The organism is Natrinema salsiterrestre (genome assembly GCF_029502005.1).
GTDB classification, from domain to species: Archaea; Halobacteriota; Halobacteria; order Halobacteriales; family Natrialbaceae; genus Natrinema; species Natrinema salsiterrestre.
In genome coordinates, this window is record NZ_JAMQOT010000014.1 from 1 (window position 1) to 56,444 (window position 56,444).

Consider the following 56,444-nt stretch of genomic DNA (forward strand, 5'->3'; position numbering starts at 1 on the left):
GTCCGCTCACGCTCCCAACATTCATCAAATTCCGCCGCGTAGCTCTCGCTGAGCAGGTCTGCGAGCATCATTCCAAACCAACTCTACGACCTGCTCACTTCTCAAACCGCGCTAACTAGACGGTGCCGAACGAAGAGTTGCACTTGCGAACCAGACTGATGAGTTACAGGCACATCTTCAGATGATGACGAGCAGCTAACGCTAGAAGAGATTAACTATGAACTCCATTGCTAAGTGGATCGTGTCCCTTCGGAGGAAGTTCCAGCGTCTTGAGGACGGAGGGGCAACAATAGACGATCCAGTGACACCGCAGCAAGATACACAACGGTCGTCGTTGTTTCGCTGCCCAGACTGTGAAACGGTTTACATCGCTATTGACAAAGGCATCTGTTCAACCTGCGAGACGACTGTCAATCGAGTCCCAGCGCTGGCTGAAACAGAATAGCTCTGTACTGGACGTTACATCTACTACCTGTACTTATTGTTTCCCGAGGTCACCAGAGCAAGGTATGCGAACAGTTCTATAACACCCTCCTATTACGACAAAGCCGGGAACTACGACAAAGCTGCTATCATCGATACGGCGTTCGAAGAGGGGTATATTGATCTCCGTGTAGCAGAAATTTTCTAAGGTAGTGATTTGGTAGTGTCTTGCTTCGGTGCATTCTCTGTATTATGCGTTATACAGAATGGATTGTCGGACAATAGCCTATTCTCCGCCACACCTCGAGCTACATAACCCACTTCTCCTCCTGTACGGGGTAAATTACCTCTACATACTGGTCGACCAAAATCCTATGTGTCGGCAATACCATTATATATCGGATCTCGACAATGCAATTAGAACCTTACCCCGAAAAGTCGGGGTATCGAGTCTGGCTCAGCGGCCGAAATGAGGACACCATCATTGAATACTACGACGAAGAGCCAACAGAACAGCTTGCTATCCGTGCTGGTCTGCACGGCCTCCGTGCCGATGAGATTCCATGGGTGCGCACCGAAGGTATCCGTCGCCTCGACACCGAACAGAAGGCGTACAAGCTGCGCGTGCGCGACGGGAAGACCGGCTGGCGAGAGGTGCCTGTCTCGCGGGACTTCGTGAAACAGATACGAATGATGAAGAACGCGAAGGGGCTGACTCAAGAAGACCCGGTCATCGACGTAAGCAAGCGGACCGTGCAACGATGCGCAGAGAGAGCAGGTGACACACTAGCTGAACAGGACGGCCATACGGACGACTGGCAGCATCTCACCTTCCACGATCTGCGCCGAACGTGGGCAACACGAATATATTACAGTCTTGACGCCCACTACGCGGAATCGATCATCATGCGGTGGGGTGGATGGACTGATCAGGACACGTTTAGGACCAGTTATCTGGGTCGCGAGTCTGACACCATGGCGGCTGAGATGATGGGGGATGCAAATATCCTGTAGTCACGGTGGGCTACTACATTGAATCAAGCGCGGACACTGTGCCTGCTGCGTTTGAGGACGCATTGCCTTGAGCCTATAGCAGAAGTTGGCAATACAGTCTCATTATCCAACTTCGAACGAAGACGATGAAGATCCTACTCTCGAGTCTCCTTCAGTCCCTTTATGATAAATCTCTCTTCATCATCGACATCAGAAATGAAATCCATACCCGAGATAGCAAGATCGTCGTCAAGGAGACTCAGTACATCTCCAATTTTCCGGAAGTCGTCGAGTTTTATTTCCCATTGATCGTCGTCAGCATCGCCATCAACATAAACGTCTAAGTTCCAGTCAGAAACCAACTCTTCAACAATATCTCGAGTCAGGTTCTCGTATTTCCCGCGTTTTCTAATCCGACGCATTTGTCTCAGTGCGTTATCGCTATTGAGGATCGTTTCTTTGAATTTTGGATAATCAGCGATATTTATGTTAGAATCCCTCAAATCAGAGAACACCTCGTTTGCGTCATTTTCGTACTCTGTGAAATAGTCGAATATTCTTTCAAAATTCCCGGGGTTGATGACAAAAAAGGTATCATCGTAGTGTATGGCGTCAAATTTATCTGGAAGTGCCACAGGATTCTCCTTCAGTTTATTATATTCTTGATCGCCAAATGTCGTGACCTTCACTCGATAATTGCTCCCGACAATCTGCCGATTAGTGAATTTACGGAAGGCAACGAGGTCTGGACTGAAGTTATTCTTAATTCTGAATGCTTGAAAAGCAACGTTGCTCGTTGACGTGAAATCAGTCACGTCATTGATTGTGATGTGGTCTATGAAATCTTTGACAAGGTCCGTTCGGGGGATCTCATTATCATCAAGATATTGAATGGGAACGGGAGTGTGGTTGTGGTTATCTACGTTATAGGGCCGGACTTGCCTCATTCCGTCGTCATCGCTCTCCTCGTCAGCACCAATCTCCGTGAGGAGGCTTTGTAGCTGTTCCGTGAGGGTTATATTTAGCTCCGTTAGAATGTTAGAATGAAATTCAACTTTTTCTGCCTTATAGTTTAGCTCGTCCTCAGCAGTTGTTCGACCTAATAAGAAATCACGGTAGTACTCATCAGGATCGCAATTAGCAGTCTCTTTTGCCTCGTTAAGAAGAATTTTCGCCTCCTCTACAGAAGTCATTACTAGACTGCGATGTAGACGCCATAACTTAATTTTACTGCTGAGACTTCGGCCGGTCTATCGTCAATACGGCCATTCACCAAAAGCGTCATTTCCTCATCTTCTGTGCTCACATCATAGATGTTGTATCCTGCCAGCGCGAGAATGGGGTTTACATATAGATGGTTTGAACGAACTTGGATGATACCGATCACAGCGAAGAAGATTATGAATGCTATCCAATTCACTACCTGTGATAGGTCAAGAACTACAAACGGGAAAATGTAGACCAGAATGTAGCTTGTCACAGCCTCATTCCGGTTGGTTGCATCAATAACATTCTTTGGCTCTGGCTCTTTGGATTTCCTTACATTTAATACAAGCCCTAGTGCTGTCAAAGATACCATAGATAATACTAACCAAAAGACAGTAAGAATTGGCACTTCTGCTCCACCAACGAACGGGATATTCGATGGTGTTGAGGCTTGAACACCGATATGTTTGTAGGATAGAATCAGGTATAATGGGATAAACGAGCTAAGGAATATCCCCCATTTGAAGAGTGACCTGATTCTCGCCATTCGCTCTATCCTTTCATCTGGGTGGGTAAAACCCTTGTCCGGTGACGAAAGGAATGTACTGGCGATTTACACGGGAGTGTTTCATACGTAACACCTGTAATAGAAAATTGTGCATTTTAGAACCAGACACCTAACCACTATATCTGGAGGAGGTCCTGATTTAGTTAGCTATGGAGACAGAAATTGCATTAGCGTTACTCCAGATCATTGGCCTGATTCTCCCAGTGACGCTGTTGACTGCTCGGTTTTTGCTTAACCAGTCGAATTCGCAAAACCTCTCTCTACAGGGAGATCGCGTATTTACATCTGGTCGTAAAATAGCAATATGGCTTCTCGGTTCAATTGCCTTCTTGGTGATTGCAGCACTGCTTGCATTGGGCCAGTTACTTAGCACGATCTGGGGGACGAGCTATGCTAGTGCTGCAGTGATTGCTACAATGGTTGCGTTTCTTTCCTTTCTTCTCCCTATCTACTGGCTTAGAGACGAGTTTGAGATTCCTGTCGCAGGTAATTCTTAGATGTGATTGAACAGACTTGATCATACATGCCCTGTACGCGGGTGATTTGATCTTGTGTCGCTCACCTTCGGGCATACTTCCTACGCAATCCTCGTTCGCCTGTTTCGTTCCCCTGTGTGGATGCGATTCTCCAACTTACACTGTTCCCCGGGATCAATTCTCTCCCGTTCCGTACAACTCATCAGTCTGAACGCAACCGATTGGACTTATACGCTCCATCCCTTATTCTGAAGCAGTGGTTGAGACGACAGTTGTGAACGTAATCGGGACAATTACATATCAGCAAGAAATTGCGCTGGGTGCTCTAGCAGATACACTCTCACAGCGTAATGAGATCACTAGTGTCACTTATGAACCCGCGGAGAACCACTGGTTACAGACCCGGTTTGCGCCCGATAATACGTATGTCGCTTTTTACAGAAGTGGTCGATGTTCTATTGTAGGCTCTAATTCGGTCGACCACATTTATGAGATAGCGGACTGTGTCAACACGGTGATTCGGGATATCCTTGATTTCAATTACGAACCGAAGGTGGAAATTAGCAATATCGTCGCTACTGCGGATATTGGATCTTCAATTCACTTGGAAACTCTCGCACTCGAACTTGGAATGAATCACGTTGAATATGAGCCAGAACAGTTTCCTGCACTCATGTACCGTGGCGAGAATTATACTGCGCTAATTTTCGCGAGTGGGAAAGTTCTCTGTACAGGATTAACAAAAATGGAAGAGACAACTAAAGCAGTTGAGGATCTAGCTTCCAGACTGAAAGGAGTCAAGTGATTCCATCCGTCACATAGTGAATGGCTACGTCAACTTAGCTACTTTTGCTAATCTGTAACTTCACTTAGTTTTTCTTGGAGGTTATCGAACGCCCTAAATGCGGTTTTCTCATCGGGAGATCCGGGGACCACTACTCGCCCCGACGCAAACAGGAGAAACACAGATGGTAACTCAGTCGGCCGATACACCAATCCAGAAAATTGTTCAGGCTCATACTCTGTCTGCTCCAGCCCTAGTTCCAGCGCTAACCGCGTTAGATCCAGTTTCAGATTTAGATCCCCAACCAATACCACATTTTTCACTTCAAATTCAGGGTCTATACCTTCGATACCGAGGCGGTTCAATGCCTCTACCAGCCATTCATACACCCCTTCAACTTCCGTAATTGACGTTGCGCCGCTAATATGATAGCTCCCCGATTCATACACGGTTACGAGTGGTCCCCCCTCTTGTTCTCGCAGATAGACTGTCGGGGTCTGGTACCCGTCAGTATTGTAATTTACTTCTGCGGCATCGATATCATCTCCGACAGCCGAGATATCCAATTGACGCCCTAGTGATCCGGCAGCAACTACATTTACGACTTCTGGCATTCAGAGTCACATAAATTGCGACAGATCGGTATCACTCTCATTCCCTTCCGAGCCAATGGTGAACGTATGCGTGCCGTATTCCTCGAGCGTATCCACTTGTTCAACGAGGACCTCAGACGACATCCCCTTCTCGTTCCGTCGATTCGTCACAGCTTCAGTTAGTTCTTGAAACTCATCGACAGGAACATCGATCTGTGCAGCCTCTAAGACCGCTTCATCTAATCGAGTTTGTGCACCTTCTTCATCAGCTTCGAACGCTCGGTATGCGTCCGCAATCTCTGCTCGCATATCCTCACTCAATTCACGCACATCAAGCGCTGGGACGCTCATCACTTCATATTTCATAATCTCCAGCATCCCACGCCCCTCATTTCGACCCCACGTCTCAACAACGGCTTGATACACTGTCGAATTCAAGTATCCGAGCAGCGCCCATTTATCTACTTCTGACTTCACGTTCAGACAGTATAGCCGATCATTCGCTACCATTCCATCGTTCCGACTGGCGAATACGCGATACTTGAATCCTTTCGGATGTATAATGTCGGGGCGATCAATCTCACCGAGATCAAACCAGACAGACCGACTCGCACACGTCCGCCGCTCATTGATTCCTTGGGCTTCCCCTTCCCGGATGTAGTCGAGAACAGGGCGATGGCCGTCACTCTCCAGTGAATCCTTTACTCGCTGCTCAACGTCGGATTGCTCGAGACCCCCTTTGGAACGGACCTTCTCGACGTAGTCGTGCATATCCAGCACGTACAACTCCGTCGTATCCTCGGTGAGCGGATCTCCCTTCTCCATCTGCTTGATCCACTTTACCATCGGCGTAACGAATTGGGAGTCGATCCCACGCTCGTCGATCTCCTCTTTGTCGATGTAGAAGAACTTGTTTGCTCCACTCGTCAGCCCACGCTCTGCATTAGATAACAATTCCTCCAAGTTCACCATCGTCGGGTTCTCGAGTAGTTTGATGAACGTCTGGGGCGCGGTTAGGTAGTGACGGATCTTCTTCGTATCTCGATCCATGATCTCTCCCTGTTGCACCGCAACTGTACGGTACGTCTCCCGATTCCGAACGAGCATCTCTGCCTCGTGAGAGAGATCAATCGGATATTCAACGGTGTCAAGGATATCCTCCACCTCCATACTGTCCTTGATCTGGATGAACTCCGCCACGTTCTCCCGACGCTCCTCCTCATCACTACATTTCTCAAGCAAGATGAGGGCGCTGTCAACAAACGCATCCTCGAACGCACGCGCGCTGAATCCGACGACAGCCTCGAGCTTGTATTGATCGTAGACAAACCCTTGGAAGTCCTCCCCGTACCCAGTCATCATCCACTTCGTCGGAATGATGAATGCTAATCGACCTCCCTCATCAAGGAAATTCGTACCATGTGTAACAAAGTATACATAGGCATCAGACCGCTTGCTAAGCCGCATATCCCCATTGTAGAACGGCGATGCTCTCCCATCCCCAAATCGCTTCAGGTGGTTGCGGAAATGCTCCTTGTTCGGATACAGACTTCCCTGATCAATATACGGCGGATTACCGATCACAGCATCGAACGTACCTAACACATCCTGCTCCTCGTCATCAATCCGAGACGATTCGAGGTACTGCGTCTCAGGATCGATATTGAAGAAACTGTCGTGGAAGAGGTGTAGGCGATCTGTCTTCTCCGAAATGTTCTGACTCGCAAGATTCAACGCTGTCAGATGTAGCGGGAATCTATTGATGTCGACGGCCACGAGACGGTCTACAATCTCCTGATGCGATGCATTCGGTGCCAGATGGTTGAGCCGCTTGTAAGCCTCAACAGTAAACGTCCCACTCCCTGATGCAGGATCTAAGACACGAGGTTGCTCCTCACCGTTCTCCTGAATCGCCCATTCAGAGATCGTCTGCGCGATCTTTGGATGCGTATAGAACTGACCGAGCGCCTTCCGCTCCTCAATCGGGATGAGTTCCTCGTAAATCTCCCCAAGGAGGTCCTCATCCAACTCCACAATCGATTCTGCCTCGATGTTACTGATAAAGTCCTGTAGATTCCGCAACGTCTTCTTATTCTGCGGAAAGCCCGCAAAGAGACTAGCCCCACTATCGAAAATCGGTTCGTAGTCGATCTCCTCTACAATCGTCTCGAACTGGTTCTGAAGGTGACGCTCAAGATTCGAGAGCGTCGTATGCTCGTGCAGCGAATTCAACTCGAACCCGCTTTCCGTCTCAATCTCCCGAACCGTGTCACCCACCTCTGGATCATACTTTGCCTTCGTCTTCTCACGAACAACCTCGTAGAACAGCACCTTGTTCGTCAGCAGATACGCGAACTGCTTTCCAGCTACCTCAAACTGCTCATCATCATCAAGGCTCCCGTAGTCGTTCTCCTGCACCCACGTCTCAAACTCCTGCGTGAAGCGCTCGTTCCGTCCATACTTTTTCTCCGCGAGTGCAGCATAGGACGGCCAGATAGAAGAATGGAAACTGCGAAGAATACCAACAAGACGGTCACGCTCAGACTGGTCCGGTAACGAAGCCTCCTCATGGACGTGCTCAACTACTCCCAGTAATTGCGGGATCGCTTCAGAGATATCTGCTTCACGTAGATTGAAATAATAGAAATCTACGTCAGCCATCTCGATCTCGCCCTGATCGTGGAATAAGAAAAAGTCGTTTGAATTGCATGTAGCATAGAATTCGGCACCCAAATCGTCGGCGTACCCACGCGCTTGCTTGACCACGTCCTTCTCGCGAGGGTAGATATCGTCTCGCTTGACCTCGATGACGATCTCCCCGTTCAGCGCACTAGGAATGTAGATATCTGCGAATCCTGATTCCGTCGATTTCTCGGTTACTGGCTCATCAAACAGCGTGTCGTTCTCATCGATGTGGTCCAGTAGACGAGTGTAGAGCAAACCATGGAAAGCCGCCTCCTTCTTCGGCATACGCGGGAAGTCTCACCCTTCCATCAAAACAGTACCGACCTAACCCCTACGTGTAGGTACGATTATCGAGACCAAGCCCGTTCCCCGGGACGGTCGGTCTACCGATCCGTATAATGCGTTATACAAAATCAGAGAGACCGAGCCCGATCACCGAGGCCACCAACCCGATCCCCCAGAATCCTCATCTACACGTATGTCCTCAATCTCGCTCTCAACCTCATCTACCCGCTCCTGAACAGCGAAGAACGAGTTGCGAGCTTTGTTCATCTCCTCTGCAACCCCATCTATGCCCTCACTGTTCTCCTGTGTCTGTTTGTGGACGTGGATGATGTTTTCCCCAAGTGTCTCAAGATCCTCGCTCAACGCGTCCACACGCGCGTCCAGACGACTGTCACGAGCATCGATGTCTCGCTGTACCTGTGTGGATCGGAAGTCAACAAAATCGACCATGTCCTCGTGGGAGACCCCGCCTGCACCCTTGCTGCGGATCTCGTCCAGTTTCTCCTCTATTTTTTCGTTCTCTTGCTTCACCTGATACAGTTTCTTTCGATAGTTTTGAACGCTGTTTTTCGCGCTCTCCGACTCGCGCTGAGCCTCGAGCACCCGTTCGGAAACTTCGTCAAGCGTCGTCGGACGTTCCAACTCATCGCGCTTATCCTCAACCCACATCGTGCCGGACGTGGTGAGAGAATAATACGGGCCATCCCCTATTCGGTCACCCTGCTCCTTTTGCACGAAGTCCGCGGGGATTAGGTGTTTGTTCAATCGTGTGTGTGTCTTCCCACGGTTCACCCCAAACTCCCTCGCGAGTTCCGCGTTTGACAAAGGCTGATCTTGATCGGCGAGTGCGATCAGGATTTTCTGGCTGAGCGAGTCAACACGATTTTCTCCAAAGTTGTATACTTTATTCATTATATTAAATTTATATATCTCTCCCGTTAAAGTGTAATGGTCATGTAACGCAACCGACACCCATTATAACGGGTCCCTTGTCTATTGACAGACAGGACCCTCTGAAAAAGAAGAGAGATCCCCCTCGATCTCGAGCGAGGGAGAACCCCACTGGAAACGAAGGGGTGCCCACAGGAGAGCAGAGAAGAAGAGTCTCGAGAAGAAGGATCTTCTCGGTTGATGCCCGGGGGCTCGAGCAAAGCGAAACCAAAACACAAACTCCACTCGAGTAGAGTGCAGAGGAAAGAGAAGAAGGGAAGGGGACCCAGCCCACGGGAGGTCGGACGCCACAGCGCCCCCCTACGGGCTCACATAATGCCTGCGTGGGTCAGGTCGCTTGAGGACGTGTCGTCGTACATCGCCCGCACGAAGTCGTATAATCCCTTCTCGATGTCGTCGCCATCGTTCAGATTCTCGGATTTGGCGACCCCGACAAGAGCTTGTTTGGGTGGCTTCCAATCAGATTTGAACGCATCGTAGTTATCACGGGCGTCCATGCAAAGCTTCGCAAACTCGATGTCCGACAGTTGCTTCAGCGATTCCTTTCCAGAGTCCTCGCAACTGATGTAACCTTCACAGACGGCGACGAGATGGAGTGCGTTGCCTCCAGAGCCATGCCCATTGTGATAACAACGCCACATCTGGCCGTCACCTGTGACTGCGATATTGTTCTTCCTCGAATTGGCACCGTGTTCGGGATGGCCACCACGATACTCAGTGCCGACTTTGTGCGAATCGATAATCATCTGCGAGCAGTCCGCACTATAGTACTTCGACCGCTTACCCGACGATCCAGAAAAGTCGCTAGACTCAGACTTCCGCGCGTGTTCTTGCGCGTATTCGTCGGCTGTCTTCTCCCACTCGTGATACTCGTCGAGGATCTCCTCGACAACTTCATCCGCGCGTGCAACGTCGTTCGGCAACTTTCCGATAAAGTCGCCGGTCATCGCCGCGAAGCGGCTAACCTGATAAATCTCGACTTCAGGCTCGTCATCAAGGGCGTCAATCCCGTCGGAGTTGAGCGGCTCGTCCAGTTTGGTCATCGGGAGGGGGTCCTCCACAACAACGAACGTGTGAAGCCCGGTGCCCGATGTGGAGACCTCGGTGACGCTGTTCAGGCGTTCGAGCCACTCGATGACCTCGGGAAGGATCTCGTCAGACTCTGGGTTGCGCACGTCATCCCAATCAATGAACAGCAGAACCTTGTCGTCATCGTCGATGCTCTCTTTGGCGGCAGGGAGCAGGTAGGCGGGCGACGCTTTGCGGCCCTCGACCTTCTGCTGACACGCGGAGCAGTCGTCTCCGTCGCAGTCGCAGTCGATGTCTGGCGTATCGAGATTATCCCATAACCCGTCGTCAGTATTGAGACGGTCGGCCCAAGTGCACGCGACTTCGAAGGCACGTTCAGGTCGCTCGTCTGCATCAAGGTCAGAGTTCCATAGCGCCTTTTTGAGCCCCCGATGCGTCCACGGTGCACGTGGAGCCTTGAGTCCGCTCAGCGCGACGAGCCACTCGCTGCGAGAGGTCATATACGCGGGCCACGGTTGGTCGTCGGCGACTGTCAACACCTTAGGGAGGTCGGTCGTGCCCGTCTCGATGGGTTCCGTACGGGCGGGCTCATCATCATCATCAGCGTCGAGCGTAGCCCTATCGAGGTTAAACGTATAGCGCGCATCGTCCCCGTCGCCATGTTGCTCGAGGACGCCATCCATAACCGCTCGTTCGACTGTGCTGCGGTGGCCGAACGTTCCCCCGGCATCTGAAGCGACATCAGCGAGGGCGTTCTCGATGTCCGCAAAACGCGCGTTGAACGGGTCGTCCGCGTTTTGCCAAATGTGCTGCTTGACGGCGTCCCAGTCGATTTCGAACGTCATTCTGTCATCACACCCGCTGCAGGGAGATACTCGTCCATGAAGGGGAATGCACCTCGCACAACGACCGTCTGCTCTTTCGCGCGTGTCAGTGCGACATACCACACGCGGTCCTCATTGATCGACATCTTGAGATTGGATCGAGTTTCGCTTGCGATGCGGTTGGTGATCCCATCGTAGACAAATACCCGGTCTGCCTCCGCGCCTTTGCTGGCATGGATCGTGCGCAGGATCGGTGTATTTTCGAGCCCGTGGTCTTCTTTGCCGATTTCGACGCCGACAGTGGGTTCATCATTGTAGCTTAGTGCGTTCGTGATGACATCCCGGGGGAGTGCATCCTCACCCTGTCGCTCGGCTAACATTGTAACTGAAACTGGCCCGTTTGTGTAGTGGGACCAGAACGTGTCGTTAACGAGGGGATTGAGTTTGCTGATATGAACAGTATGCCCATCTCGAGACCACTCAGTAGCCATTGCTTTCACGACAGACCGATCATAGTCGAGCGTCTCGGAGCGTGCGTAGTTGAGAAGTTGCACTGCCTCTTTCCCGTTGAGCTTGAGATCGTCGTCTGGTGTAGCCCCTTCGAGACGCTTGAGTACGTTGTACAGGTGGCGACGGCGGTCATAGTACTGCCAGCATCCAACTGTATTCTTTTGCGCACGGAATATGATCCCTGTGCGCTTGAGCCCGCTCGCGATTGCTTCCTGCTCAAATCGCGCACGTGTTAGATACATTAATGTTTCATCTTCCCCGACGTACTCCTCGTAGAGCATGTCAGGGGTGCCATACTGCCCTATGGGCGAGGACCATTCGCTAGTTGCGTCGTTGTGTCTGAATCGTGGCGCGTTTACAATCTCGATAGCGTCCTCGTTGTCTTCACAGTCGAACGTGGGGTTATGTGGCGTATGGTATCCATGCAGGACATTTGCCGCCGCATCCCACAGGGATGGGGGAACGCGGTGTGTTGTGTCGAGTTGAATTTCTGGGAGGTCGACCTTGTTGTAGTGTTCTGGGCTCGCACCATCGTGGAGATTCACAACCTGCTGCGGGTCCCCAAGGATGATCGCGATCTCGGCGGAGTCGATCCACATCTGTCCGAGTTCGTGGAGTAATGGGTAAACATCGTGATACTCGTCGAAGACGAGGACGGGTACACCGGGTGTGATGTTGTGCTCAATTGCACGTTCGATGTACTCGAAGTAGTTGAAGAGTTTATTCGACTCTTTGTACCCGTCCCACGCCCGTTCGAACTCAACGAGATCAGGATGGCTGGGCCAGCTTCGTCGCAGATCCTCGATCATCGGACACTGCTCTGCATTGATCATCTCAAGCTGGTTGTGCTTGAGCCATTTGTAGACACTAAACAGCAGTGCAGCCCGATCTTCGTTACTATTCGAGTTCACGACATAGGGGACGCGGTACTCGGACTGCATGAAATCATTATAGTCCTGCCAGTTAGGAGTTTCACGCCCATCGAAGTGGTCACTCTGCAACCGCCGACATGCAGCATGGACTGTAGCGACCAGTTCAGTATCGCCAGATTTGGGGTGCTGTGCTTCCTCATCGTCGATGATATCCCACTCTGTCTCTGCCATCCGATCAATTAGATCCTCTGCAAGGGCGCGACGATATGTGATCCAACACAGTTCACGTGGGAGTTCGTAGTCGTGATCGGCGTCGAGTACTTGCACTCTGCACAGGCCTTGCGACGATTTGCCCGTCCCGGGTGGCCCATTGATCTTCACACTTTCATCAACTGGCACTTCGTCGCGACCAACGATGGGGAACCGTGGGATATCAGTCATCGGAGTCCCCTCCGTCGAAATCGGCAAAGTCGCGGTCAAGCTGCCAGAACCGCATTTGTGTGCTTGCAGCGTCCTTGACCTCGGACTGTCGCGGCCCGCGTTGGTTGCGGTTGTCCATTTCACGGGCGAGGTCCTGCATGTCGATCTCGTAATCAGTGACAATGAACTGGATTATTTTGTTCGGAATCCACACGTAATCCGCGTCTTCATCTGGCAGGTATATCTGCCGGGATGTAGCCGCGTCGTCGATCTCGCTCATCACTTCTCGGCGATTGAGGTCTGCCTGCAGGTCCTCAATTGCGAGGGTTCGTTCGCCAGTTTCTTCGCGTTCTACCTTGTTCTCGCGAATAAACAGGCGCACGTAGAGATACCATGCGAGGTCACATGCATCGGAGGTCTCGCGGGCGACGACATACTCCGATACGTCGTGGATTTCGTCTGCGAAGTGATTGAGAGCGTTGTGCTGTCGTACCGTCTCCACGCGTTCTCCCGTATCTAGGACCCATGTATAACGTGCGTCTGCGCTCGCATCAGTAGGCACATGTTTGATGACTTTTTCAACGTGGTCATCAAGGAACACGTCTAGTGGGATCACAGTGGGTGACTCGTCGCCCCCGGAATCTTCGTCACCGACATCACTCTCGAGATCGGCGAGAGTGTCCGCGAACGTTTCCTCGAGAGTGGACTTTTTCACTGTCGCGTTCCCAGCGTAACTCTTGAGTAGCGCGTCGATTGTCGTGCGCTCTGTGTTCCCTGCATGGAAACACTCAGCGAGCGCGACTGCGAAGTTATTCGCGAGGCGGCCCATCTCTGCTGGGTTATTGTCAGTGTCCTCTAACTTCGCATTGTATTCTTGCCAAATACTTTTAGCATCGGTACTTCCATTCTCGTTGGGTGTCGTTGAACTCATGGTTTTGTATTGATATATGTTGTGTTCGTGACACCCGTGGTATCCCTTGAATCAGTAAATATTAGGAGTCAGACATCCAAAAGACACCTGACCCCGTTGCGCAGACCACGGGTGTTCCAAACCTTTCACCGCGACTGGCTCCAACAGTCGCGGGAAACTATTCACTCGACTCGGAGACGCACCTCCAGCGATCCGTCCTCGAGTTCGACGAGGTCGTAGACGATTTCTTCAGGCTCGCCCATCTCACGCCAGTGATCTGCCGCGAGCCGCATCTGTCCTCGATCTCCGACTGTCTTTCTCGTCCGTTCAATCAGGCCATCTTTCCCGACCATGCAACAATTATCCGAATATGTTGCCATAAGTGTTGTGACCGAAGGATTCCAAACCAACCTATTTGAATCTATAGGATAATTGCTTTAGGATGTGGAATTTAGTAGACCTCAGATACAGTAGTTGGGGCAAAATCCACTCTATCAATTCATCTCGAGTGGTAGCTACCACGAAGGTGTGCTTTTCTCCTTTGAAGTATAACCCAAGTACATAAAATTCTCGTCTATTACGGGGTATTGTGGGGGTGGTTCTCTCTGTGTCCTTCAGAAAGACAGAGTACTCCCCCCTGAAACCCCGTTACAACAAGCGCACGCGTAGTGATTGAAGGATATAAATAAGTGTCGGGAGTAGGACAATTGACTGGTGTAGTAATGTGGTAATGTATCGGCGTTCGCCCCAGCGCCATTATTCTCTTCCTCCGATGGTTTTCGTATGTCAATTGATAAACGGAAGGAGAGGCTCATTGAGAGATATTATGTGTCTTGCGATGACGATCCCGGGTTCTTTAGATGCAAGCGATGTGGGAGGAAAGTGTATTTCGGAGAGTCGCGGCAGGATGATCTCCTGCGGCACGAGGCCGAGCGTCATTGACGCTCAGATATTGTCTAAGTGGTCGCGTCGTTGTTCCATTTTCTCGCGCTCAGTCCTGCGGTCGTAATGTTGGTCCAGCACGTCGGTACTGACGTTTGCGCGGTCACTGACAACTGTTTCTGGCATCTCGTTCCTGAGGAAGTGCGTGATGCTGCCGCGTCGGAAGGCGTGTGCGGCGACAGATGACGGGCATTCGTAGCTGTAGTTGTCGTTGCATGCGGCTTTGCACTCGTCTGTATCGCGATTATGGGGGCACTCGTCGCTATGCCAGCATGGTCTGGTCAGCCTGTAACACCAGCCCCTGACTGTGTTACGGGAAATTCGCCCCGCTTTGGTTGTCAATAGTGGGTCTCGTCCGTGTTCATCGGTGACTTCGCACCGTTTTTCAGTGATGTATTCGTCGAGTACCCGGCATGTCTCGTCACTGAGCGCGATCATGCGCTCTCCTTCATTTTGATTCTTAAGCGTGGTTCCGCGCTCGGGCCTATGCTCAACGGTCAGGTATTGTTCGCCAGAGTTGTAGTCGTCGAGATCGAGACTGCGGACGGCCCCAGTTCTCATTGAGGTCCGCCACAGAAGTAGGATAAGCGCGTGAGAACGTGACGCGAATTCATAGCGATCTAATCGCTCGAGAATTGCATGTGCAACATCTGCTGTTACTTCGTCGTCGCGCACGTTTTCCTTGCCTCGAAGTGTGGGACTGTCTGCAACGTCGACTAGGCCTTCATCGACTACGTCGAGACGGGTCATATATCTCAGAAATCCTCGAAATGTATCGATGTGGGACTTCAGTGTGGGCTTCGCTAGTCCCTGTTTGCGGAGGTGTTGCTTGAACTCGTGCACATCTTGTTTTGTGAGTTCAGATATGCTTCGCTCTCCCCACCAGTCTTCAAATTTCGCGAGTCGGTACTGGTAGGATTGTACTGTTGTATGCGCACAGTCGGCTTCTCGGTGGTCGAGGTAGATCGTGGTGGCTTGGTCTGGCATCATGGTTGATGGCCGAAATCCCCACCAGAGGTGTGAGCCCGTCGTGGTGCCCGAGTTATAGCCCGTAGCTCAGGCCTGTCTATGCCCGACTTCTTTCCCTGCGGTGCGGTCATCTCCGACGGTCGTGGGTGCGCTGAACGGAGTGAAGCGCATCAGACTGAGGTTCTCGAAACTTTGTTTCGAGGTTCTCAGGCATGGTTCAAATCCCATCGCGCCCGTGATTCTGCGACGAACGGACGGAAGGGACCGTCGATGTTGGGAACCTCTATCGTATCTGGGTAGGAGAGTAGCGTATTGCGTCATCGTACTCGAGCGATCGAATTTTGATCAAGAGGATCGTTACGATATTGTGAAAATCAGGATTGAATATCAACGGAGATTGTACACTCAACATGATACTGAACTTTAGCAACACTTTTTGAGCTAGGTGTATTATTTGTCACCGTAGGCTCCCACGTATCGCCAGCAAGCCTACACCCGATAAAATAGTGAGACGCAGGCCGTCGGAGCGGCCAGCGCAATCAATCACGTGGTTCATCCGACTCGACGGCGATCGCGACCGCGACGAAGATCCATCCCACTGGATTCCCCTGTCCGATCAGGGCGATGCCGCCAGTCGCGAACGCCGCTTTGACTTTTGGAGTGATCAATTCTCACCCCAGTGGCATCTCTTATTTTGTGACGCAATTCATCCGTGCGTCAGTGGTCAACGACCACACAAATTACGTGTCGGCGCGGGTACTACAATCTGTCGAGAGTGTATTTAAAAGAACGAATGAAAAAGCGCGAAGCCACACGGTGTCGGACTCCTCCCACGGCTTTAGCCGTGGGCTTCTTCTTTGTATTTCTGTGAATACCGCGAGTAGCTCGTCGCTCCTCGAGACTCAGTCGTCGGAAGAGAGGACGGCGACGCCGCCCTCGTGGGCGTCGGAGCCTGCGCCGTAGATCCCTCCGAGGGTGTAGTCGTCACTCGCGACCGCGGTCCAGAATGACTGGCCGTCGGGATTGTAGACGCCCACTTCTTTCGGACTGGCCGGATCAGTGATGTCGTAGCGACGGACGCCGCCGTTGTACCAGGACGCGTGGAGGGAGTCGTCGGTGACGTCGAAGTTGTGGGCGGTTCGCAGTCCCTCGGCGTCCGGCGGGGAGATGTAGCCGACCCGTTCGACGTGCTGTTTGCCGTCGTCGTCGAGGTCCTTCGTTCTGAAGATTCGGATGCCGCCGAACGCTTCGGTCGGGGGGTTCTCTTGCACCTGGCCGGGGAACTTCTCGTCGCCGACGTACACGTACTCGCCGTCGGGCGACGGCTGTACGTAATGCGTGTTGCCCTCGCCGGCGGAGTATCGGTCGGAGGGGAACTCCGCGTCGAAGAACTCCGAGCGGCTCTCCTCGCGGGGCCGCCAGGGTCTGAGTTCCTCGTCGCCGTCGGGTGCCGCACCGAACTGGGTGAGGAAGTCCGGATCGGTCGGCTCGTCGACGTCGAGGACGACGACGCCGGCGTCCCAGAACGCGTTGTAGAGGAGTCCGTCTTGTTCGTAGAGGTCGTGGTTCGGGTTGATCCCGGCGTTCGCGTAGTCGGGGAGCGCCTCGTGGAGATACCACGTCGCAGCGCGCTCCGGACGCCTCGGGTCTTCGACGTCGACGATTTCGACGCCGGCGTTCCCGAAGATTCGGACGCCGACGCCCGCGTCGTCCTGGATCATCCGGTCTCCACTTATTGTCATGTAGACCGTCTCGTCGGAGAGGTAGACGTTGTGGACGCCCACCGCGTCGAGGTTGTGATAGAACGCCAGCTCCTCGGGATCCGACGGGTCGCTCACGTCCACCGTCGTGATTCCCGTCCCGTCGTCGTGGGCCATGATCGCCAGATCGTCGTCGACTTTGACGTCCAGCACGCCACCGGTGGCGCCCCTGTCGTCACCGCCGATCGCCTCCGGATCGGACGCCTCGATGTCCGCGACGACCTCCGGGTTAGTCGGTTCCTCCCAGTCGACGATCGCCATCCCGCGGCCGGTCGCCACGTACGCGTACTCGTCGTCGGCGACGACTTCCATCGCGTTTTCGACGCCGGCCGCTGCGACCAGCGTCAAGGCATGGTCGTCACCTGATCGATCGCTGCCCGAACCGCTCGCACTGCCGACGGCGCCGGTTGCGAGGCCGGTCGCAGCGAGTCCTTTGACCACGGTTCGTCGTGTCGGATTCGGGTTTCGTATCATAGATGTCACTGTTGGAACGTCGTCTACGGATACGTTCACGTGCCCGACGAGTCGGCCGACGAACTGCTGCAAAGCGATCCCCAGCAGGTCGAAACGGAGCGAACCGATCGGGAAAGCGGCCGTCCGAACGACAGTTCGGCACGGTACCCCGGTAGCACCGGTATCGCCACCGAGCGTTTCCCGGTCGGTCTCTCGTTCCGTTGCATGCGAACAGTATCCGTTCTCGATCTATCCACATTCAAATATTAGTATATATAGACTAATGACGGTAATACCTCCAGATACGATCGGGAATTGTCTCGTTCTCGAGAATCGCCCTCTCGGTCGAAGCGCTCCGCAGTGGTCCTGAAACGCCCCTTTAGACTGATTGCGGGTAACGTACGGATGGCGACGTCCGTCAGGCGATCGCGTCATCACGAGTAGCGTGACCGACCCGTGGTCAGCGGTCAGCAGCAACCGCACCGGGTTCTCGACCGAACGGTTTCCGCTGAAGAAATACGATATTTATCTATGGAAATCACCATAACGACTTGCTGATTGAGGGTGGCGATAGAACGACAGATCGATGGAAGATTAGCCGTTCGCAGGCGGTGCTCCACGAGCCTTATCAGCGCGTTTTGCCCGGACTGAACCCGAAAAACGGAGACGTACGGGTTTTCGGCCGGATCTGAGAGTTCGCGTAACGATCGATAGGAAGGATCCACTACAATTATTCGGGTGATTCGACGGCCGTCACGCTCGAGTCGTTCGGTAACAGCGTCGCATCGATGGGGATCCGTTTCTGTCCGACCGACTCGTAAACGAGTCGAACGTGGCTCTGAACGAATCGGCAGTCCAGAAATTGTTGAATATTCGAACAATTCCGGTACACTAATGTCGGCCACTAACGTTAAATAGGACGTCGGCAGGCCGTCCGACGGCATCACAGGGGATACGGGGGAGGCACCGATCGTCGTCACACGACAGTCTCTATCCCTGCTGCCGACACGTGTACACCCTTTCGATACCCGACAGCAGTAGCCGCCGGTGTTTGCGCTCGACCGAATCGCCCGAGTGACTATCCCCCGTTCGGGTCTCCGTCCCGAGCAGGGGGTCTCGATCGCACGCCGGCAGCTCGCTCTGTCGAATCCACTTCGGCTACGACGCCCACGGAACGCTCCCTTCGGGGAGCGGGTGGCCGAACGACCTCTACTGGCGTATCGGCCCGCTCACGGTTCACATCGTCCGTTTGGGGCACGGTGCGATGCTCTCCGGAGCCACTAACATTGATGTTACGTGGTGGCTCCGGGGTTGCTACCGTATTGATACCCCTGTGGTAACACTATGTAACTACATGAGCGACGAGACGACTGCGGACGATGCGACAGTGATCGTTGTCGGCGGCGGCCCCGCCGGACTGAGTGCGGCCCTCTTTACCGCGAAGAACGGCCTCGAGACGACCGTCTTCGATACGGACGGGACGTGGATGCACAAGGCCCATCTGTTCAACTACCTCGGGATCGGTTCGGTCGGCGGCAGCGAGTTCATGGCGACGGCCCGGCAGCAGGTCGACGACTTCGGCGTCGATCGCCGCCAGGGCGAGGAAGTGACCGCCGTCAGCGAGAACGGCGATGGCTTCACGGTCGAAAGCGAGGACGGAAGTTACGAGGCCGACTTCGTCGTCCTCGCGACGGGCGCGAACCGCGACCTCGCCGAGGAGCTCGGCGTCGCGTTCGCCGAGGACGAGACCGTCGACGTCGGCGTCGAGATGGAGACCAGCGTCGAGGGCGTCTACGCGACCGGTGCGATGGTCCGCCCGGAGGAGTGGCAGGCCGCGATCGCCGTCGGCGACGGTGCCGCCGCGGGACTTAACATCCTGTCGAACGTGCGTGGGGAACACTACCACGACTTCGACGTTCCCGCGGACGCCGAGCGCGTCTTCGGCGAACTGATCTCCGAGTAACGCGCCGCCCGAATCCACCGACCACAGTTCATCCACGACAATGTCTAACGAAACACAGAATCCAGTCACGCCGGAACTGCCCGACAGTCCCGTCCACACGACGGGGACCGACCACATCACCATCTGGGGAAGCAACGAGGCCGACACGATCGAGTTCTACCGGGACCTCCTCGGCATGCCGCTGGTCCTTCGCCAGCCGAACCTCGACGACCCCTCGCAGACCCACCTGTTCTTCGATACGGGCGACGGTCGCATCCTGACCTTCTTCGTCAGCGATGACCGCCCGTCGAACCAGCGCGGTCAGCGCGGCGGGACCGGTGCCGTCCACCACCTCTGTTTCAGCGTCGACCCCGACGACTACGAGGACACGATGCGGGCGCTCGAGGACGCCGGCCACCAGTACAACGTCTTCGATCGGGGCATCTTCCACTCGATCTACACGACGGACAACAACGGCCTCGTCATCGAGCTCTCGACGGACAAGTACGAAGTGCCCGACGACCGCCGCGGCGAGGTGCTGGCGAAAGCGCAGGAGCTCCGCGAGGAAGACGGCGCCGAGTACGCCAAGGACGAGCACCTCCGCGGTGCGATCGAGGCGCTGGGCCTCGAGCTCGTCGAGCACGACCTGCCCGAGGCCAGCACCGGCGTCGGTGGTGTCGAATGAGCGCGGACGACCGCGTCGACGGCCCCCATCAGGACCAGCAACTCGTCACCGGTGGAACGGATCTCGCGGACGCCGAGGCCGCCCTCGTGCTCACCCACGGCCGCGGGGCGACCGCTCGCGGGATGCTCCAGATGGCCGCCGAGTTCCAGCAGGAGGGCGTCGCCTTCCTCGCGCCGCAGGCGGCCCGCCAGACCTGGTACCCGAACTCGTTTCTCGAACCCGTCGAACGCAACGAGCCCGGCCGAACGTCGGGTCTGCAGGCGATCAGTGACGCGATCAGCGAGGCCAACGACGCCGGGATTCCGACCGAGCAAATCATGCTGATCGGTTTCTCGCAGGGTGCCTGTCTCGCCAGCGAGTACCTCGCGCGCAACCCGCGGCGCTACGGTGGCCTCGCGGCCTTCAGCGGCGGTCTCATCGGCGAGGAACTGGACGACGGGTATCCCGGCGATCTCGAGGGAACGCCGATCTTCCTCGGCTGTAGCGACGTCGACCCGCACATTCCGGAAGAGCGTGTCCACGACACCGCAGACGTCTTCGAGTCCATGAACGCCGACGTCACGAAGCGACTCTACGAGGGGATGGGCCACGGCGTCAACGAGGACGAGATGGAGTACGTTTCCGGGATGGTCGCCGAGTTGGTGGACTGACCGCGACCCGGTCTCCGGTTCAACGCATCACCGTGACCGGGACGGGCGAGCGACGGACGATCGTTTCGGCGACACTGCCGAGCAGGATACGCGAGAGCCCCGACCGGCCGTGGCTCCCGATGATGACGTGGTCGATGTCGTTGTCCTCCGCGAAGCGAACGACTTCGCGTGCGGGCTTCCCGACCGCGGTTTCGGTCCGAAAGTCGCGATCGGGATCGCTGATGATCGCCGCGATCTCCTCGGGCAGTTCCGTCGAGACCTCCTCCTCGCGGTCCCGAAGCCACTCCTGTGCGGCCATGATCCCGGCTCCCGTCGAGCCGTCCGCGGCCTCGATGACGCGCAGCAGCACGATCTCTTCGTCGGGATACGTCGTGAACGCGTGTTCGACCGCCTTCTGTGCGGGTTCCGAGCCGTCGTACGCGACGAGGATTGCCATATCCGTAACTCGTTTGTCGGGAATATAAACATGGATAGCGATCGGGTGGCCGGCTCCGCCCTCTACATATAACTGGGTAGCGGGTGATCCGAAGACGATGGCCGCAACCGGTTTCAACCACGTCACGGTGTACGGTGACGACGTCACCGAACTCGTGGCGTTCTATACGCGAGTGTTCGACCTCGAGCGAGTACAGGCACCCAACCTCGGCGTCCCGGCCGCGTGGCTACGCTGCGGTGACGGTCAGTTGCATATCGTCCGTCGCGACACCGATGCCCCGCGATACCACCACTTCGCGCTGACGGTAGACGACTTCGAAGCGGTGTATCGGCTCGCCCGAGCGGACGACCTGTTCGACGAGCACCTCGCTCCGGACGGCGAACTCCCGATATTCGAACTCCCCGACGGGAGCGTTCAGATGTACCTTCGAGATCCGGCCGGCAATCTGGTCGAGGTCGATTGGCCCACTGCCGCGACGCTCGACGACGCCGTCACGGACCGGATCGTCGACCGGAGCGACGACCATCCCCAGTCCGACGCCCAGGCCAAGGCGGAGCTGTTCGTGGATTCGTAGCGAACTTTTTCCGCTCGGGGTCCTGCGGACCCCCTCGCGCAAAACTTCGATGAAAAAGCCGCGACGAACGGAGTGAGTCGCGGGCGCTACTCCTCGAAGCCGTCTCCACGGCTCGCAGTGCTCGCCGTTCCGAATCGAGGTCTTCGCGGGCTCAGACCTCGCCTTCCTCGAACCGGAACGTACCGTCCCGCTGCACCACTTCCCCGTCGACTTCGATGAACGAGTCCTCGCTCATGTCGACGATCATGTCGACGTGGACCGCTGAGTCGTTGGCCTCGTTGCCCTCGCCGACGGTGTCGTCGTAGGCCCGGCCGACGGCCATGTGGACCGTATCGCCCATCTTCTCGTCGAAGAGCATGTTGTACGTGAACCGGTCGATATCGCGGTTCATCCCGATGCCGAGTTCGCCGAGTCGGCGCGCGCCGTCGTCCGTGTTGAGCACTTCGGTCAGGACGTCCTCGTTTTTCGCCGCCGAATGCTGGACGACCTCGCCGCCCTCGAACTCGAGATACACGTCCGTGATCTCCCGGCCCTGATGGTACAGCGGCATGTCGAACAGCACCTCGCCCTCGACGCTGTCGGGCTGGGGGGCGGTGAAGACTTCTCCCCCCGGCAAATTGTGCTCGCCGTGGTCGTTGATCGTCGGGTTGCCGTCGACGGACATCGTCACGTCGGTCGTGTCGCCGCTGACGATCCGGATCTCCTCGGCGGGATCCATGATCTCGACCATGTGTTCTTGATGCTCGCGCTGTTCGTCCCAGTCCTTGTTGACGGCGTCCCAGACGAAGTTCTCGTACCCTTCCGTGCTCATCTCGGCGAGCTGGGCGTTGGCCGGTGCGGGATACTGGGTGAGACACCAGCGCTTGGAGAGCCGTTCCTCGAGGATCGGCCGCTGGGCCTGCTGGTAGGCCGCGCTGGTTTCGGGATCGACGTCGCTGGTCTGGGTGGCGTTGTCCGTTGCGCGGATGGCGATGTAGACGTCCGTGTTCTGGATCAGCGCGAGCTCGTGTTCGGGCGTGTCGAACTCCGCGTCCGAGGAACGCAGATACGCCCGCTGTTGGCGCTTTCCGGTTCGCTGGCTCGTCGCGACCGGGTTCGCTCCCATATCGCCGATCACTTCGTGGAGGGCGACGACCAGGTCCTCGGCGACCGGATGGGCGTCGACGACGACGTTGTCGCCTGCCTCGAGGTCGACCGAGTGGGTGGCGATGATCTCAGCGTGTTCGCGGATTCGCGGGTCCATACCTCGGTATTGGCGGGGGGAGGAAAAAACGGTTCGTGATCTGGAACGTGCGGAGTGAGGGGCGACCGAATTCTCGTCGGTCGTTCAGTCGACTACAAACCCGTACTCGTCGGTCTCGTCCGTTCCGCGGCCGTCGCTCCGAGAGCCGTCCGTCGTTTCGAGACCGTCGCTCTCGAGGAACTCCTGAAAGAACGAGACGGTCGCGGCCGTCAGGACCAGCGCGAGCGGTGCCGAACCGAGCAACGCGAGCAGGGAGCCCGCGCCGCCGGCGCTCACCAGCAGGGACAGGACGAGCGAGGAGACGGCCCCGACGACGACGTGCCAGAGCGCGAAACTGAGCACCGGTCCGCCCGCGGTCGTGAGCCGAACGGATCGGCGAAACGCCTCGAGAAACGGGGTCTCGCCGACGACGAACAGGAACGGGACGGGGTAGAAGAGGTATCCGAGGACGATAATCGCCGGAATCGCGAGCACGACGAGCGGTGGCACGAGAACGAACACCGGGACGACCAGTAGAAACGCGCCGAACACGACGAGGTTGTACAGGACGAATCGCGGTGCGTAGGTGACGACGCACGAGCCGATGGCGACCGGCTCGTCGCGGAGTCGCCGATCGATCCCGCCAACGTACGCCGCCATCAGGATCGCGGAAATAACGCCGTACGCGACGAGTGCGAGGCCGAGCCAGACCATCGTCTCTGTGCCGATCGCCTCGAGCGGAACCTCGACGGTTTCGACGGGGGTTTCGATCGTCACGTCGGTGCCGCCGGCGCCGGTCGATCTCGTCGGGGTCGTCGATCCGCTCCCCGGTGCCGACTCGCCGAACGAGGGAGAACCGAACGACTCGTCGCGCGGCGATCCCGCGAACGGTTCGGACGGCTCGGGCGGCTCGGCGAACCGCCACAGGGTAACTAGCGGGCTGGGCAACAGCAACTCGAGGTTGATCGAGAACCCGCGACCGACGGGGCCGATCGCTCGTCGAACCTTCTCGACCTCGACGAGCGCGAGGAGCAACGGGACGGCGACGAATCCCCCGAGATCGCCGAATCGGTCGACGATACGGGAGACGTGGCGCGCGAACGGGTTCGAGCGACCGCCGCTCGAGCCTGTGGCGGCGGTCGACGGATCGTCGTCTGGAGGCGGTCCGGTATCGGGTGCGGGGACCATACGTCGCTGTACAAACAATTCCCAATTGAACGTTTCGCTCGACGCGATCCACAATGGGGGTTGCAGCCGAGATCGAGCCACAGTCCGAACCCGTGCGACCGGGCTAACAGCCCGACTGCACTCGAGTTAGCGAGCCGTCGCTCCGAGCGCGACGGCCAGATCCCGCCCGAACCGCCGTGCAGTCGACGGCGTCACGGGATCCGTCGCCGTTCCGACGTAGGGGACCTCGAGCGAGGCGGCCGGCTCCGCACCCAGCTGTGAACAGTACCGTTCGAAGGTGTGCAGCAACCCCGATTGGCTGTCGAAACTGGCCAGCCCGACGCCAGGACTCGCATCGTAGGTGAGCGTCGGATCGGTCTCGCTAGAGCGGGCCCGGGTCACGTCCTCGAGTCGCTCCGCGAGCCCCCGTAGTTCGTCGCTCGCCGCCGTCGGCTCGGTCACGAAGAACGGCCGGTCGTTGATGTCTCCGCCCCACTTGAACGGGCAGTGGAAATCGATCGCGAGCGAGAGCGACTCGAGCGACCGCAGGTCGTCGGCGATCGCCGACGTGGTCGGGTACAGCGGTGAGAGTTCGCTGATCTCGTTCGCGTCGACGTAATCGCGATTGTGGTCGTGGGGTCCGCGGTACTTTCCCTGGTCGCCGCGCTCGACGCCGTCGAGGTCGCCGAACGGGTAGGCGTGGACCCGATGGGTCTCGAGCAGCGGCTCCATCGCCTCGCTCTCGAGAAGTTCTCGAAGGACGCCCTCGAGGACGTACGACGCGGTCGACTCGCAGGCGTGGTGGCGGGCCGCGAGCGCGACGTGGCGGTCGGCGTCGGACGGCCCGAGACGGACGACCGGGACCTCCCGGCCGCCCGCGGTCGTCGTCAGCGTCTCGAGGGACAGTCGGGGGTCCGACTCGTATTCGAACGCGAACGCGTCGAAATCGGCGCGCTGATACGGGAACGACAGCGCGAACTGTACTCGCTCGCCGGCGTCGAACGCGTACCGGAACGCCGTCGCGTCGATGCGGTGGTCGGCCCCGAGCCAGCGCCACTCGTCCCATGCGCCGTTTCCGATCGGCCCGCCGCAGGGCATCGCCGTTCGCACCGCCGGCCCGCGGGGGCCGACCACTTCGTCGCTCGGGAACTCGATCCGGAGCGTCTGGTCCGCGTCGCTCTCCGCGTCGACGTACCAGTAGAACCACCGCCGCGTCGAATCCCGGATCTCGGGCTCGAGTCGAATCGCCTCGCCGTCGACCTCGAGGACGCGACCGTTGCCGCCGGGATGGGTGGTCCGAACCGTCACGGTCCCGTCGGTCGTCTCGAGATCGGAACCCGTGCCGGCGGCGGGTTCCGTCGCGATATCCGTCTCCATGCGGGACCGGTCGGAGCGAGTGACGATAAGTGGTCGCCCGTCTCCCTCGTCGTCGCTACTCGTCATTCGTACAGCGGAAACCGTTCGCAGAGGTCTGCCACAGTCGCTGCGACGTCGCTTCGGACGGCGGCGTCGTCGGGCGACTCGAGGACGCGCGCGATGCAGTCGGCTACCTCCGCCACCGCGGCCTCGTCGAAGCCGCGAGTCGTCAGCGCGGGCGTCCCCGCCCGGACTCCCGAGGGATCTTTCGGCGGTCGCGGATCTCCCGGCACCGCGTTCGCGTTCAGGACGATGCCGACCTCCTCGAGCGCCCGTTCGGCCTCGTTTCCGCGGAGATCATGCGTCTCGCGCAGGTCCGCGAGGACGAGGTGGGTGTCGGTGCCGCCGGTGGCGAGGTCGAACCCGCGGGCCTCGAGACCGTCTGCGAGCGCGCGAGCGTTCGCGACCGTCTGTTCCGCGTACGAGGCGAACTCGGGCTCCAGAGCTTCCTCGAAGCCGACCGCTTTGCCGGCGACGTTGTGCATCGCGGGACCGCCCTGAACCCCGGGCATCACCGCGCGGTCGACCGCCTCGGCGTGCGTCTCGTCACACATGACGATCCCGCCTCGGCCCGCGCGGATGGTCTTGTGGGTACTGCCGGTGACGATATCGGCGACGCCGACGGGCGACGCGTGAACGCCCGCTGCGACGAGCCCGCTGACGTGGGCGATATCGGCGAGGTGAACGGCGTCGGTCTCCGCGGCGACCGCCTGAATCCGCTCCCAGTCGACTTCGCGGGGATAGGCGGAGAAGCCCGAGACGATCATGTCAGGTTCGATCCGCTCGGCCGTCTCGCGGAGCCCCTCGTAATCGACGCGGCCCGTCTCCGGATCGAGACCGTACCGCTCCACCTCGAATATTCGGCCCGAGAGGTTTCCGGCGTGGCCGTGACTCAGGTGGCCCGCGTCGCGCAGGCCCGCGGAGAGGACGGTATCGCCCGGCTCGAGGACCGCGAGCATGGCCGCGGCGTTGGCCTGACTGCCGCTGTGGGGCTGGACGTTGACGTGGTCGGCGTCGAACAGCTCTCGTGCGTGTTCGATCGCGAGCGATTCGACCCTGTCGGCGTGCTCGCACCCGCCGTAGTAGCGGTCGCCGGGCGTTCCTTCCGCGTACTTGTTCGTCAGGACCGATCCCTGGGCCGCCAGGACGGCTTCGCTGACGTGATTCTCGCTGGCGATCATCGCGAGCGTGTCGCGCTGGCGCGCCAGTTCGTCCGCCAGCGCGTCCGCAACCGTCGGGGATGACGGTCGAACTCGATCGTGGAACACGGTCGGAGGATCTCCCCATAATATTATAATTTCTGTCATGACAGCGGCGATACCGTGTCATCGTTGTCAATACTGCCGACATCGACACCATCATTTTTGCACGGTCGGTCGATCCCGTATGGAACCGATGGCCGTCTCACAACGGGTTCACGTCGCGCCCGTCGGCTACGAGAACGACCGAATCGTCCTCCCCGCCGAGCGACTCGACGCCGATCGGATCGTCCTCCTCGAGTCGGCCGGCGACGACGAGTATCCCTATCCCGACCGGGTGCGCGAGCGCCTCGACGATCGGGGGATCGAGCACGCGAGCCTCGAGTGTGACATCTTCGACCTCTACGATTCGATCGGGACGATCGCGGCGGCGATCACGGCCAACGCCGACGACGAGGTGTACGTCAACCTCGCCTCCGGGAGCAAAGTGACTGCCATCGGCGGGATGATCGCCTGTATGGCGACCGGTGCGACGCCCTATTACGCCCGCGCCGAGCGCTACGGCGACGAAGCCGACGGCGTCAGCGAGGGGGTCGCGGAACTGTCGCGGCTCCCGACGTATCCGATCGACCGACCGTCACGCGAGCAGGTAGCCGTCCTGGCTCACCTCGAGGAGCAGGGGTCGACCTCGAAGAAACGTCTCATCGATTTCGGCCGGACGGCGGGGCTCCCCTTCCTCGCGGAGCACGACGCGAGCAACGTGAAAGCCGAGTACCGGCTGCTCGACAGCCACGTCCTCGAGCCGCTGGTCGCGGACGGCTACGTCGAACTCGAGGCCGTCGGGCGGCGGAAACGCGTTCATCTCACCGATCGAGGAGCGGACACGTTGCGAGCGTTCCGGTACGTGCTCGACGAGCGGTGACGGCGCGGACGCCGCCGAGTATTTCACCCACAACCGGGAACAGGACCACATGATCGACCTCCGAAGCGATACCGTCACGACGCCCGACGAGGCGATGCGCGAGGCAGCGGCCACCGCCGACGTCGGGGACGACGTCTACGGCGAGGACCCGACCGTGAACGAACTCGAGGCCCGCGTCGCCGACCGGCTCGGTACGGAGGCGGCGCTGTATCTCCCGACGGGGACGATGGCGAACCAGACCGCGGCCCGCGTCCATACCGAACGCGGACAGGAGGTCGTCGCCGACCGCCGGAGCCACGTCGTGAAGTACGAACTCGGTGGATTGGCTCAGCACTCGGGACTACAGGTGCGAATGCTCGACGCCGACCGCGGGGTTCCAACCCCCGAGCAGGTCGCTACAGCAGCGATCGACGAAGACCTGCATCGGCCCGGAACCGGCTTGCTCTGTCTCGAGAACACGCACAACGCCCGCGGCGGGCTCGCGATCGACCCCGGCAAAATCGACGCGGCGGCGACGGCGGCCCGCGAGCGCGACGTTTCAGTCCATCTCGACGGTGCGCGGCTGTTCAACGCCGCGACGGCGCTCGACGTCCCGGTCACCGAACTCACGGCTCCCGTCGACTCGGTCATGGTCTCGCTCTCCAAGGGACTCGGTGCGCCCGTCGGCTCGATGCTCGCGGGCAGCGAGGCGTTCGTCGAGCGCGCACGTCGAACCCGCAAGCTGTTCGGCGGCGGCATGCGACAGGCGGGGATCATCGCGGGCCCCGCGCTCGAGGCCCTCGAGAGCGTCGCCGACCTCGAAACGGATCACGAGAACGCGCGCGTTCTGGCCGACGGACTCGACGACGTCGAGGGCTTCGACGTCCAGGAGCCGGAGACGAACATCGTCCTCGCGGACGTCTCCGAGACGGGACTCGAGCCGGCGACCGTTCTCGAGCGGCTCCGCGATCGAGACGTGCTGGCGACGCCGTTCGGACCCACGACGGTTCGTTTCTGTACGCACCGCGACGTCGCTCGCGAGGATATCGAGCGGGCACTCGAGCGGATAGAAGCGTCGTTCGCTTGAGTGTGGCTCGAATCGCGGGGTTACTGATTCCCGCGCATGCCGTCGCGGAACTCGAGGACGGTCCGCCGGAGGAGGAGGTACGCGAAGAAGACCAACCCGAGCAGGATCAGGACGACCGCGATGATGACGGGATCGTCCGGGAGGAGGCCGGTGATGAGGTCCAGCATATCCGACGGCTACTCTGTCAGCGTGGTTAATCGTTTCGACCTCGATCGGCTGTATCCATCTCCGGTTTCGGTAGCTGAAACGCGATTTTCAGCTTGCACCGACTATAACGTCGGCCGAATCGTAGACCGAAGCGCGCCTCGATCGTCGGCCCGCGTGCCCTCCCCGCCCGTTCCGCGGGCCGCCTCCGAGATCGAGGTTGGCTGCCCGGATCACTCGTCCCCGATCGCGTCGATCGCCCGCGGACCGCCGGCCTCTGACACCCTCGCGGTACCGCGGCTCCCTCCCGTCGCCGATCTCCCGTCCAAGTCCCCCGCTGGCGCTCTCACGACACCCGCAGAGACGAGTCCCCGATTTCTCACGCCGTCCGAACGTCGAACGCTTCCAGAACGGTCCCGTCCGGTTCACGAATCTCGCCCTCGAGCGCCCCCGCCCTCTCGGTCGCCGGCTCGAGCGTGGCGAACCCCGGCCGATTCCCGCGCGGGTCGGCGTGGCTCCCGGGATTCAGCAAGACGGTGTCTTCGGTCTCGACGACCGTCGGTCGGTGGCTGTGCCCGAAGACGACGACGTCGGCGTCTCGAGACCGGCCGAACATCGCGAGGCCGGTCTCGCCGCCGTCACGGCGGTGAGTGGCGGCGAACCGGGCACCGCCCGCCTCGACGACGCGGGCCGTCGGCAGCCGGTCGCGTACCGCCGCGCTGTCGGCGTTGCCGTGAACCGCGAACAGGCGGTCACACTCCCTTTGGAAGGCCTCGAGTGCAGTTTCGCTCGTGAAATCGCCGGCGTGAATGACGGTGTCGGCCTCGCGGGCCGCGGTCAGGGCCTCGCCCTCGAGTTCGTGGCCGTCGCTGCTGTGCGTGTCGGAGAAGATCGCGATCATGGTCTCGCTTCGCCCGTCACTGACAGGTCCCTTTCGGATGCGATCGCCACTGCGGCCCGGATCGGGAGCCGGAGACATCCCCGGCCCCGAACGGGGGCGCGGCCGGCTCTAGAACCGCTTACACTTTTGGGGGACCCCTTCGTAGTCGCCGCCGATGGCCAGTAGCACTTCCGTCGTTCTCGCAGCGCTGTTCGCGAACGGCGCGATCGCGATTCTCAAGTTCATCGGCTTCACACTCACCGGGAGCCCCGCCATGCTGTCGGAGACGTACCACTCGATCTCGGACACGGGGAATCAGGTCTTCCTGTTGATCGGGATCAAGTACGGTGCGCAGGAAGCGACTCGAGAGCACCCGTTCGGCCACGGGAAGGCCCAGTTCTTCTACAGTCTGCTCGTGAGCATCATGCTCTTCGGCATCGCCGGCTGGGAGAGCGCCCGCCACGGTCTCAGTGCGCTGCGAGAAGGCGGCGTTCACCGCGCCAGCGAGGACGTCACGCTGTTCGGCGCGAGCTTCGATCCGGTTTACGTCAATTACGCCGTGTTGATCGGCGCGATCCTCTTCGAATTCTACGCGCTCTGGAAGGCCTACCAGGGTATCAGTCGCCAGATGGACGAGCACGACTGGACGACCCTCCGCGAGGCGTTCAAGAAGACCAGCGACGTGACGACCCTGACCGCGCTCACCGAGGACTCCATCGCGCTCGCCGGTGCGGGGATCGCGCTCTTCGGCATTTACCTCACTCGGACCACCGGAAACCCGATGTACGACGCCGGTTCGGCCCTCATCATCGGGATCATGCTGATGGGCTTCGCCCTCGCGCTCGGCTGGCAGAACAAGCGACTCATTCTCGGGGAGAGCCTCGCGAGAGACGACGAGGACGAGCTCCGACGGATCGTCGCCGACTGGGACGGCGTCACCGACCTCGTCGATCTCCGGACCGTCTACTTCGGTGCCGAGGAACTGCTCGTCACCGCCGACGTGGCGTTCGACCCCGACCTCGACGCCGAGACGATCAACGAGCGCATCACGGGGATCGAACTCGCCCTGATGGATCACGACGATCAGGTCCGGAAGGTCTACATCGAGCCCGAGACGTAGCCGCCTCGCCCGCCCTGACGCTCTATTCTTCGCGGTCCTCGTCCGTATCGTCGTACCCCGCCACCACCGTCGATCCCGGCGGTCGATCGTTCAACACCGCCGTCACCGTCGTTCCGTCCAGGTCCACCGTCGACTCGAGCGCCTCCCAGCCGTCTTCCCGTTCGACGGCGACCGCGACGTCGGTCGGACTCGCGCCGGGGGGCAGCTTCGAGGGATCGTAGACCAACGCGATCCTGACCGCTTCGACCGCCTTCACCGCCTCGAGCCCGACCAGATCGACGGGATCGGCGAGCGCGTCGACCGGCGGCTCGCGCCCGCTCTTCGCGAGGCCGAACTCGTCGGGGACGACGCCCGCGACGAGTTCCACGCGAGCCCCCGCTTGCTCGAGTGTGTACTCCGCCACGTCGTTCGAATCGTAGCCCGGAATAGCCATACCGGAGACTGGGACGCGAGACACATGTCCCTGTAGCGCGCGTTCGCCGGCCGGTGGTACTTGGCGCTCTCCCGGCGGGTCGCGGAACCGACCGAGTCGAGACGAATCCTTTTATCGCATCGCGAACCTATCGTCACGTGTGTCCGAGACAGCCGGGTACATGCGCTTTTTCCCGTACGACCAGCCGTACGAGAACCAGCGCAAGGCGATGGACCGCATCTACAACTCCCTCCACCAGGGACGGGACGTCCTCTTCGAGGGGGCCTGCGGGACCGGCAAGACCCTCTCGTCGCTGATTCCGGCCCTCGAGATCGCTCGCGAGGAAGACAAGACGGTCGTCATCACGACGAACGTCCACCAGCAGATGCGCCAGTTCGTCGCCGAAGCCCGCGCGATCACCCGCGAGGAGTCCATCCGCGCCGTCGTGTTCAAGGGAAAGGCCTCGATGTGCCACATCGACGTCGGCTACGAGGAGTGTCAGGCGCTGCGGGACAACACCCGCGCCGTCGTCGACGCCGAACGCGACCGCGAACAACTCGAGCGCCGACAGCGCGAACTGCTCGCGGAGAGTCAGGACGGCGACGGCTCGGCCGCCGACGCCCGCTCGGCCGTGATGGACGAACTCGACGACATCGAGGAGCGACTCGAGGATCTCGAGGAGCAGAACGTCTGTGACTACTATCGCAACAATCTCACGGGAGACACGGACGACTTCTTCGGCTGGCTCTTCGAGGACGTCCGCACACCGGACGATATCTACGAACACGCCGAGGAACGGCAGTTCTGCGGCTACGAGCTCCTGAAGGAAGGACTCGAGGGCGTCGATCTGGTCGTCTGTAACTACCACCACCTGCTGGATTCGACCATTCGAGAGCAGTTCTTCCGGTGGCTCGGCCGCGATCCCGAGGACGTGATCGCCGTCTTCGACGAGGCCCACAACGTCGAGGACGCGGCCCGCGAGCACGCGACCCGAACCTGCTCCGAGCGCACCTTCGACTCCGCGCTGGACGAGCTGGCCGACACCGACGATCCGCGCTCTGAGGACGCCGCGAACGTCCTCTCGGCCTTTCACCGCGCGCTCGTCGAAACCTACGAGGACTCGTTCGGCTTCGGCGATCGCGAGGGGATCGGCGACAACTGGTCCGACGTCCCCATCGCCAACGACGATCGGAAAGACGACCTCACGCTCGAGTTCCTGCAACGGTACTCCGGTCGCGGGATCGAGGACGACCTCGAGGCCGCGATGAAGCTGGGACAGGAGTTAGACGAACAGTACGAGGAGGCCTACCGCGAGGGCGAGACGGCCACGCGCACGGAGTGTCAGACCCTGCAGGCCGCCGGCTTCGTCAGCGCGTGGATGACCGAGAGCTCGGCGGAAGGGCTGTATCCGGTCGTCTCGGTCACCCGAGACGCCGGTACCGACGAGATCTACGGCCGCGCGGAACTGTACTCCTGCCTGCCGCGGCAGGTGACCGGCCAGCTGTTCGAGGAAGTCTACGCCACCGTCCTCATGAGCGCGACGCTGCAGCCGTTCGACGTCACCGAGAACGTCCTCGGGCTCGAGGACGCGGTGACGATGGCCTACGGGCTGCAGTTCCCCGAGGACAATCGTCGAACATACGCCGTCGAGACGCCGCCGCTGTTCTCCTCCGATCGCGACGATCCGGCGGTCCAGGAGGACGTCACGGAGACCATCCACGACGCCGTCCGGATGACGCCCGGCAACACGCTCGCCTTCTTCCCCAACTACGGCGAGGCGGGTCGGTACGCCGACCGGCTCGAGCGCCGGACCGACCGGACGGTCTATCTGGACGAGCCGGGCGTCTCCGTCGAGGACCTCCGCACGCAGTTCGTCGCGGACGACGACGCGGTGCTCTGTACGTCGCTGTGGGGTACCCTCGCGGAGGGGGTGAGCTTCGACGGCGACGACGCCAACACGGTGCTGGTCGTCGGCGTTCCCTACCCGCATCTGGACGATCGAGCGGAGGCAGTTCAGGAGGCCTACGACGTGGCCTTCGACGGCACCGACACGGGCTGGCGCTACGCCGTCGAGATCCCGACGGTCCGCAAGACCAGACAGGCGCTGGGGCGGGTCATCCGGTCGCCGGAGGAGGTCGGCGTCCGGGCACTGCTCGACCGGCGCTACTCGCGGGACGCGAAGTCGGATCTCGGCAAGTACAGCGTCAACGGCACCTTCCCACACGAGGAACGCGAGGAGCTGATCGACATCGGTCCGGACAAACTCAAATTCGCGATGCTCAACTTCTACGGCGGCCACGACGAGTACGATGGCGAGCCGCCGTCACCGTGAGACCGCGTCAGACCGCCAGTACGTCGCTGCGTCTGCTGCGAATCAGTCGGCCGTCGAGGACTCGAGGGGCTCCCACGCGTCGTAGCCGCCGGCCATGCTCGCGACCCGCTCGGCGTCGCCGTACTCTTCGATGAGGCGAGCGGCCTGGACCGAGGTCTGGCCGATGTAACAGTAGACGACCACGTCGTCGGCCCAGTCTCGGTCGACGACGGTCTCCTCGAGTTCCTCGATGCTGACGCGTTCGGCACCGGTGAGGTGGCCCTCGGCGTAGTCCTCGTCGTCGCGGATGTCGAGGAGGTCGAAGTCGTCGTCCCGCTCGATGCGTCGGCGGACCGTTTCGGGGCTGAGTTCGTCGACCATTATCGCTTCCGGAGGTAGATGCGGTAGACCGCGTCGCCGCTGCGCCACACCTGCGCGTCGGCGTCGTCGCCGACGGCCCGCGGCACGTTTTCGGTACACGGGACGTGATCGGTTTCCTGGACCAGAAGGTCGCCCGAGTCGATCTCCTGAAGCCCCTTCTTGGCCTCGACTTGCGGGTAGGGGCAGACCTCGCCCATCATGTCCTGGACGAGATCGGCCTCCTCGAGGAGTTCGTCCGCTCGGTCGTCGCTCAGTTCGTCCGGCGCGTTCGTGACGTCGTCGATGGATGGCATCGTATCGTGTGTCCGTAGTCGGATCGGTTTGTAGTTGGCGAACGATTCGTCTTCAGATAGCACAGCCGACGTCGCGGTAGATCCAGTGGGTCATCACGTAGACGCCGGCGACGATGCCGACCGCCGCGATGAACGAGTGGATCGAGAGCTCCGCGATGCCGGAGTAGATGTTGCCGATGTTGCAGCCGGGGGCGAGCCGCGAGCCGGCTCCCATCATGAGGCCGCCCACGACGGCGTTCGGGAGGCGTCGACGCTTCGGGACCCGGACCGAAAAGTCACCGCTCCAGAGGGCGGCGACGAACGCGCCGACGATGACGAAGGCGATCATCACCATGTCGACGGTTATCCCGACGCCCTGGCCCCGAAAGAGGACCGATCCCCAGTAGTCGAACGACGCCGCGTCGACGCCGACCTGCGAGAGGAGATACCCCGTCCAGCGCGCCTCGGGACCGGTGACGCCGACGATGGACACCTGGCTGAACCAGAGCACCGCGGCGGCGGTGATCCCGAGCGCGGCGGTCCGCGGATCCCACGGCCGCTTGCTCGAGGCGATGGGATTGCGCCACGCGCGGACGAGGCCCCGGACGTACGCCGCCGTTCCCCGACCGAACTGCCGGAGTCCCACGACGGGCGCGAGGAGGGCGGTCGGGTTGAGCTGTGCCACGTCGGCGCGCTCCCCGAACGCGGCGGCGGTCGACGACCGCCCGGTCAGCGTGGCGTAGACGAGCAGGCCGCCGATCGCGACCGCGAGAGCTACGAGCCCGCCCGGGACGGACGTGAGTTCGAACAGGGTCGCGCCCGTTCCGAACGTGAGCGCCTCGAAGTACGTGCTCTCGAGCGTCGGGAACGCGACGGTGAACCCGGCGTAGCCGACGCCCATGAACAGCAGGGTGAGCCAGAACTGGAGATACCCTTCACCGGCGCGGTAGAGCGTGCCGCTGGCGCAGCCGCCGGCGTAGGTCATGCCCACGCCGAAGACGAACCCGCCGAGGAGGCCGGTCAGCCCCCAGTCGGGCGTCCAGAACCCCTGATAGTAGCCGAATTGATAGGCGATACCCCAGAAGACCATCGTCAGAAGCGTCGCAGCGAGCACGCCCTTCGTGACTCGAGAGTCCTTGTACGCGAAGAAGTCCCGAAAGGCGTTGACGAAACAGAATCGCCCCTTCTGGAGGAAGGCTCCGATGGCGATTCCGACGACCGCTGCGACGAGTAGCGTTGCGACCACACCGGAGCAAGCCGCTCCGACGACTTAACGCGCAGCCAGCCGGACAGGACTACCCTGACTATTGACGGGGCGAAGATCCGGATACGAGCGATACGGGGACCGAACGCGGCGAATATTCGAAAACCCGCGCTGACTTACCGCCACAGGTAGCTGCGGTATTTGTGAGTACCGACAGAATCGATTTCCGATGGAGTCGGCGGTCTCGAATCGCGGGCCGATCGGCCCTGCGCTTCGTTCGTTCCTCGAGCCCGGGCAGCGAGCTACGACAACGAGACCCGGCTCACCGACGGCTCCTCCCCGCCGTCTCGGAACTCGAGTTCGCTCACCGTCCACCGGATCGGTTCGATCTCCCGGTCCGCGAGCCGTTTCGCGGTCTCGAGGTCGCCGCCGCGAGCGAGCGTCACGTGCGGGACGTAGTCGGTCCCCTCGAGTCCCTCGGCGGTCTCGAACGCGTCGGTGAGGTCGGCGTGAATCCCCTCGAGCCCCGGACTCTCGACGGCCAGGTAGACGACCGGTGCGGAGCCCAGCGGCGGGTCTTCGAAGTAGTCGATTCCCGTAATTTCGGCCTCGACGGCTGCGGTCCCCTCGAGGGCGCGGTGGGCGCGGTGCCGGAGCCGTGCGACGTGGTCGGCCTCGCCGAGCCGCTTGAGCAGACACGAGTGGTCCTCGCGGACGGTCTCGAATCCGATCAGATCCGGGTGGAGCCGGTTCGCGAGCTGACGGACGCGACCCGGGACCGGGACGGTGACGCTGTACACTTCGGCCGATATTTGGTCGATGCGGCCATCAGTCTGGTGGTCTCTCGCGGCGGAGACGGGCCGCCGGCAGATCGCCTCAGAGCCGGTCGAGCAGCCAGAGGACGATCAGCACCGCGATCGCGAGCTGAACGACGATGAAGAACGGGCCGAGCAATCCCGCGATACTACCGAGTATCGCTTGCACGATCTCGAGGACGAGTAAAACGGCGATCAGCCCGAGGACGATCTTCAACAGCGTTTCGACCTCGAGTTCACCGCGTGTATCGGCCATACGATCACGCACGAGTGACAGTCTGAAAAACACACCGCTCCGCGGTCGGAAAGACCTATCTGAACGGCTCTGGCATATCGTAGTAATGGACGTGAGGGGGCTGCGGGCCCTGATCTGTGTGCTCGTGGTGGTCGCAACTTCGATCGCGTTCGCTCCGGCGTCGATCGGTGTCGCGGATGTCGGGGTGCAGCGAGCGACGCTACAGGACGAGCCAGACGGTGGCGGAGAAGAGGCGAGCGCGACGCCGGAACTCGGCGAGGCGGATCAGATCCACACGGACGTGTTCATCGCCGAAAACGGGTCGGCACTGGTGACCGTCGACTATCAGTTCCAGCTCACCGACGAGAACCGTTCCGCCGAGGAGTGGGAGAAACTGCAAGCGAACGTCTCCAACAATACGGACTGGTACGTCGACGAGGAGCAACGAGGGTGGAACGATACCCTCTCGAAGGGGGAGAACGAAACCGGACGGGAGATGGAGATCTCGAACGTTTCTATCTCCACTGAGACGGATTCCGCGCCGGAGGAGATCGGCCACGTGATCGTCACCTTCGAGTGGTCCGAGTTCGCGCTCGTCGAACTCAACCGGATCGAGGCCGGTGCCGCGCTCTCCGGGTTTACCCTCTCCGACGGCACGACGTTGCAACTCCGCTGGCCGGAGGAGTACGCCGTCTACGAGAACGAGGGCGAGCCACAGATCGACCCGTCGCCGGCGGGCTCGTCCGAACTCGACGGGGCGGTCACCTGGAACGGCGAGGAGACCGAATTCACGGACGAGCAGCCGCGGATCGTTCTGATCGAGAACGGTGACGCGGCCGCTGACCCGTCGCCGTCCGGGGACGGACCGGCCATGCCGTGGGCCATCGTCGCTCTCGCCCTCACGCTGCTTGCCGTCGTCGGCGCAGCCGGCTGGTTTATCGGGCGGAACCGATCCGGTGACGCCGGGGCCGAGGGTGAGTCCGGGACCGTCCAACGGACCGACGGGTCGGTCGAAGCCGAGTCGAACGCAGCCAGCGGCCCGCCGCCCGAACTGCTGAGCAACGAGGAACGGGTTCTGCGGCTGCTCGAGGAACGCGGCGGGCGGGTCAAACAACAGGAGGTCGTGTCGGAACTCGAGTGGACCGAGGCCAAGACGAGCCAGGTCGTCGGCGAACTGCGCGAGAACGACGAGATCGACGTGTTCCGAATCGGGCGGGAGAACGTGCTGGCGCTGCCCGACGAGGAGTAGCGTCCGCGTTCGGTTCTCGGTTCCCGCCGCGTTCTCCGGTCCGTCGCCGAATCCCCGGCTGCAGACCGCAGGGAGCGCGATGTAGCAGGATTTAATACTCTGGGACCGATGTTCCCTACCAATGAGCCTCCCCGTCGGTACCGCGCTCGCCGTTCCCGGTACCGACGGGTCCGTCGCTCGGCGGCGACCGCGGCGACTCCGACCGGGCCTTTGAGCCCGTACTATACTACTCCCATTGTCCCGGTTCGTTTCACCATTCCCGAAATCCCATTATTTTCGGTTAGCAGCGTCTCTGTCGGCATTTTACGGGATCTAAACCAACGTCCTTAAGTCTCTCCTGGGGTTTCACTCGAGTACGATATGACCCGCGTTGCACTCGCGTTCTCGGGCGGCCTGGACACGACCGTCTGTGTCCCGCTGCTCGAGGAGGAATACGGATACGACGACGTGATCGGCGTTACCGTCGACGTCGGCCAGCCGGCCGAGGAGTTCGACGAAGCCGAAGCAACCGCCGAGGCGCTCGGCCTGGAACACTACGTCGTCGACGCGCGAGAGGAATTCGCTCGACTCTGTCTCGAGAGCGTTCGCGCGAACGCGACCTATCAGGGCTACCCGCTGGGAACGGCCCTCGCCCGTCCCGTGATCGCGAAGGCGATCCTGGAGGTCGCGGAGGAACAGGACTGTACCGGTATCGCCCACGGCTGTACGGGCAAGGGCAACGACCAACTGCGCTTCGAGGCCGTCTGGCGCGACTCGGATCTGGAAGTCATCGCCCCCGTGCGTGAACTCGGGCTCACCCGCGAATGGGAGAAGGAGTACGCCGCCGAGAAGGACCTCCCCGTCGAGGGCGGCAGCGGCGGCGACTGGTCGATCGACACCAACCTCTGGAGCCGCTCCGTCGAAGGTGACGACCTCGAGGATCCCAACTACGTCCCGCCGACGGACATCTACGCGTGGACCCAGGATCCCTCCGACGAGACCGAGGAGATCGAGATCACCTTCGAGAACGGCTACCCCGTGGCCGTCGACGGCACGGAGTACGAGCCGGTCGAACTCATCGAGTACCTCAACGAACTCGCCGGCAGTTACGGCGTCGGTCGCACCGACATGATGGAAGACCGCATGCTCGGGCTGAAGGTGCGCGAGAACTACGAGCACCCCGGCGCGACGACGCTGCTGAACGCCCACGAGGCCCTCGAGGGCCTCGTCCTGACTCAGGAGGAGCGTCAGTTCAAACAGCAGATCGACCAGCAGTGGTCCCAGAAGGCCTACGAGGGCCTGATCGACGCGCCGCTCGTGAGCGCGCTCGAGGCCTTCATCGACGAGACCCAGAAGCGCGTCACCGGTACCGTCACGATCCGCTTCGAGGGCGGCCAGGCTCGTCCGGTCGCTCGCGACAGTAAGTTCGCGGCCTACTCCGCCGAACACGCCTCCTTCGACACCGAGACGGTCGGGAAGATCAAACAGGAAGACGCCACCGGCGTCGCGAAGTACCACGGCTTCCAGCGCCGCCTCGCGAACGAGGCGATCGCCGCGAACGCGGACGAGGAAGTCGAGCTCGCGACCGACGGCAGCGGAGACGACGAGTAATCATGACCGAGGAGAGCGCTCACGACGGACCCGAACGCGGGCCGGACGTCGCTCCCGACGGCGGTGAGCGATCCAACGGATCGCGAGCCTCGTCGGATCTCCGATCCGACGGCGGTTCCGACGAGGGTGTCGTCCGACGGGACCGCTTCAGCGGCGGCCCCGCCCGGAGCTTCCTCTCCTCGCTCGACGCGGACGAACGCATTTTCGAGGCCGACCTCGAGGTCGACCGCGCGCACACGGTCATGCTCGCCGAGCAGGGTATCATCGACGACGACGTGGCCGGACGGATTTTGACCGCCCTCGACGCGATCGAGGTCGACGGTCACGGGTCCCTGCCCGACGGCGAGGACGTCCACGAGGCCATCGAGACGGCCGTCATCGAGGGGGTCGGCGCGGACGGCGGGAAGATGCACACCGCGCGCTCGCGCAACGACGAGGTCGCTGCCTGCATCCGGTATCGCCTGCGCGAGGACGTCCTCGAGGCGATCGAGACGACGCTCGCGCTGCGTGAATCGCTGGTCGACGTCGCCGAGGCGCACACCGAGACGATCATGCCCGGCTACACCCACCTCCAGCCCGCTCAGCCGACCACCGTAGCACACTGGGCGCTGGCCTACGAGGGCGCGGTTCGCCGCGACACCGAACGGTTGCTCGAGGCGTACGACCGAATCAACGAGTCGCCGCTGGGCGGTGCCGCCTTCGCGGGGACGACGTTCGACATCGACCGCGAGCGCACCGCCGAGTTGCTCGGCTTCGATGGACTCGTCGAGAACTCGATGGACGCCGCCTCGAGCCGGGACTTCCTGCTCGAGACGGTGCAGGCGCTGTCGACGCACGCGACGACGCTGTCGGGGCTGGCGGAAGACGTGATCATCTTCGCGAACCGTGGCTTCGTCACCTTGGCGGACGACTACTCCTCGACGTCGTCGATCATGCCCCAGAAAAAGAACCCGGACACGCTGGAACTCGTCCGCGCGGTCGCGGGCGACGCGGCCGGCGGCGTGCAGGGGCTGACGACGACGCTGAAGGGACTGCCCCGCGCGTACAACCGCGACCTCCAGCGGGCGACGATTCACGCCTGGGAGACCGTCGACGCGGTCACCGAGGCCAGCGAGGTCGCGGCGGGGGCGGTCGCCACCGCCGACTGGAACGAGGAGACGCTGGCCGCCGAAGCCGGCGAGGGGTTCTCCACGGCGACCGGCGTCGCGGATCTGCTCGCGGCGAACGGCTTGCCGTTCCGGACGGCGCACGAGTTGGTCGCGATCGCAGCCGACAACGGGGCGGACTACGACGCGCTCGAGGCCGCCGCACAGGAGGTGCTCGGCGACTCCCTCGAAGCGTACGTCGACCCCGAAGCCGTCGAAGACGCGCTCGATCCGGCAACGAGCGTCGCGAGCCGCGATTCGCGGGGCGGTCCCGCCCCGGAAGCGGTCGCGACCCAACTCGAGTCGGCGAGCGAGGCGCTCGCGGCCGACGGGGACGCGCTCGCGGACGCGACCGACGCGCTCGAAACGGCACGCGAGACGCTCCGCTCGGAGGTGAACGGCTATGTCTGAGTCGTTCGCTCGAGCGCTGCGGGTCGTCCACCCCGCGAGCTCCCGGGCCGTCGATCGACCGACTCGACGACGGTCCCCGCGAGGGGACTACCTACCTACTTCATGATATGTCAAATTAGATGTGCGGCATTATAGCGTCTACGGCCCGTTAGCGGGTAGTGCAGTTAGTGTAATTTTGCTGTTAAGTTCGAAGGGTTTAAGGGATCCCGGCACCCACGTGCGAGTACAATGACCGAATGCGTCGAGTGTGGGGCTGAAGTGTCCCTGCACGACGATCTGGAAGTGGGAGAGATCGTTGACTGTACGACCTGTGGAGCCGAGCTGGAAGTCGTCGACACGGAGCCGCCAGTCCTCGAGCGGGCCCCCGAGCTCGAAGAGGACTGGGGTGAGTGACCTTGCAGACGGGCGCGATACCGACCCGCGCTGCACACACGGCTCGCGGAGCGCGTAGCTCCGCCGTCGCCAACGAGAGGTGGCTCGCGTGAACGTCGGCATACTCTACTCGCGGATCCGCAAGGACGAGAAGCTCCTCCTCAACGAGCTTCGCGAACGCGATCACGAGATCACGAAGATCGACGTTCGGAAACAGACCTTCGACATCTCGGAAGCGCCCGCGGCGTTCGACGGCCTCGATATCGTCGTCGACCGCTGTCTCGCCACGAGCCGGAGCCTGTACGCCACGCAGTTCTTCGAGGCCTACGGCATCCCGGTCGTCAACAGCCACGAGACTGCGGACATCTGCGCCGACAAGGTGAAAAACAGCCTCGCGCTCGAGGGCGCGGGCGTCCCGACGCCGGCGACGAAAGTCGCCTTCACGAAGGAGACGGCCATGGAAGCCATCGAGGACTTCGGCTACCCGTGCGTCCTCAAACCCGTCGTCGGGTCGTGGGGCCGCCTGATGGCCAAGATCGATTCCGAGTCGGCCGCCGAGGCGATTCTCGAACACAAGGCGACGCTCGGCCACTACGAGCACAAGGTATTCTACATCCAGGAGTTCGTCGAGAAGCCCGGCCGCGACATTCGCGTGCTCGCGGTCGACGGCGAGCCCATCGCCGCGATGGTCCGCTCGTCCGATCACTGGATCACCAACGCCGCGAAAGGAGCGGAGACGGACGTCTTCGACCTCGACGACGAGGCGCTCGACCTCGTCCAGAAAGCCAGCGACGCCGTCGGCGGCGGACTGCTGGGCGTCGACCTCATGGAGACCGGTGACTCGTACACCGTCCACGAGGTCAATCACACCGTCGAGTTCAAGGCCCTCGACGAGGCCGTCGAAACCGACGTCGCCGGTACCGTCGTCGACTGGCTCGAGCAGACGGCCCAGGCGGCGGATCCGGAACTCGAGGTGACCGCCTGATGGCGGTCGGCACCGAGACCGGTGCGGACGAGAACGCCGAGACGATCACCGCGAGCGTCATCGGCGGGAGCGGCTTCACCGGCGGCGAACTCCTGCGGCTGCTCGCCGGGCACCCGAACTTCGCGATCACCGAGGTCACGAGCCGGTCGAAGGCCGGCAAGAGCGTCGGCTCCGTCCACCCGCCGCTGCGCGGATCGGACCTGCGCTTTACCGAACCCGAGGACCTCGAGTCCGTCGACGTCCTCTTCGCGGCGACGCCACACGGCGTCTCGATGGGTCGGATCGACGACTTCTTCGAAATCGCGGACACCGTCGTCGACCTCTCGGCGGACTTCCGCCTCGAGAGCGAGGCCCAGTACGACGAGTGGTACGACGGCCACGAGGCCCCCGAGTACCTCGAGAAGGCCGAATACGCACTCCCCGAGATCAACCGCGACAATCTCGAGGGGGCCGACCTCATCGCCGGCGGCGGCTGTAACGCCACCGCGACGATCCTCGGCCTGTACCCGCTCTTCGAGCACGATATTCTGGAGGGCGGCGAGCAGATCGTCGTCGACGTGAAAGTCGGCTCCTCCGAAGGGGGAGCCGGCGGCGGCGAGGCCTCGAGCCACCCCGAGCGCTCGGGCGTCGTGCGCCCGTACGCGCCGACCGGGCACCGCCACGAGGCCGAGATCGAGCAGTTCCTCGACACCTCAGTCGCCTTCACCTGCCACGCCGTGGACATGATCCGCGGCGCGAGCGCGACGAACCACGTCTTCCCCTCGGGTCCCGTCTCGAAGGGCGACCTCTGGCAGGCCTACCGGGGCTGCTACGAGGACGAACCGTTCGTCCGCATGGCCGCCGGCGGCTCCGGCGTGTATCGGTATCCGGAACCCAAGGCGGTCGCCGGGACCAACCTCGCCGAGGTCGGGTTCGAACTCGATCCCTCGAACAAGCGCGTCGTCGTCTTCTCCGCCATCGACAACATGATGAAAGGCTCCGCGGGACAGGCGGTCCACGCCGCCAACGTCGCGCTGGGGCTCGAGGAGACGGCCGGCCTCGAGTTTACGGGACTGCATCCCGTGGGGGCACCCTGAGATGACGACGGTGGTCAAAATCGGCGGCGCTCGAGCCGTCGATCCCGAAGGCGCACTTGCCGACGTTGCCTCGCTCGTCGACGACGGCGAGGATATGGTCGTCGTTCACGGCGGCTCGACCGCCGTCGACGAGACCTTGGAGGAGCTCGGCGAGGAACCCACCTACGTCGAGACGCCCGGCGGCGTCGTCGGCCGATTTACCGACGAACGGACCATGGACGTGTTCAAGATGGTGATGCCGGGCAAGCTCAACACCGATCTGGTGGAGAGCCTGCAGAACGAGGGCGTGAACGCGGTCGGCCTCTCCGGCACGGACGGCAAACTGCTCGAGGGCAAGCGCAAATCGGCCGTCCGCGTGAAAGAGGACGGCAAGAAGAAGATCAAGCGCGGCGACCACTCGGGCACGATCGAGTCGGTCAACGCCGACTTGCTCGAGACGGTCATCGCGGGCGGCTACACGCCCGTCGTCTCCGTTCCCGTGCTGGGGAAGGAGAAAGACGGAGAGTACACCGCGGTCAACGCCGACGCCGACCGCGCCGCCGCCGCGATTGCGGGGGCGCTCGAGGCCGATCTGGTCGTCCTCACGGACGTCTCGGGGATCTACGAGGATCCCGACGACGAGTCGACGAAGATCGATTCGGCCGCGACGCCCGCCGAGTTCGAGGCCGTCAAAGACGCCGCCGAGGGGTTCATGACGAAGAAGGTCATGGCCGCCGAGGAGGCCCTCGAGGGCGGCGCAGCGTCGGTGATCGTCGCGAGCGCCAACGCCGACGAGCCGATCACGAGCGCGCTCGCGGGCGAGGGGACGACGCTCGAGCCCGGCGTGCTCGCGGACGACGAACCCGAACCGGAGGCCACAGAATGAGCGATCACGACTTCGTTTCCGGCGGCAAGCCGATCGGTATCGAACGCGGCGAGGGACCGTTCCTCTACGGGACGGACGGCACGGAGTATCTCGACGTCGGCGCGAGCTACGCCTGTACGCCGCTGGGCCACTCCCATCCCGCGGTCGTCGACGCGGTCCAGGAACAGGTCGGCGACCTGACGTTCGTCGACTCCTCCTATCCCGTCCAGTCGCGCGAGGACGCCTACGCGGCGCTCGTGGCCTCGACACCGGCGGATCTGGACCAGGCCTGGTTCTGTAACTCCGGGACCGAGGCCAACGAGGCCGCGCTGAAGTTCGCCCGGTCCGCGACGGGAGCGTCGACGATCGTCGCCGCGACCCGGTCGTTCCACGGCCGGACCATGGGCTCGCTCGCAGCGACCTGGAAGGACGAGTACAAGAAACCCTTCGAGCCGCTGGCCGGCGACGTCGAGTTCGTCCCCTACGGCGACGACGAGGAACTCGCGGCCGCCGTGGACGACGAGACCGCGGCCGTCATCCTCGAGCCGATCCAGGGCGAGGGCGGGATCAACGTCCCGCCCGCGGGCTACCTCGAGACCGCCCGCGAGGCCACCGACGAGGCCGGCGCGGCGCTGATCTTCGACGAGGTCCAGACCGGCATGGGTCGGACGGGCTCGATGTGGGCCTGCCAGAACGCGGGCGTCACGCCCGACATCCTCACGACGGCGAAGGGACTGGGCAACGGCCTGCCCGTCGGCGCGGTCGCGGTGCGGGACTGGATCGCCGACGGCGCGGCCTCCCACAACGCCACGTTCAGCGGCGGCCCGGTCGTCACCGCGGCCGTCCACGCGACGATCTCGACGTTGGTCGAGGAGGAGTACCCCGCCCACGCCGCCGAGATGGGCGACTATCTCACGTCTGAACTCGAGGCCGCAGTGGGCGACGACGTGCGCGAGGTCCGCGGCGAGGGTCTGCTCGTCGGCGTCGAGTTGAAACGCGGTGCGAACCGCGTCGCCCGCGATCTGGCGATCGAACAGCAGGTGTTGGCGCTGCCGGCCGGACGAACCGTCCTGCGGCTGCTCCCGCCGCTCGTCCTCGAGCGGTCGGACGCCGATCGAGTAGTCGACGCGATGGTCGACGTCCTCGGATCGAACGACGACTCATGAGCGCGAACGCCGACCACTCGAGCGACGTGTCGTCCGCAGAGGCCCGAGAGTTGCTCGTCGATCTCGTCTCGATCCCCTCGCCGACCGGCGAGGAACGCGAGGCGGCTAAACGCCTCGTGGACTTCTTCGAGGCCCACGACCGGGAGGTCTGGATCGACGCGGTCGGGAACGTCCGCGCGCCCGCAGACGACGCCGTCTTGTTGACCTCGCACATCGACACCGTCCCGGGGGACATCCCGGTCGAGGTCGAAGAGACCGGCGACGACGAGATCCTCTGGGGTCGCGGCAGCGTCGACGCGACGGGGCCGCTCGCGGCCATGGCGGCCGCCGCCGTCCGCACCGGCGTCTCCTTCGTCGGCGTCGTCGGCGAGGAGGTCGATTCGAAGGGATCGCGCTATCTGGTCGACGACCGAGCCGAGGCACCGGCGGCCGTCGTCAACGGCGAGCCCTCCGGAGCCGACGGGATCACGCTGGGCTATCGCGGTCTGATCGCCGGCACGTACGTCGCGACCAGCGAGTCCGGTCACACCTCCCGGCCGGACCCGAACGCGATCCAACACGCCGTCCGCTGGTGGTCGGCCGTCGAGGACCGCTTCGAAGGCGACGAGTACGAACCGGTCTTCGAGCAGGTGACGACCAAGCCGGTCGACATCGAAGGCGGCGTCAGCGACGACGGCCTCTCTGTCGAGGCGACGATGGACGTCCAGTTGCGCGTCCCGCCGGCGCTCACCGTCGGCGCCGTCCGCGAAGCCGCGGAAGCCGAACTCGAGGTCGGGACCGTGACCTGGAAGGACAAGGTCCCGCCGGTGATGATGAGTTCGCGAACGGAGGTCGCACGGGCGTTTCGCGTCGCCATCCGCAAGGAAGGCGCGGATCCCCGCCTGGTGCGAAAGACCGGAACGAGCGACATGAACATCTACGCCGGGGCCTGGGACTGCCCGATGGTCACCTACGGGCCGGGCAACTCGGACCTCGATCACGCACCGGACGAACGACTGCCGTTGTCGGAGTTCGACCAGTCAGTGTCGATCCTCGAGCGCGTCGCCCGGACGCTCACCGAGGACTGAACATCACGTATTTCCAGACGAATATCATACTATGACACCAGAGACGACTGATACACAGCCGAGACATTTCCTCGACGTCGACGACCTCTCCGAGACGGAACTGCTCGCAGTTCTCGATAGAGCCGACGAGTACAAACGCGCCGTCGAAGCCGGCGAGGACCACGCCGACCTGTCCGGACAGACTTTGGGAATGCTCTTCCAGAAGGCGAGTACCCGTACCCGCGTCTCCTTCGAGACGGGGATGACGCAGCTCGGCGGCCACGCGATCTTCCTCGGGGAAGACGACATCCAGCTCGGGCGGGGCGAACCGCTGAAGGACACCTCGCGGGCGCTCTCGCGGTACGTCGACGCGGTAATGGCTCGCGTCTTCAAGCACGAGAACGTCGAAGTACTCGCGGAGTACTCCTCGGTGCCAATCGTCAACGGCCTCACCGACGACGCACATCCCTGCCAGACGCTCGCGGACCTGTTGACGATCCGCGAACACGAGGGCGGTTTCGACGACGTGTCGGCGGTCTGGATCGGCGACGGGAACAACGTCGCGCAGTCGTTCGCGCTCGGCTGTGCCCTGACGGACGTCGACCTGACGGTCGCGACGCCCGAGGGGTACGGAATCGACGACGACGTTATCGAACGCGCTCGCGACCTCGGCGGCGATCCGACGATCACGGCGGATCCGGTCGAGGCGGTCACGGACGCCGATATCATCTACACCGACGTCTGGATCTCGATGGGGCAGGAGGACGAACGCGACGTCCGAATGAACGACTTTGACGGGTTCCAGGTCGGATCGGACCTGCTCGAGCACGCCCCCGACGCGTCGGTCATGCACTGTCTGCCGGCTCATCGGGGCGAGGAGATCACCGACGACGTCATCGAGAGCGACCGTTCGATCGTCTTCGATCAGGCGGAAAATCGGCTTCACGCCCAGAAGGCGCTGTTGAGTTGGTTGCTCGAGTAAGCGCTCGATCGCGAGCGAAGCGAGCGATCGGGTTTTTTGGTCCAGATTTTTTGCGGGAGTGGTCGCGAACGGAGTGAGCGACCCGACCGGAAAAAAGGTGGGCGTGAGAACCGGCTTCACGCCCAGAAGGCGCTGTTGAGTTGGTTGCTGAAGTAGTTCTGGCCCGATCACGCGAATCGGGTGTATCCGGTTCGAGACCGTCGGATCCGGAAGGAAATACGTTATTTCTCTGGTAAATTCGCTGTTGATAGTTTTCGACCCGCGTTCTGATTGATGAACGGTCTGCTGCTGTTATAATTTCGCTAGCCGAACTGCGATACTGACGATGTCGTTCAGATTGATACTCGCCACCGTCCTCATGTTGCTGGGGCCGGCGGCGCTGATCGTGCTCTACGTCCTGTAGAGCAGGGGTTGGGGTATCGACTACCGACTACGAGGCGTGTCGCCCTCCGTTTTTGCGGTTCGGACGGTAGATCAGTCGAGCACCGCGTAGACCACACCGAGAACGAGCCCGTACGCGGCGTGACCGACGAGGCTTTCGACGGCGACGTTCGGAACGTCGGGTGCCATCCCGAACCCGACTGCGGAGAGCCAGATCGGCATGACGACGACGGCGAGGACGGCCCAGACGCCGAGCCCGTACGCGAGTCCGACAGCGGCGCTCGACCCGAGACCGAGTTCGGTTCGTCCCGTCGCGACCAACAGCGCTGCGAAGACGACGCCGAGGACCGCGCCGTGCGAGACGTGAATCACCGTTCCCGCGAGGCCCCCTTCGAGGCCGTACATCGCCGGGATCGCGGCCTCGAGTACGGGGGGCGTCTGCATCGCCATCATCGCGCCGAATACGAGCGCGCCGACGATACCGCCGACGGTTCCCGCTTGCCAGTGTTCGAGTGCCGTTTCGGTTCGCTCGGGTCGCCGGGTCATCGTTTCTGATGCCATACGATACCACACACCTCGTACCCGTGTAGCACTATCCCGGTCTGACGGCGGCCGTACACAGCCGTTTCCCGGCACTCGATTCGGTTCAGTCGGGCAGTTGTCCGATCGTTCGACGAGAGCGATTCCGGTCCCGGCGGGCGACGACGGGAAGCTTCTTTGGCCCGGCGCGTCGAGTTTCACTCGATGTCGAACCCGCTCCGTGTCTCGGCCGGTGAACTCGAAATAGACGATATCATGTCCGCGATCGAGGAGGGTCGTCGCGTCGTGATTACGACGACGGCGGCTCGAACGGAGTACGACGTGACGCTGCGATACGACGGGTCGGTGTACTACTGCGATACGCCGACGCGGCTCCACCGTCACGAGAGCGAGGGCGAAATGCGGAGCTGTATCCGGAAGATGGGGTACGGAGCGGTAGCCGAAGACACGTGACGGATGTGTGACTGCAGAGGTCGACTGCGGCGGGTATTTTTACGCTCTCGTCCGTACGGACTGGTATGGCCGACACCCCCCAGCACCGTCTCGGGGAACTGATGGAAGAATCGAACCCGGCGTTCGAGGAGGTGATGAGCTGCGTCTTCGGGATCGAGGATCACGAGACCCGCACCTATCTCACCCTGTGTGACCAGCCCGGCAGTACGATCGAGGAGCTGGCTGCGACGCTCGAGCGCGACCGGAGTACGGTCAACCGGTCGCTATCGACGCTGCAGGAACGGGGACTCGTTCGCCGGAACCGCCGTCTGCTCGACGGCGGCGGCTACGTTTACCAGTACACCGCCATCGCGTTGCCGAACGCCAAGGAGATGCTCCACGAGGCGCTCGACGCCTGGACCGCGACCGTCCACGACGTGATCGACGACTTCGACGACGGGGCTCAGTAAGCGAGCCCACCGTCGAATCCGCGTGCTTTTTGCCTCTCGCCTCCCTCTCGACTGACAATGAGTCTCAGTCTCTCGGCCGACCAGCCGGAACGACCCGCCGACGCCGACGACGGCGTCTGGCTCGAGTGCATCGAGTGCGGGGAGACGTTCGCACCCTTCGACGACGTCCGGTACACCTGCGACGAGTGTGACGGCCTGCTCGAGGTTCGCTACGCCGAGTTGCCGACGTTCGACGACTTCGAGGGCCACGGCGTCTGGCGCTACGCCGACGCCTTGCCGTTCGAGTCGGGCGTCTCGATACAGGAAGGTGCGACGCCGCTGTACGAGGTGCCTCGCCTCGAGGAGGAGGTCGGCATCGAGGCCCTGCGAATCAAACACGAGGGAATGAACCCGACGGGCTCGTTCAAAGACCGCGGGATGACCGTCGGCGTGCGGGTCGCGAAGGAACTCGGCGTCGGCCGACTGGCCTGTGCCTCGACGGGCAACACCAGCGCCGCACTCGCAGCCTACGGCTCTCGCGGCGGGATGCAGACGCTCGTGCTCTTGCCCGCCGGCAAGGTCGCCGCCGGCAAGATCGCGCAGGCGAGCCTCCACGGCGCGCGCATTCTCGAGGTCGACGGCAACTTCGACGCCTGCCTCGACATCGTCCAGGACCTCGCGGGGCAGGGCGAGGCCTACCTGCTGAACTCGCTGAACCCCTTCCGGCTCGAGGGCCAGAAGACGATCGGCCTCGAGATCCTCGAGGGATTCCTCGCGGACTACGACGCCACTCCAGATCGGATCGTGCTCCCGGTCGGCAACGCGGGCAACACGTCGGCGCTGTACAAAGCGTTCCGCGAACTCGTTCAGGCGGGCGGACTCGCGGAGGAGGACGTGCCGAAACTGACCGGCGTCCAGGCCGAGGGCGCTGCACCGATGGTCGAAGCCATCGAGAACGGTGCCGACGAGATCCGCCGCTGGGAGGACGTCGAGACGCGCGCGACGGCGATCCGCATCGGGAACCCGGTCAACGCGCCGAAAGCGCTCCCCGGTATCCGAGAGACCGGCGGGACCGCCGTCGCGGTCTCCGACGAGGAGATCACCGAGGCCCAGCGCGACATCGCCGGTGAGGGGATCGGAGTCGAACCCGCCTCCGCCGCGTCCGTCGCCGGCTTGCGAAAACTCCGCGCCGAGGGCATCGTCGGGGACGACGAACGCGTCGCCTGCCTCACCACCGGCCACCTGCTCAAAGATCCCGACGCCGCGGCCGCCGCCGGGAGCGAACCCGAACCCGTTCCGGGCGATACGCGGGGCGTGCTCGAGCACCTCCGGGAGTAACGTCGGCCGAACGCACGACCCCCGTCAGACGCGTCTGACACCCGACTGACTGACCTTTTTCCGGACCTGTGTGCTAACTCATACCGAACCATGTCCGCCGAGCAACGAGGCCCCACCCCGACCCGTTCCGCCGACGGACGGACTCGACTTCCCCGTTCGCACGCGATTCCCGCATCGAACGATTCGACCACCGATCCGCTGGGACGGCTCGACGTCACCCCGGAGCGGCGAGCGCTGCCGCTCTCCTACCGGATCGAACGGCTACAGCTTCTCGCTCGGATCGCTGCGCTCGAGCGCGCAGTGGAAACGAGCGAGAACCGCCGGCAGGCCGTTATCGATCGGTACGAACGGCTCCTGGCCGATCGCGACGAGACGACCGAGTCGGCAGCGACTACCGAGACCGCGTCACGAACGTTGTTGGCACGTCTAATCGACTGATATCATCACGGTGTCACGGACGGCTACATTCTCCTTTCGCAACCGCTCCCTATAATTTAAATGCTAATGGGGAGCATTCTGCTATAGGGAGTTCTAATAACCAATGGCAGATACTGATTCGTCTGCGATCTGCCCCGAATGTGACGGCAGATTACGGAAGAACGGCACCGAAATCGTCTGTGAGGACTGCGGACTCGTCTCGGCCGAAGACGCGATCGATCGCGGCCCCGAATGGCGGTCGTTCGAGGACGACGATACCGATCCGCGACGGACCGGTGCGCCGCTGACCCGCTCGAGACACGACCGAGGGCTATCGACGGAGATCGGATACGGCTCCGGTTCGGACGCCGGCTACAGCGCTCGGCTGACCGGCCGAAAGCGCCGACAGATCGCCCGCCTCCGCCGGGAACACAACCGCGCCCGAATATCTTCGAAAGCCGACCGGAATCAGGTCTACGGGTTCACCGAGATCAAACGGGTTACCGCCCTGCTCTCGCTGTCCGACTCCGTGCGGGAGCAGGCCTGCACACTCTTCGAATCCGCCCAATCCGAGGGGCTCTTTCAGGGCCGCTCGCTCGAGGGATTCGCAGCCGCCGCGATCTATGCGACCTGTCGGACCCGATCGATCGCGCGGACGATCGACGAGATCACCGCCGTCGCACGCGCAGACAGCGACGAACTCACGGTCGCCTACGACGCACTGAACCGCGAACTCGGCCTGCAGACGGGACCGATCGACCCGCTGGAGTACCTCCCCCGATTCGCCTCGAAGCTCGATCTCGGGACGGCCGTCGAGCGCCACGCTCGGGAGTACCTCACCGCCCTGCTCGAGGCGGGACTGGTCAGCGGTCGCGATCCCAGCGGCGTCGCAGCGGCGTGCCTCTACAAGGCCACGGGGGATCGCGAGGAGTGGCCGTCGATCACGCAGGTCGCGGCGGCCGAGGTCGCCGGTGTCGCACCGGTGACCATTCGGTCGACGGTCTCGAATCTCGACGACCTCTGAGTCGACTCTCGAATGACGTCGTAACTGATGCCCGCCGGTCGGCGCTACGTCGTCCGGAGCGTGTCCGTACTCGGCTCGTAGACCTCGCCTTTCTGTTTGAGCTTGTCGATCTCGTGTTCGGCCTTGGACTGATCCATCCCGATCTCGTCGGCCCGCTCCATGACGATGTCGACCGGCGCACCGTCGTCGTACTCCTCCTCGATGTCGCTGATGAGCTGTTTGAGGTTCTTGATCCGGTCGCGCTGGGACTTCGAGGTGCCGGCCTCGACGATGTCCGCGTCGAACTCGCCGGTTTCGGGGTCGACCCCGACGTCCTGCAGACACGAGCGAACGATCTCGATGACCCGCTCGGCGTCGTCCTGTTCGACCGTATCCGACAGCCGAACGCGGGCGCTCGCCTCCGAAAGCCGAACCAGCGCCTCGAGCTTTCGCGCCGTGACGGGCACCGCCGCGTCCTCGTCGGTCCCCTTCGACCGCAGATCGACGTAGAAGTCCCGGATCGCGTTGCGGGCTTCCTCGGTCATCCGCGGGTGGCAGTTCTGCTTCGAGTAGGCGATGTACTTCCGCAGGAGGTCGGCGTCGATCTCCGGATCGACCTGCTCGGTCATCTCGTCGATCTCCTCGGTGCTGACCTCGAGCTGGTTCATCTCCTTGCGCTGGGTCGTCAACTCCCCAGCGTAGTTGGTCGTGATGATGTGTTCCGCGAGGTTGCGGTCTTTCTCCTCGTCCGGCGTGTCCGTGACCGTAAAGATCAGGTCGAACCGCGAGATCAGCGCCGGCTCGAGATCGATCTGCTCGCTGATGGGTTCGTACTGGTCGAAGCGGCCGTACTTGGGGTTCGCCGCGCCGAGCAGCGAACACCGGGACTTGAGCGTGGCGTTGATCCCCGCCTTCGAAACCGAGATCTTCTGTTGCTCGAGGGCCTCGTGCATGGCACTCCGATCTTCCGATCTCATTTTATCTAATTCGTCGATGGCAGCGATCCCCTGATCGGCGAGGACGAGTGCGCCGGCCTCGAGGCTCCACTGCTGACCGTCGCCGAAGTCGTCGCGGACGGCAGCGGCCGTGAGACCCGCCGAGGACGACCCCTTCCCGGAGGTGTAGACGGATCGCGGTGCGATGTTCTCGATGTAGCCGAGCATCTGCGATTTGCCTGTACCCGGGTCCCCGATCAGGAGCATGTGCAGGTCGCCGCGGATCCGCGAGCCGTCGGGGAGTTGCTTCGTGACGCCGGAGAACAGCTGGAGGATCATCGAGAGCTTCTCCTGATCGTAGCCGTAGATCGAGGGCGCGATGGAGGCGACCATCTGCTCGTAAATGTCCTCGCGGTTCGAGATCTCGTAGATCGCCTTCTTGTCCTCCTCGGTGATGTCCATGTCCTCGAACTGCTCTTCGTCGATCTCGACGGACATCCCCTCCATGTAGAAGTCGAAGACGGGCGACTTCTCCTGCTGGTCGCCCTGTTGCTCGAGCCGGAGGACGCCGGTTGCGGAGACGTGGTCGCCGGGGGTGACCTCGCCGGTGATGTCGTCTTCGATGTTGATGTCGAGGGACTGCGGGGTCTCCCCGCCGCGGAGCCCTTCGGGACTCTCCTGAATCCGAAGTTTCTGCGAGTCGACAAATTCGGATTGGTCGAAATTGACGCGGAAGGGGCCCTGTCGTTCACAGCCCTGACACTCGTGGGGCTCCTGGAAGTCGCCGCTGGACTGGGGGACCCGGGTGAGCGTGCCACAGAGCTGGCACTCGAAGGCGGCCTCTTCGATCTTCGGGCGGACGTCGGTGGCCTTCCGGATGATGCCCCGTACCTGCACGAGGGAGTTCATGTCCCGGGCGCGGATCTCCCGGATTTCGGGTGACTCCGTGTCGGGGAGGTTCCGGACCCGGACGTGGGCCTGTCCGAGACTCACGTCGATCGGGAGGTCGTACAGCCGCAGCGCCTCCTCGGCGTAGCGCTGGAGCTGTTCCGGCTGGTTGATGAAGTCATCCGCGAGGTCCGGATCGAACCGGTAGAGGTCCTGCCAGTCGACGTGGAGCGATCGCTGTTCGTTCGGATACCGCTGCGCAAGCTGCTTGATCTCGTTGTCGTAGTAGTTGCGGAAGAACTGCTCGAAAGAGTCGACGAGTTCGGAATTTCCCGCTTGCGCCATTGCACTGTCCTAGGACTGCCATCCGGTATAAATGGTCGTATACCGGGGTGAAACTGATCCGCTCGATTGACACTCGACGAGCAACTGTCCTGGCCGACGACGCAGGGAATTCGTCCCGAGAACCCGCTATCGAAGCCGCTCGAGATGGCGTCGTTCCCTGCGTCTGCGGCCCGAGAAATCGTGGGGGCGATTCTGACCTCGTCGACCCGTCCTGTATCCGAGCGGGTCGCGGTGGAATTCGACACGCCGTGTCCCGTCACCCTGTCGACGGATCGCCTCTCCGTCGGTGATTTTACTCCGGACAGGTATGTATCCTCGGCCAACGTATTTTGGGAGCGGGCGAACGACCGGACGCCGGATACCGTCTCGGACTCACTCGTCGCCGCCCGCCGTGTCGCCGAGGCTGTCGGCGGCGACGCCGAGCGTGGCGATCGATCGGAACGCTTCTTCGACGGTGAGGTCGACCTCGTGGACCTTCTCGGTGGGCATGTGCATCACGTACCCGTTCGTGGCGGGGTTCGGTGCGAGCGGGACCATGATCGTCACCATCTCGTCCTCGCCGGCGCTGGCTTCGACCACGGGCGGCGTCTCTGCGGTGAGAAAGCCGAGCATGTACGCCCCCTCGTGGGGAAATTCGACGAGTTTCACGTCCTGGAACTGGTCCGTCTCGTCGTCCAGCAGGAGGCTGCTCGCCCGCCGGATGCTCTCGTAGACGGTGCTGACCCCGGGAATCGTCTCCATCGTCGCGTGGACTCGCTTGGAGAGGTACGTTCCCGGGGTGTACTCCGCGACGATCCCGACCAGCAGGAACACCCCGAGTACGGAGAGCAGCGTCGCGAACTGGATCACCGGAACCGGCGGTTCGTCGGCCCAGATGTAGGTCACGCCGGTGATAATCGGCGAGAGCACGCCGAGAATGAAATCGAACACGACGAGGACGACGAGCAGCGTCGCGACCAGCGGAATCGTGATCACGACTCCGTTGATCAGCAGCCGCTTGAGTCTCGAAACGGGAGAGGCCATGTGTTTTGTCACTTGCGCTGACTCCGAAATCGTTGGGGTTACGAGCGGATCGGGTACCGATCTGTCGACGGACGGCCGTATTCGCTACTCCCACAGGTGGTCACGGGCGATCCATTCCTCGAGTAGTCACGGAGAGACGCGATTTCGGTCCTGCGACGTCGACCGAGTGTTCTCATCGGTCTCAATATCGGATTTCCCGCAATAACAGAACGCCGATGAAAGCCGTTCATAACTGATTGTCTGACGTGCGTCATTAGAGGACCATCTGGTTTTATATACGGGAATCTGGCAGCGATACCTGTGAATCACACTCAGTCGATAAGTTTCAAGATCGTTGAAAAAGTCGCCAAACGCGAACGAGTATCACCAGAAGAACTCCGACCACCGCTCCACTCCGTTATTGATACGGACGCACTCGACTCGCTCTATCGATCAACGATCTCCGAGAGGAGCTCTCCTGAAGTCGAATTCGAATACAATGGCTATACGATAACTGTGGATAGTACGGGAGACGTGGATGTCAGAGATCAGGTGTCGACGGAAGGACCGGCACAACAACCGTGTGAATCTCTCTGAGGGGGCCGGATACTAACGCTATTCGTCAAACACCTCTACTACATCTTCCAGCCACCGCTGGGCCAATTCGTTTCCGTGATATCGGATGGTGTCACTTCGGTTCTCGAATTCCAGCCACCCCCTCGATTGCAGTTTTGGCAGATGCTTGTGCTGGAGCAAAAGTGAGAGTTCCTCGCGGTCTTTGTCCGGAACTCGCGCCTCTATGTGAGCGACCACTTCATCGACCGTACTGGTCTTTCCGCTGTTGTGATTCTCGAAATAGTGGATCGTCTCTCGCCGGACACTATTACTCAGCGTATCCATGAATCGATCTATCATCGGCGCCTTATCCGGATAGCACCCACCGAAGCCCATGGGACATTTTAACAGACAACCGCTAATAAATGATGTGTAAATAAATAACCATGACGCCCCTTCTGGCACCGTCTAGTTAGCGCGGTTTGAGAAGTGAGCAGGTCGTAGAGTTGGTTTGGAATGATGCTCGCAGACCTGCTCAGCGAGAGCTACGCGGCGGAATTTGATGAATGTTGGGAGCGTGAGCGGAC

At 61.4% G+C, this 56,444-nt stretch carries 55 protein-coding genes and 2 pseudogenes; 28 read left to right on the forward strand and 29 right to left on the reverse strand.

What is annotated here, in order from left to right:
• Nucleotides 1–68 (reverse strand): annotated as a pseudogene (locus tag NDI89_RS22410) (IS6 family transposase); the annotation flags it as partial.
• Nucleotides 69–834: 766 nt separating this feature from the next.
• Between NDI89_RS22410 and NDI89_RS22415 the strand changes: the two are divergent.
• On the forward strand, nucleotides 835–1,437 hold the full coding sequence (locus tag NDI89_RS22415; protein WP_277524886.1) for a tyrosine-type recombinase/integrase: 603 nt from the start codon (nucleotides 835–837) through the stop codon (nucleotides 1,435–1,437).
• Between the two features lie 134 nt (nucleotides 1,438–1,571).
• Here the strand turns inward: NDI89_RS22415 and NDI89_RS22420 are convergent, their stop codons facing one another.
• Nucleotides 1,572–2,609, reverse strand: a complete 1,038-nt coding sequence (locus NDI89_RS22420; protein ID WP_277524887.1) for a Kiwa anti-phage protein KwaB-like domain-containing protein — start codon at nucleotides 2,607–2,609, stop codon at nucleotides 1,572–1,574.
• A 2-nt stretch (nucleotides 2,610–2,611) separates the two neighbouring features.
• On the reverse strand, nucleotides 2,612–3,169 hold the full coding sequence (locus tag NDI89_RS22425; RefSeq protein WP_277524889.1) for a hypothetical protein: 558 nt from the start codon (nucleotides 3,167–3,169) through the stop codon (nucleotides 2,612–2,614).
• 170 nt (nucleotides 3,170–3,339) lie between these two features.
• On the opposite strand from NDI89_RS22425, the gene NDI89_RS22430 reads away from it, so the two are divergent.
• Entirely contained in the window at nucleotides 3,340–3,687 is a 348-nt protein-coding gene (locus NDI89_RS22430; protein WP_277524892.1) for a hypothetical protein, read from the forward strand.
• A 235-nt stretch (nucleotides 3,688–3,922) separates the two neighbouring features.
• Nucleotides 3,923–4,471 carry a TATA-box-binding protein gene (locus NDI89_RS22435; RefSeq protein WP_277524895.1) on the forward strand — a complete coding sequence of 183 codons (549 nt, stop codon included), beginning with the start codon at nucleotides 3,923–3,925 and terminating at the stop codon, nucleotides 4,469–4,471.
• Between the two features lie 47 nt (nucleotides 4,472–4,518).
• Here the strand turns inward: NDI89_RS22435 and NDI89_RS22440 are convergent, their stop codons facing one another.
• The 9 genes from NDI89_RS22440 to NDI89_RS22480 form a co-directional block, all read right to left on the reverse strand.
• Nucleotides 4,519–5,064 (reverse strand): TATA-box-binding protein, encoded by a 546-nt coding sequence (locus NDI89_RS22440; protein ID WP_277524897.1) that lies wholly within the window; start codon nucleotides 5,062–5,064, stop codon nucleotides 4,519–4,521.
• 6 nt (nucleotides 5,065–5,070) lie between these two features.
• Complete coding sequence (locus NDI89_RS22445) at nucleotides 5,071–8,013, reverse strand: N-6 DNA methylase (protein WP_277524899.1); 2,943 nt, start codon at nucleotides 8,011–8,013, stop codon at nucleotides 5,071–5,073.
• A gap of 147 nt (nucleotides 8,014–8,160) precedes the next feature.
• The gene (locus tag NDI89_RS22450; protein ID WP_277524901.1) at nucleotides 8,161–8,925 is read right to left on the reverse strand and encodes a helix-turn-helix domain-containing protein; all 765 of its coding nucleotides are present in this window, start codon (nucleotides 8,923–8,925) and stop codon (nucleotides 8,161–8,163) included.
• A gap of 347 nt (nucleotides 8,926–9,272) precedes the next feature.
• Nucleotides 9,273–10,838 carry a hypothetical protein gene (locus tag NDI89_RS22455; RefSeq protein WP_277524903.1) on the reverse strand — a complete coding sequence of 522 codons (1,566 nt, stop codon included), beginning with the start codon at nucleotides 10,836–10,838 and terminating at the stop codon, nucleotides 9,273–9,275.
• Complete coding sequence (locus NDI89_RS22460; RefSeq protein WP_277524905.1) at nucleotides 10,835–12,640, reverse strand: 3'-5' exonuclease; 1,806 nt, start codon at nucleotides 12,638–12,640, stop codon at nucleotides 10,835–10,837. Before NDI89_RS22460 ends, NDI89_RS22455 begins: the two co-directional genes overlap by 4 nt.
• Nucleotides 12,633–13,448, reverse strand: coding sequence for a hypothetical protein (locus NDI89_RS22465; RefSeq protein ID WP_277524907.1), 816 nt, complete (start codon nucleotides 13,446–13,448; stop codon nucleotides 12,633–12,635). The genes NDI89_RS22460 and NDI89_RS22465 overlap by 8 nt, the downstream gene beginning before the upstream one ends.
• Before the next feature lie 263 nt (nucleotides 13,449–13,711).
• Complete coding sequence (locus NDI89_RS22470; protein WP_277524909.1) at nucleotides 13,712–13,882, reverse strand: hypothetical protein; 171 nt, start codon at nucleotides 13,880–13,882, stop codon at nucleotides 13,712–13,714.
• A gap of 592 nt (nucleotides 13,883–14,474) precedes the next feature.
• Entirely contained in the window at nucleotides 14,475–15,461 is a 987-nt protein-coding gene (locus tag NDI89_RS22475; protein ID WP_277524910.1) for a tyrosine-type recombinase/integrase, read from the reverse strand.
• An 881-nt stretch (nucleotides 15,462–16,342) separates the two neighbouring features.
• The gene (locus NDI89_RS22480) at nucleotides 16,343–17,641 is read right to left on the reverse strand and encodes an LVIVD repeat-containing protein (protein WP_277524911.1); all 1,299 of its coding nucleotides are present in this window, start codon (nucleotides 17,639–17,641) and stop codon (nucleotides 16,343–16,345) included.
• Nucleotides 17,642–19,007: 1,366 nt separating this feature from the next.
• On the opposite strand from NDI89_RS22480, the gene NDI89_RS22485 reads away from it, so the two are divergent.
• Genes NDI89_RS22485 through NDI89_RS22495 form a run of 3 tightly spaced genes read left to right on the forward strand, consistent with a single transcriptional unit; the run spans nucleotide 19,008 to nucleotide 20,930 of the window.
• Nucleotides 19,008–19,616: an NAD(P)/FAD-dependent oxidoreductase gene (locus NDI89_RS22485; protein WP_277524912.1), complete on the forward strand. Its 609-nt coding sequence runs from the start codon at nucleotides 19,008–19,010 to the stop codon at nucleotides 19,614–19,616.
• A 40-nt stretch (nucleotides 19,617–19,656) separates the two neighbouring features.
• The gene (locus NDI89_RS22490) at nucleotides 19,657–20,280 is read left to right on the forward strand and encodes a VOC family protein (RefSeq protein WP_277524913.1); all 624 of its coding nucleotides are present in this window, start codon (nucleotides 19,657–19,659) and stop codon (nucleotides 20,278–20,280) included.
• Nucleotides 20,277–20,930 (forward strand): alpha/beta hydrolase, encoded by a 654-nt coding sequence (locus tag NDI89_RS22495; protein ID WP_277524914.1) that lies wholly within the window; start codon nucleotides 20,277–20,279, stop codon nucleotides 20,928–20,930. Before NDI89_RS22490 ends, NDI89_RS22495 begins: the two co-directional genes overlap by 4 nt.
• A gap of 19 nt (nucleotides 20,931–20,949) precedes the next feature.
• On the opposite strand, the gene NDI89_RS22500 is transcribed toward NDI89_RS22495, so the two are convergent.
• Nucleotides 20,950–21,366: a universal stress protein gene (locus tag NDI89_RS22500; RefSeq protein ID WP_277524915.1), complete on the reverse strand. Its 417-nt coding sequence runs from the start codon at nucleotides 21,364–21,366 to the stop codon at nucleotides 20,950–20,952.
• A gap of 97 nt (nucleotides 21,367–21,463) precedes the next feature.
• Here NDI89_RS22500 and NDI89_RS22505 point away from each other — a divergent pair, with 97 nt between their 5' ends.
• The gene (locus tag NDI89_RS22505; RefSeq protein ID WP_277524916.1) at nucleotides 21,464–21,940 is read left to right on the forward strand and encodes a VOC family protein; all 477 of its coding nucleotides are present in this window, start codon (nucleotides 21,464–21,466) and stop codon (nucleotides 21,938–21,940) included.
• Between the two features lie 151 nt (nucleotides 21,941–22,091).
• Here the strand turns inward: NDI89_RS22505 and NDI89_RS22510 are convergent, their stop codons facing one another.
• From NDI89_RS22510 to NDI89_RS22525, 4 genes are all read right to left on the reverse strand, one after another.
• Nucleotides 22,092–23,183: an aminopeptidase gene (locus NDI89_RS22510; RefSeq protein ID WP_277524917.1), complete on the reverse strand. Its 1,092-nt coding sequence runs from the start codon at nucleotides 23,181–23,183 to the stop codon at nucleotides 22,092–22,094.
• Between the two features lie 84 nt (nucleotides 23,184–23,267).
• Nucleotides 23,268–24,350 (reverse strand): hypothetical protein, encoded by a 1,083-nt coding sequence (locus NDI89_RS22515; RefSeq protein ID WP_277524918.1) that lies wholly within the window; start codon nucleotides 24,348–24,350, stop codon nucleotides 23,268–23,270.
• A gap of 126 nt (nucleotides 24,351–24,476) precedes the next feature.
• Nucleotides 24,477–25,706: a M14 family zinc carboxypeptidase gene (locus tag NDI89_RS22520; protein WP_277524919.1), complete on the reverse strand. Its 1,230-nt coding sequence runs from the start codon at nucleotides 25,704–25,706 to the stop codon at nucleotides 24,477–24,479.
• A gap of 62 nt (nucleotides 25,707–25,768) precedes the next feature.
• Nucleotides 25,769–27,013: a serine hydroxymethyltransferase gene (locus NDI89_RS22525; RefSeq protein WP_277524920.1), complete on the reverse strand. Its 1,245-nt coding sequence runs from the start codon at nucleotides 27,011–27,013 to the stop codon at nucleotides 25,769–25,771.
• A gap of 127 nt (nucleotides 27,014–27,140) precedes the next feature.
• Between NDI89_RS22525 and NDI89_RS22530 the strand changes: the two genes are divergently transcribed.
• Together NDI89_RS22530 and NDI89_RS22535 are read left to right on the forward strand one after the other, a co-directional pair.
• On the forward strand, nucleotides 27,141–27,866 hold the full coding sequence (locus tag NDI89_RS22530; protein WP_277524921.1) for an HFX_2341 family transcriptional regulator domain-containing protein: 726 nt from the start codon (nucleotides 27,141–27,143) through the stop codon (nucleotides 27,864–27,866).
• Nucleotides 27,867–27,915: 49 nt separating this feature from the next.
• Complete coding sequence (locus tag NDI89_RS22535) at nucleotides 27,916–28,932, forward strand: threonine aldolase family protein (RefSeq protein ID WP_277524922.1); 1,017 nt, start codon at nucleotides 27,916–27,918, stop codon at nucleotides 28,930–28,932.
• Between the two features lie 20 nt (nucleotides 28,933–28,952).
• On the opposite strand, the gene NDI89_RS22540 is transcribed toward NDI89_RS22535, so the two are convergent.
• Together NDI89_RS22540 and NDI89_RS22545 are read right to left on the reverse strand one after the other, a co-directional pair.
• A complete protein-coding gene (locus NDI89_RS22540) occupies nucleotides 28,953–29,099 on the reverse strand; it encodes a DUF7859 family protein (protein ID WP_226004998.1) in 147 nt (48 codons plus the stop codon).
• Between the two features lie 356 nt (nucleotides 29,100–29,455).
• Nucleotides 29,456–29,977 carry a metallophosphoesterase gene (locus tag NDI89_RS22545; protein ID WP_277524923.1) on the reverse strand — a complete coding sequence of 174 codons (522 nt, stop codon included), beginning with the start codon at nucleotides 29,975–29,977 and terminating at the stop codon, nucleotides 29,456–29,458.
• A 154-nt stretch (nucleotides 29,978–30,131) separates the two neighbouring features.
• Here NDI89_RS22545 and NDI89_RS22550 point away from each other — a divergent pair, with 154 nt between their 5' ends.
• The gene (locus NDI89_RS22550; protein WP_277524924.1) at nucleotides 30,132–31,076 is read left to right on the forward strand and encodes a cation diffusion facilitator family transporter; all 945 of its coding nucleotides are present in this window, start codon (nucleotides 30,132–30,134) and stop codon (nucleotides 31,074–31,076) included.
• A 22-nt stretch (nucleotides 31,077–31,098) separates the two neighbouring features.
• On the opposite strand, the gene NDI89_RS22555 is transcribed toward NDI89_RS22550, so the two are convergent.
• Entirely contained in the window at nucleotides 31,099–31,509 is a 411-nt protein-coding gene (locus tag NDI89_RS22555; protein ID WP_277524925.1) for a hypothetical protein, read from the reverse strand.
• 160 nt (nucleotides 31,510–31,669) lie between these two features.
• On the opposite strand from NDI89_RS22555, the gene NDI89_RS22560 reads away from it, so the two are divergent.
• Nucleotides 31,670–33,820 carry an ATP-dependent DNA helicase gene (locus NDI89_RS22560; protein WP_277524985.1) on the forward strand — a complete coding sequence of 717 codons (2,151 nt, stop codon included), beginning with the start codon at nucleotides 31,670–31,672 and terminating at the stop codon, nucleotides 33,818–33,820.
• 42 nt (nucleotides 33,821–33,862) lie between these two features.
• On the opposite strand, the gene NDI89_RS22565 is transcribed toward NDI89_RS22560, so the two are convergent.
• The 5 genes from NDI89_RS22565 to NDI89_RS22585 all read right to left on the reverse strand — a co-directional run bounded on the left by NDI89_RS22565 (nucleotide 33,863) and on the right by NDI89_RS22585 (nucleotide 36,727).
• Complete coding sequence (locus NDI89_RS22565; protein WP_277524926.1) at nucleotides 33,863–34,180, reverse strand: rhodanese-like domain-containing protein; 318 nt, start codon at nucleotides 34,178–34,180, stop codon at nucleotides 33,863–33,865.
• A complete protein-coding gene (locus NDI89_RS22570; protein WP_277524927.1) occupies nucleotides 34,180–34,473 on the reverse strand; it encodes a sulfurtransferase TusA family protein in 294 nt (97 codons plus the stop codon). Before NDI89_RS22570 ends, NDI89_RS22565 begins: the two co-directional genes overlap by 1 nt.
• A 52-nt stretch (nucleotides 34,474–34,525) precedes the next feature.
• Nucleotides 34,526–35,698, reverse strand: coding sequence for a YeeE/YedE family protein (locus tag NDI89_RS22575; protein WP_277524929.1), 1,173 nt, complete (start codon nucleotides 35,696–35,698; stop codon nucleotides 34,526–34,528).
• A gap of 260 nt (nucleotides 35,699–35,958) precedes the next feature.
• Nucleotides 35,959–36,456, reverse strand: a complete 498-nt coding sequence (locus tag NDI89_RS22580; RefSeq protein WP_277524931.1) for a 2'-5' RNA ligase family protein — start codon at nucleotides 36,454–36,456, stop codon at nucleotides 35,959–35,961.
• Between the two features lie 76 nt (nucleotides 36,457–36,532).
• A complete protein-coding gene (locus NDI89_RS22585; protein WP_277524933.1) occupies nucleotides 36,533–36,727 on the reverse strand; it encodes a DUF7554 family protein in 195 nt (64 codons plus the stop codon).
• A gap of 85 nt (nucleotides 36,728–36,812) precedes the next feature.
• On the opposite strand from NDI89_RS22585, the gene NDI89_RS22590 reads away from it, so the two are divergent.
• The 10 genes from NDI89_RS22590 (at nucleotide 36,813) to argF (ending at nucleotide 47,572) form a co-directional block, all read left to right on the forward strand.
• Nucleotides 36,813–37,955, forward strand: a complete 1,143-nt coding sequence (locus NDI89_RS22590; protein ID WP_277524935.1) for a helix-turn-helix transcriptional regulator — start codon at nucleotides 36,813–36,815, stop codon at nucleotides 37,953–37,955.
• A gap of 360 nt (nucleotides 37,956–38,315) precedes the next feature.
• Nucleotides 38,316–39,545 carry an argininosuccinate synthase gene (locus tag NDI89_RS22595; RefSeq protein WP_277524937.1) on the forward strand — a complete coding sequence of 410 codons (1,230 nt, stop codon included), beginning with the start codon at nucleotides 38,316–38,318 and terminating at the stop codon, nucleotides 39,543–39,545.
• 2 nt (nucleotides 39,546–39,547) lie between these two features.
• A complete protein-coding gene (argH, locus tag NDI89_RS22600; RefSeq protein ID WP_277524938.1) occupies nucleotides 39,548–41,101 on the forward strand; it encodes an argininosuccinate lyase in 1,554 nt (517 codons plus the stop codon).
• Between the two features lie 228 nt (nucleotides 41,102–41,329).
• A complete protein-coding gene (gene lysW, locus NDI89_RS22605) occupies nucleotides 41,330–41,494 on the forward strand; it encodes a lysine biosynthesis protein LysW (RefSeq protein WP_005554620.1) in 165 nt (54 codons plus the stop codon).
• Between the two features lie 88 nt (nucleotides 41,495–41,582).
• Nucleotides 41,583–42,458 carry a lysine biosynthesis protein LysX gene (lysX, locus tag NDI89_RS22610; RefSeq protein WP_277524958.1) on the forward strand — a complete coding sequence of 292 codons (876 nt, stop codon included), beginning with the start codon at nucleotides 41,583–41,585 and terminating at the stop codon, nucleotides 42,456–42,458.
• Complete coding sequence (gene argC / locus NDI89_RS22615; protein WP_277524961.1) at nucleotides 42,458–43,534, forward strand: N-acetyl-gamma-glutamyl-phosphate reductase; 1,077 nt, start codon at nucleotides 42,458–42,460, stop codon at nucleotides 43,532–43,534. The genes lysX and argC overlap by 1 nt, the downstream gene beginning before the upstream one ends.
• 1 nt (nucleotide 43,535) lies before the next feature.
• Nucleotides 43,536–44,399 (forward strand): acetylglutamate/acetylaminoadipate kinase, encoded by an 864-nt coding sequence (locus NDI89_RS22620; protein WP_277524962.1) that lies wholly within the window; start codon nucleotides 43,536–43,538, stop codon nucleotides 44,397–44,399.
• Entirely contained in the window at nucleotides 44,396–45,544 is a 1,149-nt protein-coding gene (locus NDI89_RS22625) for an aspartate aminotransferase family protein (protein ID WP_277524964.1), read from the forward strand. Before NDI89_RS22620 ends, NDI89_RS22625 begins: the two co-directional genes overlap by 4 nt.
• A complete protein-coding gene (locus tag NDI89_RS22630) occupies nucleotides 45,541–46,611 on the forward strand; it encodes a [LysW]-lysine hydrolase (protein ID WP_277524966.1) in 1,071 nt (356 codons plus the stop codon). The genes NDI89_RS22625 and NDI89_RS22630 overlap by 4 nt, the downstream gene beginning before the upstream one ends.
• A 31-nt stretch (nucleotides 46,612–46,642) precedes the next feature.
• Entirely contained in the window at nucleotides 46,643–47,572 is a 930-nt protein-coding gene (gene argF / locus NDI89_RS22635; RefSeq protein ID WP_277524967.1) for an ornithine carbamoyltransferase, read from the forward strand.
• Between the two features lie 474 nt (nucleotides 47,573–48,046).
• Here argF and NDI89_RS22640 read toward each other — a convergent pair whose 3' ends face one another.
• Nucleotides 48,047–48,514, reverse strand: a complete 468-nt coding sequence (locus NDI89_RS22640; protein WP_277524968.1) for a histidine kinase — start codon at nucleotides 48,512–48,514, stop codon at nucleotides 48,047–48,049.
• A gap of 183 nt (nucleotides 48,515–48,697) precedes the next feature.
• On the opposite strand from NDI89_RS22640, the gene NDI89_RS22645 reads away from it, so the two are divergent.
• The 5 genes from NDI89_RS22645 (at nucleotide 48,698) to NDI89_RS22665 (ending at nucleotide 52,153) form a co-directional block, all read left to right on the forward strand.
• A complete protein-coding gene (locus NDI89_RS22645) occupies nucleotides 48,698–48,946 on the forward strand; it encodes a DUF8001 family protein (RefSeq protein WP_277524969.1) in 249 nt (82 codons plus the stop codon).
• A 65-nt stretch (nucleotides 48,947–49,011) separates the two neighbouring features.
• On the forward strand, nucleotides 49,012–49,395 hold the full coding sequence (locus NDI89_RS22650; protein ID WP_277524971.1) for a helix-turn-helix domain-containing protein: 384 nt from the start codon (nucleotides 49,012–49,014) through the stop codon (nucleotides 49,393–49,395).
• A 57-nt stretch (nucleotides 49,396–49,452) separates the two neighbouring features.
• A complete protein-coding gene (gene thrC / locus NDI89_RS22655) occupies nucleotides 49,453–50,712 on the forward strand; it encodes a threonine synthase (protein ID WP_277524973.1) in 1,260 nt (419 codons plus the stop codon).
• Nucleotides 50,713–50,802: 90 nt separating this feature from the next.
• Complete coding sequence (locus NDI89_RS22660; RefSeq protein ID WP_277524975.1) at nucleotides 50,803–51,150, forward strand: G protein-coupled receptor family protein; 348 nt, start codon at nucleotides 50,803–50,805, stop codon at nucleotides 51,148–51,150.
• 103 nt (nucleotides 51,151–51,253) lie between these two features.
• Nucleotides 51,254–52,153 (forward strand): transcription initiation factor IIB, encoded by a 900-nt coding sequence (locus tag NDI89_RS22665; protein WP_277524976.1) that lies wholly within the window; start codon nucleotides 51,254–51,256, stop codon nucleotides 52,151–52,153.
• Between the two features lie 44 nt (nucleotides 52,154–52,197).
• On the opposite strand, the gene NDI89_RS22670 is transcribed toward NDI89_RS22665, so the two are convergent.
• Nucleotides 52,198–54,300, reverse strand: a complete 2,103-nt coding sequence (locus NDI89_RS22670; protein WP_277524977.1) for a minichromosome maintenance protein MCM — start codon at nucleotides 54,298–54,300, stop codon at nucleotides 52,198–52,200.
• A 372-nt stretch (nucleotides 54,301–54,672) separates the two neighbouring features.
• Complete coding sequence (locus tag NDI89_RS22675; protein WP_277524978.1) at nucleotides 54,673–55,323, reverse strand: DUF502 domain-containing protein; 651 nt, start codon at nucleotides 55,321–55,323, stop codon at nucleotides 54,673–54,675.
• A 300-nt stretch (nucleotides 55,324–55,623) separates the two neighbouring features.
• On the opposite strand from NDI89_RS22675, the gene ddfA reads away from it, so the two are divergent.
• A complete protein-coding gene (gene ddfA / locus NDI89_RS22680) occupies nucleotides 55,624–55,899 on the forward strand; it encodes a DdfA family disk-determining factor (RefSeq protein WP_277524981.1) in 276 nt (91 codons plus the stop codon).
• 18 nt (nucleotides 55,900–55,917) lie between these two features.
• Here ddfA and NDI89_RS22685 read toward each other — a convergent pair whose 3' ends face one another.
• Entirely contained in the window at nucleotides 55,918–56,253 is a 336-nt protein-coding gene (locus tag NDI89_RS22685) for a DUF7344 domain-containing protein (RefSeq protein ID WP_277524983.1), read from the reverse strand.
• Between the two features lie 123 nt (nucleotides 56,254–56,376).
• Here NDI89_RS22685 and NDI89_RS22690 point away from each other — a divergent pair.
• Nucleotides 56,377–56,444: pseudogene (locus tag NDI89_RS22690) on the forward strand (IS6 family transposase); the annotation flags it as partial.

Bases quoted from the DNA above. Each gene is read 5' to 3' on its own strand.
- argF (WP_277524967.1), top strand. From the start codon at position 46,643: ATGACACCAGAGACGACTGATACACAGCCGAGACATTTCCTCGACGTC.
- NDI89_RS22650 (WP_277524971.1), top strand. From the start codon at position 49,012: ATGGCCGACACCCCCCAGCACCGTCTCGGGGAACTGATGGAAGAATCG.
- NDI89_RS22470 (WP_277524909.1), bottom strand. From the start codon at position 13,882: ATGGTCGGGAAAGATGGCCTGATTGAACGGACGAGAAAGACAGTCGGA.
- NDI89_RS22425 (WP_277524889.1), bottom strand. From the start codon at position 3,169: ATGGCGAGAATCAGGTCACTCTTCAAATGGGGGATATTCCTTAGCTCG.
- NDI89_RS22665 (WP_277524976.1), top strand. From the start codon at position 51,254: ATGGCAGATACTGATTCGTCTGCGATCTGCCCCGAATGTGACGGCAGA.
- NDI89_RS22495 (WP_277524914.1), top strand. From the start codon at position 20,277: ATGAGCGCGGACGACCGCGTCGACGGCCCCCATCAGGACCAGCAACTC.
- NDI89_RS22670 (WP_277524977.1), bottom strand. From the start codon at position 54,300: ATGGCGCAAGCGGGAAATTCCGAACTCGTCGACTCTTTCGAGCAGTTC.
- NDI89_RS22465 (WP_277524907.1), bottom strand. From the start codon at position 13,448: ATGGGCCGCCTCGCGAATAACTTCGCAGTCGCGCTCGCTGAGTGTTTC.
- NDI89_RS22550 (WP_277524924.1), top strand. From the start codon at position 30,132: ATGGCCAGTAGCACTTCCGTCGTTCTCGCAGCGCTGTTCGCGAACGGC.
- NDI89_RS22660 (WP_277524975.1), top strand. From the start codon at position 50,803: ATGTCCGCCGAGCAACGAGGCCCCACCCCGACCCGTTCCGCCGACGGA.
- NDI89_RS22440 (WP_277524897.1), bottom strand. From the start codon at position 5,064: ATGCCAGAAGTCGTAAATGTAGTTGCTGCCGGATCACTAGGGCGTCAA.
- NDI89_RS22500 (WP_277524915.1), bottom strand. From the start codon at position 21,366: ATGGCAATCCTCGTCGCGTACGACGGCTCGGAACCCGCACAGAAGGCG.
- NDI89_RS22510 (WP_277524917.1), bottom strand. From the start codon at position 23,183: ATGGACCCGCGAATCCGCGAACACGCTGAGATCATCGCCACCCACTCG.
- NDI89_RS22475 (WP_277524910.1), bottom strand. From the start codon at position 15,461: ATGATGCCAGACCAAGCCACCACGATCTACCTCGACCACCGAGAAGCC.
- NDI89_RS22640 (WP_277524968.1), bottom strand. From the start codon at position 48,514: ATGGCATCAGAAACGATGACCCGGCGACCCGAGCGAACCGAAACGGCA.
- NDI89_RS22625 (WP_277524964.1), top strand. From the start codon at position 44,396: ATGAGCGATCACGACTTCGTTTCCGGCGGCAAGCCGATCGGTATCGAA.
- NDI89_RS22445 (WP_277524899.1), bottom strand. From the start codon at position 8,013: ATGCCGAAGAAGGAGGCGGCTTTCCATGGTTTGCTCTACACTCGTCTA.
- NDI89_RS22620 (WP_277524962.1), top strand. From the start codon at position 43,536: ATGACGACGGTGGTCAAAATCGGCGGCGCTCGAGCCGTCGATCCCGAA.
- NDI89_RS22460 (WP_277524905.1), bottom strand. From the start codon at position 12,640: ATGACTGATATCCCACGGTTCCCCATCGTTGGTCGCGACGAAGTGCCA.
- NDI89_RS22515 (WP_277524918.1), bottom strand. From the start codon at position 24,350: ATGGTCCCCGCACCCGATACCGGACCGCCTCCAGACGACGATCCGTCG.
- NDI89_RS22595 (WP_277524937.1), top strand. From the start codon at position 38,316: ATGACCCGCGTTGCACTCGCGTTCTCGGGCGGCCTGGACACGACCGTC.
- NDI89_RS22490 (WP_277524913.1), top strand. From the start codon at position 19,657: ATGTCTAACGAAACACAGAATCCAGTCACGCCGGAACTGCCCGACAGT.
- NDI89_RS22545 (WP_277524923.1), bottom strand. From the start codon at position 29,977: ATGATCGCGATCTTCTCCGACACGCACAGCAGCGACGGCCACGAACTC.
- NDI89_RS22630 (WP_277524966.1), top strand. From the start codon at position 45,541: ATGAGCGCGAACGCCGACCACTCGAGCGACGTGTCGTCCGCAGAGGCC.
- NDI89_RS22535 (WP_277524922.1), top strand. From the start codon at position 27,916: ATGATCGACCTCCGAAGCGATACCGTCACGACGCCCGACGAGGCGATG.
- NDI89_RS22420 (WP_277524887.1), bottom strand. From the start codon at position 2,609: ATGACTTCTGTAGAGGAGGCGAAAATTCTTCTTAACGAGGCAAAAGAG.
- NDI89_RS22570 (WP_277524927.1), bottom strand. From the start codon at position 34,473: ATGCCATCCATCGACGACGTCACGAACGCGCCGGACGAACTGAGCGAC.
- lysW (WP_005554620.1), top strand. From the start codon at position 41,330: ATGACCGAATGCGTCGAGTGTGGGGCTGAAGTGTCCCTGCACGACGAT.
- NDI89_RS22590 (WP_277524935.1), top strand. From the start codon at position 36,813: ATGGACGTGAGGGGGCTGCGGGCCCTGATCTGTGTGCTCGTGGTGGTC.
- thrC (WP_277524973.1), top strand. From the start codon at position 49,453: ATGAGTCTCAGTCTCTCGGCCGACCAGCCGGAACGACCCGCCGACGCC.
- NDI89_RS22675 (WP_277524978.1), bottom strand. From the start codon at position 55,323: ATGGCCTCTCCCGTTTCGAGACTCAAGCGGCTGCTGATCAACGGAGTC.
- NDI89_RS22455 (WP_277524903.1), bottom strand. From the start codon at position 10,838: ATGACGTTCGAAATCGACTGGGACGCCGTCAAGCAGCACATTTGGCAA.
- NDI89_RS22585 (WP_277524933.1), bottom strand. From the start codon at position 36,727: ATGGCCGATACACGCGGTGAACTCGAGGTCGAAACGCTGTTGAAGATC.
- argC (WP_277524961.1), top strand. From the start codon at position 42,458: ATGGCGGTCGGCACCGAGACCGGTGCGGACGAGAACGCCGAGACGATC.
- NDI89_RS22530 (WP_277524921.1), top strand. From the start codon at position 27,141: ATGGCCGTCTCACAACGGGTTCACGTCGCGCCCGTCGGCTACGAGAAC.
- NDI89_RS22540 (WP_226004998.1), bottom strand. From the start codon at position 29,099: ATGCTGGACCTCATCACCGGCCTCCTCCCGGACGATCCCGTCATCATC.
- NDI89_RS22450 (WP_277524901.1), bottom strand. From the start codon at position 8,925: ATGAATAAAGTATACAACTTTGGAGAAAATCGTGTTGACTCGCTCAGC.
- NDI89_RS22685 (WP_277524983.1), bottom strand. From the start codon at position 56,253: ATGGGCTTCGGTGGGTGCTATCCGGATAAGGCGCCGATGATAGATCGA.
- NDI89_RS22430 (WP_277524892.1), top strand. From the start codon at position 3,340: ATGGAGACAGAAATTGCATTAGCGTTACTCCAGATCATTGGCCTGATT.
- NDI89_RS22565 (WP_277524926.1), bottom strand. From the start codon at position 34,180: ATGGTCGACGAACTCAGCCCCGAAACGGTCCGCCGACGCATCGAGCGG.
- NDI89_RS22555 (WP_277524925.1), bottom strand. From the start codon at position 31,509: ATGGCTATTCCGGGCTACGATTCGAACGACGTGGCGGAGTACACACTC.
- NDI89_RS22485 (WP_277524912.1), top strand. From the start codon at position 19,008: ATGAGCGACGAGACGACTGCGGACGATGCGACAGTGATCGTTGTCGGC.
- NDI89_RS22560 (WP_277524985.1), top strand. From the start codon at position 31,670: ATGCGCTTTTTCCCGTACGACCAGCCGTACGAGAACCAGCGCAAGGCG.
- NDI89_RS22645 (WP_277524969.1), top strand. From the start codon at position 48,698: ATGTCGAACCCGCTCCGTGTCTCGGCCGGTGAACTCGAAATAGACGAT.
- NDI89_RS22520 (WP_277524919.1), bottom strand. From the start codon at position 25,706: ATGGAGACGGATATCGCGACGGAACCCGCCGCCGGCACGGGTTCCGAT.
- NDI89_RS22505 (WP_277524916.1), top strand. From the start codon at position 21,464: ATGGCCGCAACCGGTTTCAACCACGTCACGGTGTACGGTGACGACGTC.
- NDI89_RS22415 (WP_277524886.1), top strand. From the start codon at position 835: ATGCAATTAGAACCTTACCCCGAAAAGTCGGGGTATCGAGTCTGGCTC.
- argH (WP_277524938.1), top strand. From the start codon at position 39,548: ATGACCGAGGAGAGCGCTCACGACGGACCCGAACGCGGGCCGGACGTC.